The organism is Paenibacillus shenyangensis (assembly GCF_000346635.1).
Taxonomy (GTDB): domain Bacteria; phylum Bacillota; class Bacilli; order Paenibacillales; family Paenibacillaceae; genus Saccharibacillus; species Saccharibacillus dauci.
In genome coordinates this window covers 1-53858 of sequence record NZ_AOIG01000035.1, presented here as the reverse complement: position 1 = coordinate 53858, position 53858 = coordinate 1, and the positions used below count along the sequence as shown (strand labels likewise).

General features: G+C 46.3%; 50 protein-coding genes, 6 tRNA genes, 1 riboswitch and 1 other annotated feature. Of the genes, 9 read left to right on the top strand and 47 right to left on the bottom strand.

Features of this window, described 5'->3' with window-relative positions; all coding sequences use genetic code 11:
- Positions 1-43: 43 nt before the first annotated feature.
- Entirely contained in the window at positions 44-835 is a 792-nt protein-coding gene (locus H065_RS0123780) for an SDR family oxidoreductase (RefSeq protein ID WP_036630707.1), read from the bottom strand.
- Positions 836-993: 158 nt separating this feature from the next.
- On the opposite strand from H065_RS0123780, the gene ybaK reads away from it, so the two are divergent.
- On the top strand, positions 994-1473 hold the full coding sequence (ybaK, locus tag H065_RS0123775) for a Cys-tRNA(Pro) deacylase (RefSeq protein WP_017815606.1): 480 nt from the start codon (positions 994-996) through the stop codon (positions 1471-1473).
- 82 nt (positions 1474-1555) lie between these two features.
- Here ybaK and H065_RS0123770 read toward each other — a convergent pair whose 3' ends face one another.
- The 17 genes from H065_RS0123770 to H065_RS0123690 all read right to left on the bottom strand — a co-directional run bounded on the left by H065_RS0123770 (position 1556) and on the right by H065_RS0123690 (position 22813).
- Complete coding sequence (locus tag H065_RS0123770; RefSeq protein ID WP_017815605.1) at positions 1556-2665, bottom strand: SH3 domain-containing protein; 1110 nt, start codon at positions 2663-2665, stop codon at positions 1556-1558.
- 376 nt (positions 2666-3041) lie between these two features.
- Positions 3042-3881: a MetQ/NlpA family ABC transporter substrate-binding protein gene (locus H065_RS0123765; protein ID WP_017815604.1), complete on the bottom strand. Its 840-nt coding sequence runs from the start codon at positions 3879-3881 to the stop codon at positions 3042-3044.
- A 93-nt stretch (positions 3882-3974) separates the two neighbouring features.
- Positions 3975-4649 (bottom strand): methionine ABC transporter permease, encoded by a 675-nt coding sequence (locus tag H065_RS0123760; protein ID WP_017815603.1) that lies wholly within the window; start codon positions 4647-4649, stop codon positions 3975-3977.
- Positions 4649-5665 (bottom strand): methionine ABC transporter ATP-binding protein, encoded by a 1017-nt coding sequence (locus H065_RS0123755; protein ID WP_017815602.1) that lies wholly within the window; start codon positions 5663-5665, stop codon positions 4649-4651. The genes H065_RS0123760 and H065_RS0123755 overlap by 1 nt, the downstream gene beginning before the upstream one ends.
- Positions 5666-5803: 138 nt before the next feature.
- A riboswitch (SAM riboswitch) is annotated at positions 5804-5959 on the bottom strand.
- A gap of 787 nt (positions 5960-6746) precedes the next feature.
- A complete protein-coding gene (locus H065_RS0123750; RefSeq protein ID WP_017815601.1) occupies positions 6747-7760 on the bottom strand; it encodes a COX15/CtaA family protein in 1014 nt (337 codons plus the stop codon).
- 352 nt (positions 7761-8112) lie between these two features.
- Positions 8113-8469: a thioredoxin family protein gene (locus tag H065_RS0123745; RefSeq protein WP_017815600.1), complete on the bottom strand. Its 357-nt coding sequence runs from the start codon at positions 8467-8469 to the stop codon at positions 8113-8115.
- Positions 8470-8502: 33 nt separating this feature from the next.
- Positions 8503-10137 (bottom strand): putative polysaccharide biosynthesis protein, encoded by a 1635-nt coding sequence (locus tag H065_RS0123740; protein WP_017815599.1) that lies wholly within the window; start codon positions 10135-10137, stop codon positions 8503-8505.
- A gap of 252 nt (positions 10138-10389) precedes the next feature.
- Entirely contained in the window at positions 10390-10875 is a 486-nt protein-coding gene (locus H065_RS0123735; protein WP_026136416.1) for a DUF456 domain-containing protein, read from the bottom strand.
- A 225-nt stretch (positions 10876-11100) separates the two neighbouring features.
- Positions 11101-11850, bottom strand: a complete 750-nt coding sequence (locus tag H065_RS0123730; RefSeq protein ID WP_017815597.1) for a Cof-type HAD-IIB family hydrolase — start codon at positions 11848-11850, stop codon at positions 11101-11103.
- Between the two features lie 582 nt (positions 11851-12432).
- Positions 12433-13323, bottom strand: a complete 891-nt coding sequence (locus tag H065_RS0123725; protein WP_017815596.1) for a metal ABC transporter permease — start codon at positions 13321-13323, stop codon at positions 12433-12435.
- Positions 13313-14230: a metal ABC transporter permease gene (locus H065_RS0123720; protein ID WP_017815595.1), complete on the bottom strand. Its 918-nt coding sequence runs from the start codon at positions 14228-14230 to the stop codon at positions 13313-13315. The genes H065_RS0123725 and H065_RS0123720 overlap by 11 nt, the downstream gene beginning before the upstream one ends.
- 14 nt (positions 14231-14244) lie before the next feature.
- A complete protein-coding gene (locus H065_RS0123715) occupies positions 14245-15036 on the bottom strand; it encodes a metal ABC transporter ATP-binding protein (RefSeq protein ID WP_017815594.1) in 792 nt (263 codons plus the stop codon).
- Positions 15037-15086: 50 nt separating this feature from the next.
- Positions 15087-16154, bottom strand: coding sequence for a metal ABC transporter solute-binding protein, Zn/Mn family (locus tag H065_RS0123710; protein WP_017815593.1), 1068 nt, complete (start codon positions 16152-16154; stop codon positions 15087-15089).
- Positions 16155-16445: 291 nt separating this feature from the next.
- Positions 16446-18449 carry a peptidoglycan D,D-transpeptidase FtsI family protein gene (locus H065_RS0123705; protein WP_017815592.1) on the bottom strand — a complete coding sequence of 668 codons (2004 nt, stop codon included), beginning with the start codon at positions 18447-18449 and terminating at the stop codon, positions 16446-16448.
- A gap of 435 nt (positions 18450-18884) precedes the next feature.
- Positions 18885-20900, bottom strand: coding sequence for a peptidoglycan D,D-transpeptidase FtsI family protein (locus H065_RS0123700; protein ID WP_017815591.1), 2016 nt, complete (start codon positions 20898-20900; stop codon positions 18885-18887).
- A 269-nt stretch (positions 20901-21169) separates the two neighbouring features.
- Complete coding sequence (locus tag H065_RS0123695) at positions 21170-22324, bottom strand: transglutaminase domain-containing protein (protein ID WP_017815590.1); 1155 nt, start codon at positions 22322-22324, stop codon at positions 21170-21172.
- A gap of 33 nt (positions 22325-22357) precedes the next feature.
- A complete protein-coding gene (locus H065_RS0123690) occupies positions 22358-22813 on the bottom strand; it encodes a VHS/ENTH/ANTH domain-containing protein (protein ID WP_017815589.1) in 456 nt (151 codons plus the stop codon).
- Between the two features lie 216 nt (positions 22814-23029).
- On the opposite strand from H065_RS0123690, the gene H065_RS0123685 reads away from it, so the two are divergent.
- The gene (locus H065_RS0123685) at positions 23030-23374 is read left to right on the top strand and encodes a toprim domain-containing protein (RefSeq protein ID WP_017815588.1); all 345 of its coding nucleotides are present in this window, start codon (positions 23030-23032) and stop codon (positions 23372-23374) included.
- 125 nt (positions 23375-23499) lie between these two features.
- Here the strand turns inward: H065_RS0123685 and cyoE are convergent, their stop codons facing one another.
- Positions 23500-24423: a heme o synthase gene (cyoE, locus tag H065_RS0123680; protein WP_443146864.1), complete on the bottom strand. Its 924-nt coding sequence runs from the start codon at positions 24421-24423 to the stop codon at positions 23500-23502.
- A gap of 438 nt (positions 24424-24861) precedes the next feature.
- Here cyoE and H065_RS0123675 point away from each other — a divergent pair, with 438 nt between their 5' ends.
- Positions 24862-25857 (top strand): metal-dependent hydrolase, encoded by a 996-nt coding sequence (locus H065_RS0123675; RefSeq protein ID WP_017815586.1) that lies wholly within the window; start codon positions 24862-24864, stop codon positions 25855-25857.
- 235 nt (positions 25858-26092) lie between these two features.
- On the opposite strand, the gene H065_RS0123670 is transcribed toward H065_RS0123675, so the two are convergent.
- From H065_RS0123670 to H065_RS0123660, 3 genes are all read right to left on the bottom strand, one after another.
- Positions 26093-27022: an ABC transporter substrate-binding protein gene (locus H065_RS0123670; RefSeq protein ID WP_017815585.1), complete on the bottom strand. Its 930-nt coding sequence runs from the start codon at positions 27020-27022 to the stop codon at positions 26093-26095.
- A 105-nt stretch (positions 27023-27127) separates the two neighbouring features.
- Positions 27128-28132, bottom strand: coding sequence for a FecCD family ABC transporter permease (locus tag H065_RS0123665; protein ID WP_026136414.1), 1005 nt, complete (start codon positions 28130-28132; stop codon positions 27128-27130).
- 21 nt (positions 28133-28153) lie between these two features.
- Positions 28154-29158, bottom strand: coding sequence for a FecCD family ABC transporter permease (locus tag H065_RS0123660; protein WP_026136413.1), 1005 nt, complete (start codon positions 29156-29158; stop codon positions 28154-28156).
- 383 nt (positions 29159-29541) lie between these two features.
- Between H065_RS0123660 and H065_RS0123655 the strand changes: the two genes are divergently transcribed.
- On the top strand, positions 29542-29727 hold the full coding sequence (locus tag H065_RS0123655; protein ID WP_017815582.1) for a hypothetical protein: 186 nt from the start codon (positions 29542-29544) through the stop codon (positions 29725-29727).
- Between the two features lies 1 nt (position 29728).
- Here the strand turns inward: H065_RS0123655 and trpS are convergent, their stop codons facing one another.
- Positions 29729-30718: a tryptophan--tRNA ligase gene (gene trpS / locus H065_RS0123650; RefSeq protein ID WP_017815581.1), complete on the bottom strand. Its 990-nt coding sequence runs from the start codon at positions 30716-30718 to the stop codon at positions 29729-29731.
- 162 nt (positions 30719-30880) lie between these two features.
- Positions 30881-31155: a binding site (T-box leader), on the bottom strand.
- Positions 31156-31283: 128 nt separating this feature from the next.
- Here trpS and H065_RS0123635 point away from each other — a divergent pair.
- Positions 31284-32261: an aldose 1-epimerase gene (locus H065_RS0123635; protein WP_017815578.1), complete on the top strand. Its 978-nt coding sequence runs from the start codon at positions 31284-31286 to the stop codon at positions 32259-32261.
- Between the two features lie 229 nt (positions 32262-32490).
- On the opposite strand, the gene H065_RS0123630 is transcribed toward H065_RS0123635, so the two are convergent.
- Complete coding sequence (locus H065_RS0123630; RefSeq protein WP_017815577.1) at positions 32491-32898, bottom strand: hypothetical protein; 408 nt, start codon at positions 32896-32898, stop codon at positions 32491-32493.
- A gap of 302 nt (positions 32899-33200) precedes the next feature.
- Positions 33201-35006, bottom strand: a complete 1806-nt coding sequence (locus H065_RS0123625) for a M3 family oligoendopeptidase (RefSeq protein ID WP_017815576.1) — start codon at positions 35004-35006, stop codon at positions 33201-33203.
- Positions 35007-35222: 216 nt separating this feature from the next.
- Between H065_RS0123625 and H065_RS27545 the strand changes: the two genes are divergently transcribed.
- Both H065_RS27545 and H065_RS0123615 read left to right on the top strand, forming a co-directional pair.
- On the top strand, positions 35223-35375 hold the full coding sequence (locus H065_RS27545; protein WP_017815575.1) for a YycC family protein: 153 nt from the start codon (positions 35223-35225) through the stop codon (positions 35373-35375).
- The gene (locus tag H065_RS0123615; RefSeq protein WP_017815574.1) at positions 35375-35605 is read left to right on the top strand and encodes a hypothetical protein; all 231 of its coding nucleotides are present in this window, start codon (positions 35375-35377) and stop codon (positions 35603-35605) included. Before H065_RS27545 ends, H065_RS0123615 begins: the two co-directional genes overlap by 1 nt.
- Here the strand turns inward: H065_RS0123615 and H065_RS28030 are convergent.
- The 3 genes from H065_RS28030 to H065_RS0123600 are packed head-to-tail and all read right to left on the bottom strand — an operon-like array spanning position 35602 to position 36936.
- The gene (locus H065_RS28030; RefSeq protein WP_193746801.1) at positions 35602-35748 is read right to left on the bottom strand and encodes a hypothetical protein; all 147 of its coding nucleotides are present in this window, start codon (positions 35746-35748) and stop codon (positions 35602-35604) included. The two genes, H065_RS0123615 and H065_RS28030, sit on opposite strands and share 4 nt — an antisense overlap.
- Before the next feature lie 57 nt (positions 35749-35805).
- Positions 35806-36516: a DUF2225 domain-containing protein gene (locus H065_RS0123605; RefSeq protein ID WP_026136412.1), complete on the bottom strand. Its 711-nt coding sequence runs from the start codon at positions 36514-36516 to the stop codon at positions 35806-35808.
- Positions 36517-36537: 21 nt separating this feature from the next.
- The gene (locus tag H065_RS0123600; RefSeq protein ID WP_051058754.1) at positions 36538-36936 is read right to left on the bottom strand and encodes a globin domain-containing protein; all 399 of its coding nucleotides are present in this window, start codon (positions 36934-36936) and stop codon (positions 36538-36540) included.
- A 595-nt stretch (positions 36937-37531) separates the two neighbouring features.
- Here H065_RS0123600 and H065_RS0123595 point away from each other — a divergent pair.
- Positions 37532-38341, top strand: a complete 810-nt coding sequence (locus H065_RS0123595) for an NAD kinase (RefSeq protein ID WP_017815570.1) — start codon at positions 37532-37534, stop codon at positions 38339-38341.
- A 279-nt stretch (positions 38342-38620) separates the two neighbouring features.
- Here H065_RS0123595 and H065_RS27540 read toward each other — a convergent pair whose 3' ends face one another.
- Positions 38621-39415, bottom strand: coding sequence for a YutD family protein (locus H065_RS27540; protein WP_081604204.1), 795 nt, complete (start codon positions 39413-39415; stop codon positions 38621-38623).
- 21 nt (positions 39416-39436) lie between these two features.
- On the bottom strand, positions 39437-40330 hold the full coding sequence (gene lipA / locus H065_RS0123585; RefSeq protein WP_017815568.1) for a lipoyl synthase: 894 nt from the start codon (positions 40328-40330) through the stop codon (positions 39437-39439).
- Positions 40331-40510: 180 nt separating this feature from the next.
- On the opposite strand from lipA, the gene H065_RS0123580 reads away from it, so the two are divergent.
- On the top strand, positions 40511-41740 hold the full coding sequence (locus H065_RS0123580; RefSeq protein ID WP_017815567.1) for a multidrug effflux MFS transporter: 1230 nt from the start codon (positions 40511-40513) through the stop codon (positions 41738-41740).
- Between the two features lie 282 nt (positions 41741-42022).
- On the opposite strand, the gene H065_RS0123575 is transcribed toward H065_RS0123580, so the two are convergent.
- From H065_RS0123575 to H065_RS0123495, 17 genes are all read right to left on the bottom strand, one after another.
- Positions 42023-42814 (bottom strand): TrmH family RNA methyltransferase, encoded by a 792-nt coding sequence (locus H065_RS0123575; RefSeq protein ID WP_017815566.1) that lies wholly within the window; start codon positions 42812-42814, stop codon positions 42023-42025.
- Entirely contained in the window at positions 42814-43476 is a 663-nt protein-coding gene (locus tag H065_RS0123570; RefSeq protein WP_017815565.1) for a potassium channel family protein, read from the bottom strand. Before H065_RS0123570 ends, H065_RS0123575 begins: the two co-directional genes overlap by 1 nt.
- A gap of 178 nt (positions 43477-43654) precedes the next feature.
- Entirely contained in the window at positions 43655-45238 is a 1584-nt protein-coding gene (locus H065_RS0123565) for a peptide chain release factor 3 (RefSeq protein WP_017815564.1), read from the bottom strand.
- A 273-nt stretch (positions 45239-45511) separates the two neighbouring features.
- Positions 45512-47065 (bottom strand): glucose-6-phosphate dehydrogenase, encoded by a 1554-nt coding sequence (gene zwf / locus H065_RS0123560; RefSeq protein ID WP_017815563.1) that lies wholly within the window; start codon positions 47063-47065, stop codon positions 45512-45514.
- A gap of 248 nt (positions 47066-47313) precedes the next feature.
- Positions 47314-47961 carry a response regulator gene (locus tag H065_RS0123555; protein ID WP_017815562.1) on the bottom strand — a complete coding sequence of 216 codons (648 nt, stop codon included), beginning with the start codon at positions 47959-47961 and terminating at the stop codon, positions 47314-47316.
- Positions 47962-47965: 4 nt separating this feature from the next.
- Entirely contained in the window at positions 47966-49027 is a 1062-nt protein-coding gene (locus tag H065_RS0123550; RefSeq protein ID WP_017815561.1) for a sensor histidine kinase, read from the bottom strand.
- 239 nt (positions 49028-49266) lie between these two features.
- Complete coding sequence (liaF, locus tag H065_RS0123545) at positions 49267-49935, bottom strand: cell wall-active antibiotics response protein LiaF (RefSeq protein ID WP_017815560.1); 669 nt, start codon at positions 49933-49935, stop codon at positions 49267-49269.
- Between the two features lie 226 nt (positions 49936-50161).
- Positions 50162-50896, bottom strand: coding sequence for a PspA/IM30 family protein (locus H065_RS0123540; protein WP_017815559.1), 735 nt, complete (start codon positions 50894-50896; stop codon positions 50162-50164).
- Position 50897: 1 nt separating this feature from the next.
- On the bottom strand, positions 50898-51395 hold the full coding sequence (locus H065_RS0123535; RefSeq protein ID WP_017815558.1) for a PspC domain-containing protein: 498 nt from the start codon (positions 51393-51395) through the stop codon (positions 50898-50900).
- Between the two features lie 3 nt (positions 51396-51398).
- Positions 51399-52061, bottom strand: coding sequence for a PspA/IM30 family protein (locus tag H065_RS0123530; protein ID WP_017815557.1), 663 nt, complete (start codon positions 52059-52061; stop codon positions 51399-51401).
- Between the two features lie 228 nt (positions 52062-52289).
- A complete protein-coding gene (locus H065_RS0123525) occupies positions 52290-52601 on the bottom strand; it encodes a LiaF transmembrane domain-containing protein (protein ID WP_017815556.1) in 312 nt (103 codons plus the stop codon).
- A 696-nt stretch (positions 52602-53297) separates the two neighbouring features.
- Positions 53298-53371, bottom strand: a tRNA-Arg gene (locus H065_RS0123520).
- Positions 53372-53388: 17 nt separating this feature from the next.
- Positions 53389-53462 (bottom strand) — tRNA-Cys (locus H065_RS0123515).
- 13 nt (positions 53463-53475) lie between these two features.
- Positions 53476-53550: transfer RNA gene (locus H065_RS0123510), tRNA-Gly, on the bottom strand.
- Positions 53551-53563: 13 nt separating this feature from the next.
- A tRNA-Gln gene (locus H065_RS0123505) sits at positions 53564-53638 on the bottom strand.
- An 18-nt stretch (positions 53639-53656) separates the two neighbouring features.
- Positions 53657-53729 (bottom strand) — tRNA-His (locus H065_RS0123500).
- 30 nt (positions 53730-53759) lie between these two features.
- Positions 53760-53833: transfer RNA gene (locus H065_RS0123495), tRNA-Trp, on the bottom strand.
- Positions 53834-53858: the final 25 nt, after the last annotated feature.

Below are 53858 nucleotides of genomic sequence, written 5' to 3'. Positions count from 1 at the left end.
CCATCTTGTAGGGTACAGTTTATGGAGGGTCTCTTTTTTGTGTTTATTTTACATACGGCCGAATCGGATCCAGTCCTCCGGTGATTTCCATAATATTACCTGTAATAAAGTCCGAATCGGTCTCACACAGATAGGCGATCACACGAGCAATATCCTCACCGCTTCCCGGCCTGCCGCGCGGTGTCTCGCCATCACTCATGCCGAGTACCTCATCGATTCGCTTCTCCTTGTTGTCTCCGCGAATATCACCGGGACAGATCATATTCACCGTAATACCGCTTGCGGCTTCTTCTACAGCCAATGTCTTGGTAAAGGAAACCAGACCGACTTTGGCTGCAGCATAGACGGCACGATGCGGCCAGGCTCTGGATTCTGCTGCATGACCAAAGCCAAAATGAATAATTCTTCCCCATTTGCGCTTGCGCATCAGTGGCAGTACCCGATGATCCAGCAGCATAGCCCCAATCAGATTCCCTTGCAGCATGTCCATAATCTCGGAACGTTCATATTCCATAAATAAACGGCGTTCCCGGATAAAAGGACCCGCGTTGTTCACCAATATATCCACACTGCCCAGCTGTTGCTCAACTTCATCTACAAGCCGGTCAATATCCTTTTCTACTGATACATCTGCCTGCACAGAAATACAGCGTACACCCAGCTGCTGAATCTCCTGCTGCAGCTGCAGAGCTTCTGCTTCACTGTGTACATAATTTAGAGCAATATCATAGCCCTGACCGGCCAGCGTAAGCGCCGTCATTTTGCCAAGTCCCTTGGCGCTTCCTGTTATTAGAGCGATTCTGCGTTCCAATATGATGCCTCCCTGGTCATTCATCCTCAATTCGAGTTCACTAATAGTGTACAAACTAGTGATAGCAGATGTCAAAAGGTAACTACTAATCATACCTCACTACAGGGTACAGGTTGAATTCAGGCTGTATTTTGGATAGATTAGAATGAGAGTATGATTATCGGTAGAAAGGAATCTTGATCATGAGTGCCAATAAAAATAAAACGAATGCCATGCGCATTCTGGATAAAGAACAGATCCACTACCAGATCCACGAGTACGATCCGGAAGACGGTCAGATTCACGGCAATGCTGTAGCTGCCAAAATTAACAAACCTGCCGAGATGGTCCATAAGACGCTGGTAACCCAGGGCAAGCAGGGACTTCATATCTTTGTCATTCCGGTTGGTGCAGAGCTGGATCTCAAACAGGCTGCCCGCGCTGCTGGTAAGAAAAAGCTGGAAATGCTGCCGGTTAAAGAACTGCAAAAATGGACGGGGTATATCCGCGGTGGCTGTTCGCCAGTAGGGATGAAAAAGCTGTATCCCACCTTTATTGATCACCGGGCAACCCAGCTGGATCAAATCATCGTCAGCGCAGGCCGGATCGGCACCCAGATCGAACTGCACCCGCAGGAACTGGCTCAGGTTGTGCAGGCAAAGTTTGAGCAATTATGTATATAAAATAAGGCCTGGTTCCTCTCTTGATGAAAGGAACCAGGCCTTGTGAACATTTAACAAATGTATGGTGCAGCCATAGACTTTACTAATAAGCACTCCCTGTATCTTTTACATTATATGGGAGAAATACTTTTCCGTCAGGTAAACTCCAGTTGCCTGCTCTCATATAGGGATCTTCCTTGACACTAATGTTTAACGTTATCCCAGTATGATCAAACAGTAGCTGAACTCCTCCAAAGTGTCCTACTCCATCATCACTATAATTAAAAGAAGCTCTGCCCTGATCATCCACCATTATCGTCGATTCTACCTCTACACTCTTATCTACCGTTCCTCCCATAACCCGATCTTCACTCAATTCGACAGTTGCTGTATTATTATTCACTCTGGATATCACAAGACGAGTGACGGTTCCATCAATTTGTCCGCTATTCATCTGCAAATCGTTGAGTGTCCATTCTCCTTCATATACAGCCAGATTAAAAGAAGAACTCTTCTGCAATACTTTGCCACTGATCCAGCCGACTGTTCCTGCATTTGTACTCACTTTATACCATGTTCGTCCGTCGCTATGATCATACACCGTTTCGTGTAGATCATTCAGAATAGTATCTGCTTTGACAATGGCTATAGAACTACTGTTAATGGATGGCTGCTGACGAATATTTGATTGCTGCGAAGTTCTGAGATTATCATTCGTCTGTTGGCTGTTTTGCGCTGTCAATTTAGGCATCTCTTTAAAATTTTGTCCATCTGACTGTGCTACTACCTTGCTGCTAACCCAACCGATTTGACCATTGGATACTTTAATTTTATACCATATGCGCTGATCCGAAGGGTCACGATACTTGGTATGTAAATATTGCAAGTCCTGATCCTTGCTGCCAATAGCGATCGACTTGGAATCAATATCTGGAAGCTGACGAATATTAATCGTACTTTCCATCGTCCGCCAATAGGAAACTTGCTTTTCCAGATCGGTTTCGCTCACTTTGTAACTTTCTTTAGCATTGGATTTCTTTTCTTTTTTATCAGTTGGCTTTTGTACTTTTTCGTCTTGAGGGGAGGTGGACTGTGTCAATCCTGCTGGAGGATTGCTGTCTGATGTAATATTAGTAGTCTCTGTATCCCTGCTGCATCCTCCAACACACAAAATTCCAGAAAGTAGAACTGCAGAAATCATCATTTTTTTCATTACTGGCTAACCCCTTTAATTTTATATCACCCGGTATGTATAAAGGTGTATTGCATTTGTTCATTAATTATAGAAAGACATCGTACTTTCCTGTTTGTATGATTCCAAAGATGTTTGGAAGGCCGAAGTATTTCCACATGTATATATCGGTTAATTCATCACATATACTTAATTTATTTACATTGGGACAGGCTATCCAAGAATACGTTTCATTTTATAACTACGAATGCTTTCAGAAAAAACTAAACGACCGTTCCCCGGTGGAATACCGAGAAACGGTCGCAGCATAATAGTGTCTCTTTTTTCTTGTCTACTTGACAGGGTTATGACCAAACTACGAGTTGTCTTTCTTGTTAACAATAAATAGTATCTTTTCTTATTTCGTTTCGAAGGCCGGGATTACAGCACCTTTGTACTGCTCTTCGATGAATTTCTTGGTATCGTCGGAAGTCAGTGCTTTTGCCAGCTTCTGGATCGCTTCGGAATCTTTGTTGTCTTCACGGGATACCAGATAGTTCGCGTATGGTGCGCTGCTGTCTTCAACTACCAGTGCAGATTTAGGATCAATTTTGGCTTCCAGTACATAGTTCATGTTGATCATCGCCATATCAACCTGGTTCAGCTGACGAGTCAACATTGCTGCATCCATGGGTATAAATTTCAGGTTTTTCGGGTTAGCAGTAATATCTTTTACATCGGAAGTGATATTGGTTTTGTCTTTCAGTTCGAGCAGACCATTATTTGCCAGCAGGATCAGTGCGCGGGCACCATTGGATACTTCATTCGGGATTGCAATCGTTGCGCCGTCAGGAAGCTGATCCAGGGAAGTGTACTTTTTGGAATATCCACCGAATGGCTCGATGTGTACGCCTTGTACCGTTACCAGATTCATGCCGCGGGATTTGTTTTGCTCATCCAGGTAAGGCTTGGTCTGGAAATAGTTCGCATCCAGCTTGCTGTCATTCAGCTGTACGTTGGGCTGAATGTAATCCGTGAATTCAACGACTTCCAGGTTGACCCCTTCTTTAGCCAGAATTGGCTTGAGGTGGTTCAGAATCTCTGCGTGTGGAACAGCTGTTGCACCGACGCGCAGTGTAACTTCCTTGCTGCCTTCAGCTGCGCCAGATGAGGCGGAATCTCCAGTATTTTTATTGCCGCAAGCTGCGACGACAGCGATCAGCATGATGCTGATCAGAGCGAGTGCCCATTTTTTCATTGTGTGTTATCCCCTTTAAGATAGTTTGGTATATAGGATGAAGATATGAAGTTCAGAACGAATGATACAGGCTGTACCGACGTTTCTTCCTTATTATCTTCTTGAAAAATAAATCACCAGACGGTCGCCAATCATCTGCAGTACCTGCACAATGATGACCATCAGCACGACAGCTACCAGCATAACGGCTGTCTCATAGCGGTAATATCCATAGTTGATCGCCAGGGTTCCAAGTCCCCCTGCGCCTACCATACCAGCCATCGCCGTATTGGAGACGAGAGCGACGACAGTGACTGTCAGACCAGCGATCAGTCCAGGCATCGCTTCCCGGATCAGTACCCGGGTGATGACCTGCCATACGGAAGCGCCCATCGCATGAGCAGCTTCGATTACGCCGCGATCGACTTCACGCAATGCTGTCTCTACCAGTCTGGCAAAAAACGGCGCTGCTGCAATGACGAGCGGCGGAATCGTTCCTTTGACACCAATCGTCGTACCGACCAACTTATCCGTCAGCGGCAGCAAAGCCACGATCAGGATAATGAACGGAACCGAGCGAAGAATATTCACAATTACCGATAGTACGCTGTATACCACACGTATAATAGGCGATGTCGAGCGAGCCGACATAAACAGGATAATTCCCAGCGGCAATCCCAGAATCAGGGTGAACAATGCCGAAGCACCGAGCATGGCGAGTGTATCCTTTGTAGCTGTACCAAACTCTGTCCAGTCTACCTGCGTAAAATCAAGTGCACCTACATCCATTACTCAATCACCTCCACATCCAGGCCTTCGCCGGTCAATATCTCAATCGTACGGCGGATCAGCGCCTCTTCTCCCTCAAAACGGACAATCAGCTGTCCGTAAGGCACATTTTTCAGTGTGGAGATGGTTCCCTGAATAATGGCAAAATCTACCCCCGTCTGACGCACGGTCTGTGACAGAATAGACTGGTATGTCTTATCTCCCAGGAACGAAATCTTTACAGCCAGTGCAGAAGCACCATGTGGTGCAGATAGCGCCGTATCCAGCAGTTCAGCCTGGCTGTACTCACGGCTGATAAAGTCGCGGGTAACTGGATGCTGCGGCTTCAGGAACACTTCAGCCACAGGACCCTTTTCCACAATACCGCCCTGATGGATAACAGCGACACGATCGCAGATGCTCTGGATCACATGCATCTCATGGGTGATCAGCACAATGGTCAGGTTAAAACGGCGGTTGATATCCAGCAGCAATTTGAGAATCGAATCTGTCGTCTGCGGGTCGAGTGCGGATGTCGCTTCATCACAGAGCAGCACATCCGGATCACTTGCCAGTGCACGGGCGATACCGACACGTTGCTTCTGTCCACCGGACAGCTGGGCCGGATACTTGCTTGCATGAGCTTCCAGACCGACCAGCGCGAGCAATTCCTCTACTTTGGCACGTACATTCTTTTCCGGGGTCTTGACGAGCCGCAGCGGAAAAGCAATGTTGTCATAGACGGTAGCCGAAGACAACAGGTTAAAGTGCTGAAAGATCATGCCGATCTTGCGGCGACGGGCTTGCAAGGCTGACTTGCTCAACCGGGTCAGATCCACTCCATCGATCCATACCCGTCCGGATGTTGGTCGCTCCAATAAATTAATACATCGTATCAGTGTACTTTTACCAGCACCCGAATGGCCGATAACACCGAAAATCTCGCCACGTTCGATCGAGAGATTCAGTTCGGACAAGGCAGGGGTTACATTTTTGCCTTTGCCATAGGTTTTGGTCAAATTCTCCAGTTGAATCAAGCTGCTGGTCCTCCTCCTCGCATCTTGCTCTATTTCAAGCTTTCATGCTGTTATGTCCTTATTTGTTCTTCAAGCGACCGCTTTATACACAAAAAGAGCCCTTTGCAGAAAAGGGCTCTCTATCATCTAGATATTGCCTTCTCATCTGCCAAAATCGCAGGATGCTATAAATTATGCATCTGCCATTTTGAAGGATTTAGCACCATGTCATTTGGAAAATAAGACCTTAACGGTCATTTCCAAATCGGCTGCCGGGTTTCATCGGGCCAGTCCCTCCACCACTCTCGATAAGAAAATATGAAAACGTCGAATGAAAATCTTTACTCAGTATATTGAAGATCACATCGTTTGTAAAGCAAAAATATATGGATTTTCGATAGATTCAGCAAAATTTCATCAAATAGTCTTTAAAGTTCATCAGAATACTTGGGATTAGTAAAAAGTTACATATTTAAAGGATGAAATTGGTCAGCGTGCTAATAAACTTGCCTCTGGATGGGCTTTGGAGCCGTTTGGTAGCAAGTTAGTGGGCTTTAGTACTTTTTCGTCCAGGTGGGCCGAATATGTTAGAGCTTTTTTGTTTTTGATGTTGGAGGAATAGTTATGCAAAGAAAATTGATTTTCATGGACTTTAATTTTGGTGAGGCGGGTGTTGTTGATTTGGGGTTTGGTTCGTGAGAGGATGTTTCATTTGCTTCGTGAGGGTATGCTTCATTCGCTGCGAGAAGAGATTCTACCATTCTCTCCGGTTAAGAATGGAGATCCTGAACAACCGCTTGCAGCGGTCGATCTCCATTCTTAAATGTCGGTCATTGGTAGAATTCTCTTCTCGCAGCTAGAGGAAGGTGGGAATTTTTGTTTTAGACAAAGATAGGGGCACTACGGTAAATGTTTGCTGTGTTTGCTTATATGTGGCTCTGTCTAGCGATACCAATAAAAAAGCCGTCCAAATAACTAATGGACGGCTGGAGGATCAATTAGACGAATGATCTGTAGAATACATAATATGCAGATGCGATATAAACTCCATTTTTATGTGCGAACCTGATTGCAGACTTAATTCATAAGACACTATACGCAATCAGTGTACGGTACCTGTCTTCTGATCGGCTGTCCTTGTACCTTCTCCCCATGCGTTGGGTGCTAGGCGACCGTAGGAACCGCGGCTGAGCTGCCATACGCGCAGACTCATGTAGCAGAGAACACCGAACAGGAACTGAATAATCAGGGTATGTGACATCGTAGCGAAGAAGTAGACTTCCGGTACATACATGGTGAAAATATTGATTGCTCCGCTAACGAATTGCAGCAGGATCAGCAGGATAGCCAGCAGACCCATTTTGCGGATGCCCGGATTATGCGGATGACGACGATAGGCATAATGGGCGAGAATAGCGATCACGATCACGAGTGCGACAGCAGCCACACGGTGCAAAAAGGCTACTGCGACACCGCCGGACAATTCAGGGATAATCGCTCCATTACAGAGCGGGAAGCCCGAACAGCCACCACGGGAATCGGTATGCGTAACAAATGCTCCTGTGTACACGACGATATACGTAAAGATTGTAGCGAACCAGGTCAGGTTGCGGAACCCTTTGCTAACTGGAGGCTCATCGGCGATATCATGAATCTTTTGACGAAGATGCAGTCGGCGTGCACTGAAGGCGAGCAGCGCGGAGCTGGCAAATGCGATCATCGAGAAACCGAAATGCAGTGCCATGACTGGAGACGATTGGGAGAATACTACTGCAAATGCGCCCATAATCGCCTGCAAAATAACAAAGAACAGAGTGAATGCAGCATACACGCGCAGCTCTTTGTTTTTATTAAAGAACATAAATCCGATAAAAGAAAACAGTGCCGTAAGTCCGGCAAATCCGCTGACTGCACGGTGTGAATATTCAATCAATGAAGCGATCGTGTAAGCCGGGATAAATTGGCCGTGACACAGCGGCCACTGGGCTCCACATCCCATACCGGAACCTGTTTTGGTTACGACGAGGCCGCCCATCGTTGCGAGAAACATGGCGAGACAGGTTATATAGCTCAGCCATTTCAGTTGCTTAATTGTTATTAGTGGCTTTTTGGCCATGATGAGAATCACCCGCTATTTATATGATAGTGACGTTCATTTGAAGTCAATCTTATTATATCAATTCTGGCTCGTTCCTAGCGGCAGGTTTGTGACAAAAAATGATCAATCTCTGTAGTATGACAGAATCGAACAGGTGTCGATATGATGTTTGATACCCGGATACAGGATTTATAAAAAAGCAGCCTCTCCTGCATTCCGTGAGCTTGCGGTATCCTGGTAAATTCGTGTTACCCTGATTCCGGCAAGCTCCATGCTTGGAGAAAGCTGCTTTTTAATATGGCAGGATGATCTTCCATGCCTTTCTAAGTGATCAAATGATCATCCTTTATATTTTTCCAAGTGTACATTCTTACTCGGCTGTCTGTGTATTCAGCGCCGCATATACAGCTACTGCACGATCGAGGAACTGCTCAATCTCCTGGCGTGACTTGCGGGCTTTATTTACAAAGCGAACCAGTTCTTTGCCGTTGGCATAGGCTACAAAACTTGGGATACCCATAATATTCTGCTCCTGGCTCACATCTCCTACACTCTCCACATCCACTTCGACCAATTGCAGACGATCTGCATACTGGGCTTCCACTTCCGGCATGAATGGATCGATAAATTTACAATCTACACACCAGTCAGCTTTGTAGACAGCTACAGTCAGTTTGGCAGAGTTAATAGTTGTATAAAAGCTTTCGCTTGAATTAATCATTTGCATGGGGTTATACCCTCCTTGATGAATAATAAATAATCAGGCTTTGCGAGATTGCAGGCGCATCAGTGGTGTCAGTAGCTTACGCAGCGGCTTCGGATACGAAGACAATTCCTCTGCACGTACTACGCGCAAGATCACCAGCATCACCGGATACACTATCAGTGTCGCTATTCCTACCATACAACAACCGATGAAAAATGCAACCCTGTCGTTCATCCATGCCGTCAATCCGATTCCTGCCTGATTCAGGCCAAGTCCGACCAGTGCAAGCACAACAACCGTAACCAGGAATCCCGGCCAGCGGCTGCCCAATACAGAGAAGTTAACGACCTGATGCAGGGAGCGCAGATTGAGAATCGTAATCAGAACAAAACATAATCCGGTCGCAGCAATAATACCGTAGATGCCAAGAAACTGCGACAGCACCAGGCTCAATACCAGTTTGAGTGCAATTCCGGCCAGTACATGGACCATCGAGCGATTTACTTTATTGATTCCGATCAGCATGGAGTTGCTGGTCATCATCGTAATCTGGAAAATCGTACAGATAGTCAGCAGCGCAATAATACTTGGTGCATCTGCCCCTACGCTGTCACGTGAGCTGAACAATAATCCATTAATACAATAAGCAGCGGTCGCCAGCATCAGTACAATTGGAACACCGGTGAGTACCGAGATTCGCAGGGCAAGGGTCATCTGTTTTTGCAGATTCTCCTGTTCTTTGCGGGCATAGGCGGCCGAGATAATCGGAATCAACGAGGTACTCAGCGCTATCGCCAGAATCGGGGGAATACCCGCTATACTCTGCGCACGCTGTCCCAGAATCCCGAGTGAAGCCGTTGCCGCCAGATTGCCAACCTGATCAATCAGCAGCGGTTTGATGATGGTACTGTCGATAATATTGACTGCCGGAATCGTCAGGGAAGCAATAACGATTGGAATCGATAATTTGAAAATATCTTTGTAAATCCGGCTTAACGGAATAACGGCTTCCCCGTCTGCTCTCACTTCCAGACGGTTCGCGGCATCCTGTTTGCGCAGCTTGAGTGTAAAGTAAATCATTACCACAAAAGCACCAATACTGCCGAGTACACTACCAAATGAAGCTGCTGCAGCAACTTCCACATCCCCATAACCAATACGAACCAGCAGATACGCCAGCAAAATGGCCGTAAACACACGAGCAAACTGCTCTACAATCTGGGAGACACCGCCTGCGATCATCATATTGCGTCCCTGGAAATAACCACGCATCATGGCAATCGCCGGGAACAACAGCAGTGATGGTGCAATCGCCTGCAGGGATAATGCCGCCGCCGGCTCCTTGGACAACATTGCATAATAAGGCGCTCCGAAGTACAGAAGCAGTGTCATGACCACCCCTGCCGCTCCGGCAAACAGCAGTGCTGCATAATAAATGCGCTGTGCTTCATGCGGACGTCCCAGCGCATATCGCTCGGATACCATTTTACTGAGTGTACTTGGAATACCCGCTGTAGCGACGGCCAGCAGCATCAGATACACGTTATTGGCAATCGAGAAAGCCGCATCCCCGGTAAAACCTAACAAATGCTCCAGCGGTACACGCTGAGCCAGTCCCAGCACACGGGCGACCAGTGCCGCCACGGCCAAGATGATCGTTCCTTTGATAAATGATTCTGCCTTAGCCAAAATAATTCCCCTTCTCTCCAGTCACATCATGGATGCATACTAATTAAATCGTTTCATTATATGTTTTGCTTTGTCACCTGCTGACTATTGTAGGTACAGCAGGAATCAGCAATAAAATCCTGAAGCTTACAGACTGTCTATGTAACCGAACCGGCACAAAAAACCGGAAGGCTGATTGGCCTTCCGGTCGTCGTCTTACGTCAGCATTACTATTATAGACAAGCTGTTGCGTAATTCGCAATGCACACTCGCTTAATGTACCACAATCCAGATAATCCAGACGATGATCATAGCCAGCTGCAGAATAATTTTTACAATGGCACTGGACAGCAGTCCTAGCATCGTTCCCCAGGCTACTTTGAGGGCAGTCTGGAAGTTCTTGCCGCTGATCAGCTCTCCGGCAAGTGCACCGATCAGTGGACCCAGTATCAGACCGAAGGCCGGAATAACGAATGGACCGATAATCAGACCGATAGTCGACAAAATAACCGACAGCCTCGTCCCACCGAACTTTTTGGTGCCATAGGCGCTGACCAGATAATCTGTTACAAACAGCACAACTACGATAACGGTCTGGATAATCCAGAACCATGGTCCAAACTCAGCGAACGAGAAAAACCATCCGTATACGAAAAATGCAAAATATATCGCCAATGCTCCCGGCAGTACAGGATATATCGTACCCAGCATCCCTACCACAAACAGAGCAATGACCAGTATCCAACCTATTACTTCCATCATTCGTCTCTCTCCTTTGACCGTTTCGTGCGATCCGAATCGGCACATCATCATTCCTGTCATTCAGACATTAACTTTGGGGTGTCTTCATACTGCATCTACTCTGTATCCAGCGCAGATCAGCATAATCGTTCCCGTAGATATACTCTACTATTTGTATACCTGTATACTGTCCAAATGACACATTGGTTTCAAAATGCAGGAGATCAACAGAACACAAAAAGATTAGATCAGGATATGATCGCGAATGACTTCGACAATTCCGTCATCATTATTGCTGGCTACCACCAGATCAGCTTCTTGTTTGACCGTCTCCTGAGCGTTACCCATGGCTACACCCAGTCCTACTGCCTGAATAACAGCCAGATCGTTCAGACTGTCACCTACCGCGACGACTTCGGACATGTCAATATTCAGCAACTGGCAGACTTCGGCAATACCGGCTGCTTTGTTAATGCCGAGTGGATTAATCTCCAGATTGTGCGGAGAAGAGTTCGAAATCTCCAGACCGCCCATATCCTGCAGTGCCATCAGGATCTCATGACGCAGCTGATCGTTTTCGGTATTATAACCAAATTTGAGCCATTCTATTTGCTCCAGCGGTGTATTTTCCAGCCAGCGGTCACGGTTGTACAGACGCTCGACAGCGTACGCCCAGAACCATACATCCTTCTCTACAGCCAAATCATGCATCTTGCGTACCAGATCCGGGTCCAGCAATGTACGGCGATATAGTTCGCGCGGTGTTTTCCACACCTCACTGCCATTGACGGTAACCATCGGTGTCTCCAGTCCGAGCTCCTGTCCATAAGGTAATGCACTGCTGGCTGCGCGGCCGGTAGAGAGACAGACATGAATGCCTTCATCCATAGCTTTATTGATCCATTTGCTCGTCTCCAGGGTGATTTCGTGATTATCGTTGAGCAGCGTGCCATCCATATCGAGAGCGAGCAGCTTGTATTTGCGTGTTGTCATTATGAGGTGTTCCTCCATCCATTTTCTTTATTTATTTGTAAACTGTGAAGTTAACAGCTACGAATTATGGCGTATCAGAGGTATTTTAGCATATTATGCTCAACGCTCACAAAAGCTTTTGTAAAGTGGACGTTAGAATGGTACATGGCAACAGCAGCTACGTTTGTGATATAGATGTGGTGTGGAGATGTATTTAAGTGGTTGACATTGTATCCACTCCGGTAAGGAATAAGGGCACGTCCTCCGGTGGAGTAGAGGAATCTATGAATTAGGAGTACATGTAGATTCCTCTATTCCAATGTCGTCCTTTGCCCTTATTTCCTTGCCTTCGTTCCGTGCTGTTTGCATACTTCATACTTGTTATTTCTTGTTTTTTTACTTTTTACCTCTTAAATATTCACTTCATAATTAATCACGTTGTTACTGACTCTTTTATTTTAAGGGATTGCTGGTAATGGGTTGTACCTTGTTCAATATATTGAATTTGATTCTGCAACAAAAAATGACCAGCAGTATACCGGTCATTTCGTCAAAACCTGTCTATTTCCATTAGGATTGATTTATTCAAATCCCAATATTATTTTAGTTAGACGTCATGGATGAGGCCATACGTTTTTGCTGTAATTTGCGGAACAAGATACCATGGCGTGGAGACAACAGGAACGTAATAATGAAAAAAATACCTGCTATAGTTACGATACTGCCGCCGATCGAGGCATTCAGTATATAGGCAGTATAATAGCCCACAATAGAGCTAACAACGCCAACGATAACGCTGTAAATCAGCATTCGGCCAAGGCGGTCGGTCAGCAGGTAAGCGGTAGCAGCAGGGATAACTAGCATACCTACAACGAGAATGGCACCTACGCTCTCAAAAGAAGCTACTGATGTCATCGATACCATACCCATCAAGAGATAATGGAACAGCATGACCGGAATACCGCAGGCTGCTGCCATCGCCGGATCAAAGGCGGTAATTTTGAACTGTTTGTAAAACAGTCCCAGCAGCGTCAGAATAACCAATAATGCAAAGCCCAGCATCCAGACCGAGCGTGGTCCCATATCCATACCATTCATCATCCAGGTATCCCATTGTACATAGGCGATCTCGCCAAACAGGACACAATCCAGATCCAGATCGATATTGCGAGCATTCAGACTGACCAGAATCACACCGACAGCGAACAAAGCGGTAAAAATAATACCGATCGATGCATCCGACTGGATACCGGAGCTTTGCAGCCATTGAATAAGAAATACGGCAATCAGCCCCAGCGCAGTGGCTCCGATCATCATCGCCATCGAATCTCGCCCTCCACTCAGCAGAAAGGCAATCGCAATCCCCGGCAGTACCGCATGACTGATCGCATCGCCGATCAGTGCCATTTTACGCAAAATCAGAAAGCAGCCCAGCAGACCACAGCTGGCTGACATTAGTGCTGCCGTCAGCATAATCCAGAAATCACTGCTCATGCGATACACCTCCCTTGTTGTTCCATTCCAGCCGATTCCGTCGATGCTGCCACAGGCGGGCAAGCCATCCCCGTCGCGGTGCAAATAGCGCAGATATTGCAAAAATCAGCGTCGCTGCAAGCACGGTAACAGGTCCTGTCGGCAGTTGGGAGACCATACTGCTCGATACGGTTCCTGCAGCACCACTGACAGCACCGAATATCCCTGCCAGTATGATCATAATATGCAGACGATCTGTCCAGTAACGTGCTGCTACCGCCGGAGTGATCAGCAGCGCCGACATCAGCACTACACCGACTGCCTGAATACCTGCTACGACGACAAATACAGTCAGCAGTAGAATGATCTGCTCCAGCCAGACAACCGGCCAGCCAAGTCCCTTTGCAAAGCCCCTATCAAAGCTCACGAGCTTGAACTGCTTGAACAGCAGGGTACAGACAGTAATCAGTACGATGCTGATACCGGTGAGCAGATACAGATCTTCCCGCATCATGGAAGCTGCCTGTCCAAACAGGAATTTGTCCAGCCCACTCTGTCCACCATTGCCGCTATGCTGAATGCGGGTCAGCAGCAGGACACCAATCCCGAAGAAAAAGGATAAAACAATCCCCATTGCTGCGTCCTGCTTGATCCGGGAATATTCGGTAATCCAGCGGATTCCCACGGTTGCCAGCATACCGGCAATTAGCGCACCGATCAGAAATCCGGCCGTCGACTTCACTCCCAGCAGCATAAAGGCAATACATATTCCCGGCAGGGCCGCATGAGCAAGTGCATCGCCGATCAGGCTTTTCTGCTGCAGCACCATAAATGAGCCAATAACTCCACTGCTAAGACCAAGCAGCATGCAGCCGAGAATAATCCAGCGAATATTGGGATCGTTAACGATATAAACAAGCATATCCATCGCTATTATTCCTCCTATTTCCCCGTCATAATCATGCTGCCGCTATCTTGTAAAAAGGTCAGCCGACCACCATACGTACGCTGCAGCATCTCGGTATTGAATACCATCTCTACCGGACCTGCTGCGATAAGTTCACGATTCAATAGCAGTACATCGTCAAAATAGGCCTCTACCGTCGATAGATCATGATGTACGACCAGTACGGTCTTACCCTGCTGCTTGAGCTGTTCCAGCAGAGTAATGATCGCTTTTTCAGTAGCGGCATCTACACCGGCAAATGGTTCATCCATTAGATACAGATCAGCCTGCTGAGCAAGCGCACGGGCAAGAAAAACACGTTGCTGCTGGCCTCCGGACAGCTGACTGATCTGACGGTTCGCATAATCCGCCATGCCGACTTTGGACAAGGATTCTATCGCTATCTCTCGTTCCTGCCTTCCTGGACGCCGAAACCAGCCAAGTCGTCCGTAAGTGCCCATTAATACCACATCCAGCGCATTGGTTGGGAAATCCCAGTCTACCGATTCACGCTGCGGCACATAACCGATCCGTTTACGCTGACTGGCATAAGGCTGTCCATACACACTAACTTCACCACGGATTGCAGGTACCAGTCCGAGCATCGCTTTGAGCAAAGTAGATTTGCCGGCTCCATTGGGGCCAATTAACGCGACCAGCCGGCCTTCGTCCAGCTTAAACGATACATTTTGTACAACAGGCTGTTTATGATAGGCTACGGTGATTCCTTGAGCATGTAACGGACTGACTGCTGTATGATCAGGCATATTTACAGGTTTTTTATTCATATTGATTCCTCCCTTGTTGAATTGGATTTGAATATAAGGGTCATTGGTGATTACCGAAGTGCTTTTACAATCGTCTCTGTATTATGGCGAACCATCCCTATATAGTCTCCGGCAGCACTGCCTTGTTCACCCAGCGCATCCGAGTATAATTCACCACCGATACGGACAGTATGTCCCTGCTGCGCAGCTCCGGCGATAATAGCTTCCATAGAGCGGGCAGATACACTGCTTTCTACAAAAACAGCCTGGATACGGCGCTCTACCAGCATATCGCGCAGCTCACTTACATCACGTGAACCATATTCGGAAGCTGTGCTGATCCCTTGCAATCCGCGGACTTCGATATCATATGCATCTCCGTAATAACCAAAAGCATCATGACCTGTTATAAGTACGCGGCTTTGCTTTGGAATGCGGGCAATTTGCTGCCGGACTTCTTTATCCAGCTGCTTCAGTTCAGCTAAATAGGCTGCTGCATTGATCCGGTAATCTTCTGCATGACCAGGATCGGATGCGATCATCGAATCCCGAATCTGCTCGACTGCCTGCATCCACAGACTCACATCGAACCAGATATGCGGATCATATTCGCTGGAATTCTCCTCGCTCTGCCGCAGCTCACTGGTCGGAATTGAAGCTGTTACAGCGGTTACGTCACGTGTCCGACTCATTTTCTCCATAATATTTGTCATACTGCCTTCCAGATGCAGTCCGTTATATAAGACCAGATCGGCTTCATCCAGCTTGCGGATATCACCTTGGGAAGCTTTGTACATATGAGGATCCACGCCGGGGCCCATCAGACCGGTTACATATACATGCTCTCCGCCTACTTGACGGGCAGCATCCGCGATCATCCCTGTAGTAGCTGTAATCCGAAATTTGCCTGTAGATTCGGCTTCGGCATTATTTTCCGATCCAAAAGGGTTGCTGCAGCCGGCAATACATATAAGCAGTAGCAACCCCAAAAATACAGTAATATATTTTGTAAGCCGCTTATTGTTAGAACTGCTCGCTTGGCTGGTTACCGTTTTACGGTTATTGATCGTTTGAACGTGCTTCAGGATAGAGGCTTTTATTTTGTTCTGTAATTTTTGTGTTTTTACATTTCGCTTCATCATTTCTCTCCTTTTCTTTTATTAGCAGATGTTATAAGTGCAGTTTCAATCGGATTATTATTGCTACCCAACAAAAATATTGCCCATATGACTTTATTTTTATATAAAGAAATAATGTTTCCTTAGTGCAAATTTTAAGGGGTGAAATGTCAAAATGCAAGTGCTAAAACCCAGACTGTGCATACACAAAAAAGACACTTCCCTCCGCAGAGGAAAGTGCCTTTTATGCTGATTGACTTGCTGTTCAATAGGATAGCTCCTACTATTGTTGGAAAAATCATCGAAAGTCCATTATTGCGATGCTGCTTCTTCACCTTCACTGGTCGATGTATTTTTCTTTGGAATGCCATCCAGACCGTATTCCTGATCATACGCGTCGAAAATTTTGACTGCAACAGGTGCCGCACTTTTGGAACCGAATCCGCCTTCTGGAATAACTACGGCTACCGCAAGCTTTGGATTATCACGTGGAGCGAAGGCGATGAATACACCGTTATCGACAATTTTGCCGTATACCGACTGCTGGGAGGTACCAGTTTTACGAGCTACATCGTAGCGGTAATTCTTCAGTACTTCCACTTTACTCCGCATTCCGTTAATAACGGTATTCCAGTATTCCGGCGGGAAGTCGACGGTATTGAGCACTTCCGGCTTGGTTACTTTTACAACGTTACCTTTGGCATCAGTAATTTTGCTGACGAATTGCGGCTTGAGGCGTTTGCCTTTGTTGGCAATGGTAGTAACATACTGGGCAAGCTGGAGCGTTGTATAACGTCCCTGCTGTCCAAAGGAAGCATACGCCATCGCAGCCTGCACACTACCTGCTGCCTTGAGATTCGTATACTCGCCCCGGCCTTCGTTTTCATAAGGCAGGCCACTCTGGGTCGATACACCAAGACCGAATTCCTTCATGTATTTATCCCATACATCAATCGATTTGCTGCCATATTTAACAACAAGCTGCTTACCAACCATATCAACCATAAAAGCATTCGAAGACTTTTCAATAGCTTTTGTCGGATTTAATGAATTCAGTACTTCTCCCAATGCATTTCGTACTCTGGTCTCATGTCCCGCTTTACCAAACTCGGCATAACCACGATCGTAATACCATGTATCGGCAGTGAATAGTCCTTCCTTCATACCAATCATTACACTGAGTGGCTTGATAACGGAGCCAAGCAACACCATGGAAGATGCGCGTCGTCCATTATAAATCTCTCGGATGGTACCGTTCGGGTAAATGGATGCCAGATCTGCAATTTGTTGTCCTGACGGTGATTTGGACCAGATGTTGGAATCATAATCTGGCATGCTTGCCATCGCGATTACATTACCAGTTTCTACTTCCATAGCTACTGCATAGCCGGTTAGTGCATTACCCGTACCACGCTGGTAGCGTAGCTGGGCGACCTGATTGGTAATCGCCTGCTGTGTAGCAAGCTGTACATTTTTATTAATGGTCATCCATAAGTTGTGACCCTTTTCTGGAGGAGTCAGCTCACTACGTCCATCAGCACGGTTTAAGGCATTTACTGGAGTACTGCGTACTCCATTTTTACCACGCAATTCATCCTGATACATGTACTCGAGCCCATCCATACCTACAAACTCTGTATCCAGATAACGTTTATCTGCTCCGCTAAGATTGCTTCTGTTTTTGTATTTCTTTACAGTTGCTTTAACGCCAGAGAACCCCTGTAGATAACCGACCGCCTGAACTGCTACGCGATCTGGGCTGTATTGACGAATACTTTCCTCACGGACTTCAATACCTTGATACTCATTTTTATGCTCTAGGAAATAAGCGATTTCCTTGTTGCTGAGATCCTTTTTAATCCGGCGCGGCGTATAACCGAAGTTTTTGCGATACGTAATATCCATTGCATCAATAATCTCGTCAGCCGTCATTTTTTTGTCCGGATCACCGTATGTATTAAATACACGCTTCAGGTCCCCGACAATTTTGTAAAATTCCGGTTTGTTCTTTTCCAGCTGATAATCTTTATTCAATGTAAAATACAGCGATTGTGTTGGAATCGAATACGCGATCTTGGAGCCTGAAGCATCATAGATAATTCCGCGGCTCGGCAGAATCGGTGTCTCATTATTGGTAATACTTGATTCTTCCTCCGTCAATGTAGGCCCTTCCACAAACTGCAAAATAGCCAACCGTACCACAAGCACAGTGAATATAAGAAAAGTAGCAAAAAAGAAAATATTCAGCCGGATCGAAAACTGGCGTCGGTGACTCTCTTCAAACTCTTCCGACTCGGATGAACCTATTTTTTTCATGAACGTTATAAACCTCCTCTAATTCTAGGTGTGTACTGTATTTTAGAGTGCCTGATTAATCTGGCATTCCATAATATGTAGTTGTTTCTTCATTTTAGCATAACCAGACGTAGTAACACATCCTAGATGCAATATCTATTTAACCCCATTAGCCAGTAAGACCAGCAGACTGCTGACAAACCTCATAATTGTCGTCTTGTAATGGTTACGTATCATCTTCTGCTTGATATCATTATATAAGGTAGTCCATACCTGCTATATGGAAATAGACAGTAATCGACCTAACAATACTATATCATTATTGTTTATTATCCATAAAAAGAAACAGGGAGCAAACGTTATATCGTCTGCTCCCTGCTGCCTAACTATGATTATCCGTCTAGGTTTAGCCCTTATACTCAATGACTGTCTAAACCGAAAATTCATCTTACTTTATTATTGATTGCTGTCCTGTGCTTCTGTATCTGCCGCAGTTGTCTTTTTCGGTATGCCATCCAGACCGTATTCCTGATCATAGGCTTCGAAAATTTTGCGTGCTACCGGGGCAGCACTCTGTGCCCCGAATCCACCTTCCGGAATAACTACAGCTACGGCCAGTTTGGGATTCTGACGTGGAGCGAACGCAATAAATACCCCGTTATCGACAGTATGTCCATAAATAGATTGCTCGGATGTACCTGTTTTACGAGCAACATCATATTTGTAATCTTTGAATACTGGTACATCACTGCGCATACCGTTGATCGCTGTGTTCCAATATTCATCCGGCAGATTGATCGTATTCACAACTTCCGGCTTGAATTCTTTGACCGTATTCCCCTCAGAGTCAGTAATCTTGCTGACAAACTGTGGTTTTAGACGCTTGCCTTTATTCGCGAGGGTAGTTACGTACTGAGCCAGCTGCAATGTTGTATATTTCCCCTGCTGTCCAAAGGAAGCAAACGCCATCGCAGCCTGGGCACTACCTGCAGCTTCCAAGTTCATATATTCACCTGAACCTTTACTTTCGCCAGGCAGCCCACTTTTCGTAGATATGCCTAATCCAAATTGCTTCATATATTTATCCCATACATTAATCGAGTCTGCCTGATATTTACGATATAAAGGCAAGCCCACTTCATCGATCATAAATGCATTAGAAGAATGCTGAATTGCTGTAGATGGTGTCAAATAACCATATACGTGACCGCTGGAGTTACGTACTCTGGTCTCATGACCTTCTTTACCGAACTCGGCATAACCTCTATCTTGATATCCTGATCCAGGTGAAATCAGTCCTTCTTTGAGTCCAATCAGTACGGTAAGCGGCTTGATAACCGATCCCATCAATACCATGGAGGAAGCATGACCTTCACGATATACTTCTTTGATCGTACCGTTGGCAACATGAGGCTGGATTTCTTTGTACGTTTCGTCTGTCATGTTTTCCCAGACGTTGGTATCGTAGTCTGGCATACTGGCCATGGCTACAACTTTACCCGTACTTACTTCCATTGCTACGGCATAGCCTGTCTGGGCGTTAGGTGCATAAGAGCTGCCGCTTCGATAGGAATGCAGATAGGACAGCTGATCGGTAATCGCTTTTTGGGTAGCCAGCTGTACATTTTTATCGATCGTCATCCAGACGTTATTTCCCTTTTGCGGAGCAGTCAATTCAGTTCGACCTGTAGCAATATTGAGTGAGTTGACAGGCGTTGTTTTCAGACCATTTTTACCGCGCAGCTCATCCTGGTACGCATACTCGATACCATCTACACCCACATACTCGGTAGACAGATATTTCTCATCTGCATCTGTTACTCTGGCTTTGTTAATGTAATGATCCATCGTCGCGCTGACGCCACTGAACTGGCGCAGGTAACCAACTGTCTGTGTTGCCACTTGATCGGTATCATAGTGACGTACACTTTCCTCGACAATCTCGATTCCCTTGAACTCATCCTTGTGTTCCAGGAAATGGGCGATTTCTTCATTGGTCAGATTCTTTTTGATTCGTCTTGGCGTGTATCCAAATTGTACCTTGGATTCAATATCCATCGCTTTGATGATCTGCTCGGCAGTCATTTTTTCCTTGGGATCGCCATATTCATTAAATACTTTTTTGAGCTTGCCGACAATTTCATATAATTCCGGCTTATTCTTTTCCAATTTGTAATTTTTGGTCAATGTAAAATAGAGCGATTGCGAGGACGTGGAATACGCGATTCGAGCTTTACCCGACGCATCCATAATATTTCCGCGAATCGGTGGAATTGGCGTACTCTTGGTCGAGATGCTTGCTTCCTTTTCCCTCAGTGTGGGTCCTTCGACGAATTGGAGAATCGCCAGCCTTACAATCAGGACAGTAAACACAATAAATGTCGCAAAAAAGAAAACGTTCAGACGGATAGAGAACTGACGTTGATTTCGAAGTTCGCGCTTGGACGACTCATCAATACCCGATTTCTTCATTTCTTGATCTTTCTCCTTCTTTTCACGACATCACAAGAAAGCACCTGTTTATAAGGCACGGTCTTGTAATGCCTGATCGTTCAAATGTATCTGATTACCTTGGTATAGATGCCGCTATTCACAGATACCTTCTTACGAATGGTACTGTATTGTGCGGTTTGGGACTCTACGACTCAACATGTACTCTATATATTAGCATAGCCGACAGGCGATTGAGAAATTTCGCGTTTAGCTGTCGAATCACTGGATTCGGAGCCTGCCAGTGCACCTTATAATACGCTTTGTTCAATATGGGTCTCTGCAAATTTGGGCGGGTTAAACCAGTTGCCTGCAGACGCCCACGTCGGATCAAGCGGTACCCACTGTTGCTGATCCGGCAGATATACCTGGTTCCAGGCATGCGGTCCGTAACCTCCCTGACCGTTATAACCGAGCCCGGTAACGACCCGCACTTCAATTCCTTGCGACCGAGCCATTACCGCATACAGACGGGCATAATCGATACAGACGCCCATTCGGGTAGCAAAAGTATCTTCCGGTGTCTGTTCATGCCATACGCCGCGCTGCTCATAATCTGTAACTTTGCCATAGTCATAACTAACCCGTGAACCAACCCATTCGTATAAGCGCTGCGCCTTGTCTTCTGTTCCGCTTGCACCCGATACGACGGATGCCGCCGCTTCCTCGATATCCGCAGGAATACTGCGATCGACTACATCGTATTTACGCTGGAAAATACCGGTCAGCTCCTGCTCCACGGCACTCGTGAATACAGGTAAGGTATTCTTGACAAAGGAACCTGTAAGCGGCTGTACGACAGCTGTAACCGTATGACTATAGAGCGAGGAAGCTTCTACATAAGAGGACATTTTCGTATTGGGATAGAGGCTGATCGCGATAAAGAGGGCCAGAATAACAATCCCGCAGCGCAGTAGTCCATTCACGAGTCCAATGCCACCGCCCAGTACACGGCTGAACCACGAAGAACGACGTTCTTCCATAGGCAGACCTCCCTGCCGCCACCTTTCCGGCAGCAGCATTACAGCAAGCAATGAAAAGGAAATACTCGCTACCACATAGCTCAGCATAAATAGCACTACAAAGCGCAGAAGTGAGAACTCCGAGATCAGATAGACCGCCGAGTAGTACATTTCCCACCACCATTGTAATTCTCCCTGCGGTACGGACGAAGATACCTGCTTTGCCCAAGTCTGTACATGTGGAGACACCCACAGGGCAAACGGAGCAGCCAGAATAATCGCAATGATTGTCAGCAGCGTACGACTTGCCCATGAGAACAGCATGCCGGCTGAACGGACCACACCATGACGGATTCCCTGCAGTACGGATATCAGCACGATGCCATAGAACAGACAGGAGACCAGACTGCTATCGAATAATGCTTGGATACTGCTCAGATCCATACATGCGTTCCTCCCATTTGATCAGACTGTTCATCAGGAGGAAGCTCCTGCAGCTGTATTTTTCTTGGCCTGGTCAATCATTGAACGAATGGTACTGTTAATCTCCCATTCTCCCAGAGGAACACCACGGAAAGTTACTCCGACTTTGCCTGCTCCCGGCGTGCCTTTCAATTCAATCGTGTCGGTCTTGATGGTATAGGTGCCATCACCGTTCTGGATAAAGCGGGCACTCTTCGCTTCGTCTTTCATCACATCCATCGCCTGCTCCTGTAGAGCGGCTACGGTCTGACCGGTTACGCCGGAGACGGTATCACGGATCTGATCGATAGAAATTCCACTATATATGCACACGGCGACGACAATGATAATAACGATCAGCCATTTGATCACCGTTTTGACCAGATTAATAACCATAAACAATATAATCAGGGCTACCAGAATGATCAGCCAGTTCTGCCTGAAAAATTCGCTCCATACCTGCCAATCCATCTTGTTTCCCCTCCTGCATTTTGCATCTGCTGAGTCAAATTCAGCACAATTGGTGTATTCATTACAATTCAGAGATTTATCATTAGGCTGCCAATTGGGTCGGCAAGCTAGAATCATTATAACCGAAGTATATACAGGGTGTCAGCAGTTTCCCGCACTCCTGTTTTTGCATCGGAACCTCGCTATCCGATACCATTATTTATAGAGGTGATGACCTTGATTCATATTATTGTAGAAGGCAAAAATGACCGTAGCAAGCTGCGAAGACTGCTTCAACCCGAAGTAGAGATTTTATGCACCTTTGGCACACTGAATTCGCAAAAGCTGGAGAAGCTGCGCAAGCAGGTTGGCCAGGACGAAGTGTATCTGTTTATGGACAACGATCCATCCGGTCGCAAAATACGTGCTGTTTTGAGCGATACTTTTCCGGATGCCACCCATATGTATACCCGGCGCGGCTATGCAGGTGTAGAAGGCACACCGGACGAATACGTGGTTGCCCAGCTGGAAAAAGCAGGACTGGACGAGTACATTATCGATCCCGGGCCTTCGTGGTCATAAATCGATTTTTGCCTATTAAAAATGCCGCAGAGATGAAGAACACTCTGCGGCTACAATAATAAAGTATCCGGTATTACCCGGGAAATGGGAGCTGTAAAACTTCAATTTGTACTCTATTATGGCTTTTATTTATGAACAGTATCAATAATCATCAGAATAAAGCTTAATGTGAGATAGTTAATGGAGAAAATAAAAGCTGTTTTCGCCCATTTATCTGTATCCGGTTTGCGGAAGCCTGCTACTGCCATGAACAGCCATACGACTGATAATACCAGCGATACAATCATGTAAATGACTCCGGTATAGTTGTACACATACATCAGAATCGGAATAGGAATCAGCAGCGCAATGTACGGCAGCATCTGATACTTGGTCCGCGTAATTCCTTTGACAACAGGAAGCAGTGGGAAGCCTGCAGCACGATATTCTTCCACACGACGAATACCGAGTGCCCAGAAATGCGGCGGTTGCCATAGGAACAACATCGCGAACAACAGCCAGGCGGCCAGATCAATATGATTGGTTACTGCTACATAGCCGATTACAGGCGGCATCGCACCGGAGATTCCACCGATGGAAGTACTCCATGTAGACGAGCGCTTCAGCCAGAGCGTATAGATAACCACATATACGAACATGCCGAGTACCCCGAGCGCTGCCGCCAGCAAGCCGGAGAATATGGCGAGTACACCCAGACCGAGTATACCGAGTCCTATAGCATACCAGAGAACTACATTCGGTGACAGGCGGCGTGTAGCCAGTACACGATCCTGTGTCCGTGCCATCTTGGTATCCAGATCACGGTCAAAATAATTGTTAAATACACACGAAGAAGCCATAACGAGCATGGTGCCGAGCAATGTCCAGATCAGATGTATAAAATGAACATTCCAGCCGGAAGCAAGCCAAAAGCCGCCAAACGTAGCCACCAGATTCGATCTCAGAATCCCGGGCTTGGTTAAAGCGACAAAATCTCTCCAGGTCACGGCCTGGTCTTGCGGAGACGGGCTTACGAACGTTGTGGAATCCGGGGGAGTTTGATAACCCAAATGTTTATCCACGTTTATAAGTTCCTCCTTAATATTCAGCTAATAACAGCCGATGAGTAAACAAGAAGCATAATCACAAAAATATTCACTCTCTGTATATCATCTGCAAATGCGTTATGCATTTTTACAGATTTTCACAAAAAGTGAATAAAATAAATCACCCAAATAATTGCTCTATAAACTTTATCATACCTGTATACAAAAGTCTTTGGAATTCAGTGGTAGGATCGGTCATTATTATGACAATTTATTGACAAGGTGCTGAATTCATCGTGCTTTAATATTTTCGTCTTCCGTTTATGGTAAACTACACACTAACTGGAACAGATATATAGTATAGAGACAGAATACTGCAGTACTCCTGCTTTTACTGTCGCGTCAGACCTCCTATTCCTCATGAATACGGACATCCTGAAAGTCATAAGGAGAGAATACCGAATGGATACTGCTACCCATTTTGCCATGGGTTTTGGACTTGCCGGACTTGCCTATGTTGATCCTGTTGTTGCTTCCGATCCGCGGCTTGCTATTGCCGTTATGGTCGCTACAATTGTAGGTTCACAGGCGCCGGACTCCGACACCATTTTACGACTAAAAGATAATGCGACCTATGTGCGCAATCATAGAGGTATCACCCACTCCCTGCCGTTTATGGCACTGTGGATTGCACTGATCAGCGGATTTACGTCGCTGTTGCTGCACCAGGAAGGCTTCTGGCATATTTTGCTATGGACAGCTGTAGCCGTCGTACTACATGTGTTTACCGACTTGTTTAATACGTATGGTACCCAGGCGGTGCGTCCGTTTAGCGAGACATGGATTTCATGGAATATTATTAATATTTTTGATCCATTTATTTTCGGTACTCATATCGCAGCCTTAATTTTGTGGATTACGGGATTGGTAGCGCCTGCTCCATTATTTGTAACCCTGTATGTGGTTATCGCGCTGTACTATGTATGGCGTACGCTGACTCACTGGTATCTGACCCGCAAAGTCGAGCAGATGGATATCGAGGACGGACGCTCTCCGGAGCCAGATGGTCACTATATACTCATCCCTACGATTTCCCTGCGCCGCTGGCATGTGGTTCATGCCAAAAAAGACGGCAGCTACCGGATTGGCTGGTATAGCCCGGACAAGCTGATCTGGATCGACTCGATTCAGTCCATGAGTCATCCGGCGATCGAAGCTTCACGCAGTCATCGCGATATACGCGCACTCCTGTACTTTTCTTCCTACACGGTCTCCGAGGTAGAAGAAACATCGAACGGTTATATTGTACGCTGGGCGGATGTACGTTATCGCCATCGTCGTCAGTATCCGTTTGTGGCAGTTGTTGTGATGGACGAAAATTACCAGGCGATTGATTCCTATGTAGGCTGGCTGAGTCCCGACAAAATGAACGACCGACTCAGTCTGCATATGAGCTAACAATTACATTTGATAAGATGAAATGAATAAAGCCCCTGCTTTTCCATGTACCGATTAGGATGGAGATCCTTTTGGTGGTGGGAAAATTGCAGGGGCTTTTTGGTGATTAGATTCATCCACTTCAATCTTCAATCTTCAATCTTCAATCTTCAATCTTCAATCTTCAATCTTCAATCTTCAATCTTCAATCTTCAATCTTTCCAATTATCAAAATAAGTTTGGGAGAAACAAGCTTTTATTTGGAAAATAACTGTTCGGCATCATCCAGTGCCATACTGTGACCGAGGGAAGAGTAATCCAGCCACTTTTGTCCATCCAGCATATAGACATGCTTTTCTTTTACCGCTTTGAGATTCTGCCAGACCGGATTGGATTCCAATGCGTCGAATGTCGCTTGCGCTTCACTGCCTTTACTGATAATAACGAAGATCGCATCAGCATGGTAATCCGGCAGTACTTCTTTGGAGATTAAAGCGAATGGTTCCGTAGCTGCAATATCGGCTACTCCATCCGTAGGCTTGAGCTTTAGATCGTTATACATAATCGGACCAAGCGGTCTGCCAGTGCTCATTACGCGCAGCTCCTTGGCTGTTGCACGAATCGCCATGACTTTGGCATCGGCGCCCAGTTTGGCATGGATCATTTCGCTTACTTTGGCAGCTTTGGCATCATAGGTTTTGATAAATTCATCTGCCTGCTGGGTACGTCCTGTATGGGTGGCGATCTGTTTGAGTTGGTCCTGCCAGGTTCCCTGATCCATATCGATTACGATTGTTGGAGCAATAGCTTCGAACTTGGCCAGATCTTTGCCAGAGTATTCTTTATCGATATAAATCACGTCCGGCTGCAGAGAAAGCAGTGCTTCCATATCCGGATCAGCGACCGATCCCAGCTTGGTTGTACCCTGCAGCTGATCGGCTACATGCGGCAGAAAGTCTTTGACATCACCGCCGACTACAGAGCCAACAGGCTTGATACCCAGAGCAAGCAGATTATTGGTAATATGAATCGACATGGAAGCGACCCGTGCGTTGGCATCATGTGTGATAGTACCATTTGTTGTTTGGACGGCTGTACCAGATGGTGCAGCTGCTGGTTGTCCGCAGCCTGCCAGCAATGCCATCATAATACCAATAACTATAATAAGATGCGGTTTTTTGAACATATTATAAAACCTCCACATAGATGAGTTACTTTTATTCATTGCTCCGGTCCGGAATCCGAACCCCTTTACTACTTATTCAATATCGTTTCTGTGTCTCCATCATTATTAGAATTTACTTTTAAATAATAAATACAAAAAATAAGGACCACCGATCGCAGCTACCACTACACCAGCCGGTACAGCATTGGGGTGAAAAATCGAGCGTCCTATCGTATCGGCTGTCAGCAGAATCACCACACCGAGCAGTGCAGCTGCTGGCATAAAGTAACGGTGCTGCGTGCCGGCGAGCTGCCTGGCTATATGTGGAGCAATCAATCCAATAAATCCTATCGAACCCACCATAGCTACACTCGCGGAAGACAGGGCAACTGCCAGCAGCATTAGACCAATTCGGTTCCGATTGACCTGACTGCCTATACCGGAAGCCAGCTCATCTCCCAGCGTGAACAAATCCAGATAACGCGAGTGCCAGTACACCAATGGCAAGAGCAATATAATCCAGGGCAGCAGCGTCCATACATGAACCCAATCTCTGGCCCAGACGCTGCCTGCCAGCCATGTCGCTGTAAACGTATATGTATCCTCATCCAGCTTCAATGACAGCAATAGTGTGATCGCGCTGATCCCGGCGGCTACTGCAATACCAACCAGAATCATACGGATCGGCAATAGTCCTCGCTGACGGTCATAAGACAGCAGGAAAATAACCACTGCCGTCAATACCCCGCCTGCAAAAGTGAACAGTGGGATCATCAGGGATACCGGACCGTCCATGGTACGGAAAAAGGATACAAAAACAATCAACCCGAACCCTGCCCCGGCATGAATACCGAGTACACCAGGATCAGCCAGAGAATTGCGGGAAGTACCTTGCAGAATCACACCAGCTACCGCAATACCCGCTCCAGCCAGAATCGTGATCAGGATGCGGGGTAACCGGTAATCGAACATAATCATATGTTCCTGTCGGGTGCCAAGTCCCAGCAGCGTGTACAATACCCGTAGCGGAGACAGACGAATTGTCCCTGTATTGATACTAATCAGGATGACTACAATCGAGATGACCAGCAGTATAATGCTCACCCACCAGGCACGACGTGCACGCTGCATTTGCATATGATGTAGATTCATTTACAGTTCTCTCCCTTCTCGCCTTGCCAGATAAAGGAAAAAGGGAACTCCGACCATCGCTACCATCGCTCCGATAGCAAACTCCCTGGGCGGCTGAACTATACGCGAAGCAAGGTCTGCCCACACCAGCAAAATTGCTCCCAGCAGCGCAGACAACGGAATGACTGCGCGATAATCCACGCCAATCAGACGTCTTGCCATATGCGGTACAACCAGACCCACAAAACTGATTGATCCAGCCGCCGATACCGATACACCTGCCAGAATAACAACTAAAGTCAGCGCTATCACCTTTATGTAGCGGACCCGTATTCCCAGATTGATTGCCGACTCATCCCCCAGCGACAAAAAAGTAATCGGTCGCCCCAACAAAATGGCCCCTATCATCGCCAGTACAATCACCGGTGTAATCAACTGTAGATGAGCCCATGTAATCCCGCTCACCCCTCCGGCATACCAGAAAGCCAGATCCTGGCTGAGATCAAAGTAAATCGCTACGCCGGTGCTAAAAGAGTGCAGCATTGTGGCAATCACTGCCCCGGCTATCGTCAACTTCATCGAAGTCAGCCCTCCCGGTGTGGCAGAGCCAAGCAGCAAAATAAGCAGTGTAGCCAGTGCCGCACCAGCAAATGACAATAGCATCAGCTGTAAATAAGAAACTCCCGGAATAAATGCAAAACTTAGTGCCACCACTGCTGCCGAACCTGCATTGATCCCCAGAATACCGGTATCCGCCATCGGGTTGCGTGTTACTCCTTGCATCATGGCACCTGCCGTACCAAAAGCCAAGCCGATTACAGCTGCACCCAGAACGCGCGGCAATCGCAAATCATGTACAATCTGATGGGAAGTCAAGCCTGGATCATAATGCCATACAGCAGACCAGACTGCAGACAGTGTCAGTTCTTTTGCCCCATAGGACACAGCGAAAAAGACCGACAGCAGTAGTCCCGCTGCGGCAGCCAGAAGCCAGATCCCGATTTGCAGTTGTCTACCAAATACCATATTTGTCCATAGCCATCCTTTCCAAATAATATTGATAATCATTATCAGTATAGCATAGCTTTATTTTTCGCCCCACCGATAATTAAAGGCAGGAATGGAGATGTCTGACAATACACTTCTTTTATCAATTACAAAAAAGCCCCTTTTCAGATCCAAAAGCAAAAGAATACCCAGAGGCATTCCAGCTTTTTTAACCGAAAAAGGGCCTACGCGTACTACAATGGTAACGATGATAGGCAGCCGGCATATGGAAACTTCCGACAGATTCGCTTGACCCATGACCAGCGGTCAGGCACAATGGATATAAGCATTGTTATACGCTTACATCACCTACAACTATTTATTTTATCTATATTCTATTTTTTCAGGAGGCTGTTATCCCTATGAGTAAAGGTCTTTCCCTCTGGTTTGCTGTTTCTTCGATTATGCTGCTGCTGTTTTGTGCTATTGCGATCTCCCATTCTGCGTGGCTCGCAGTACTGCTAGGCGTACTCGGCGTCGCCAATATCGGCTGGGGCTTTGTAATCAAAGCCAAGCGGGAACGCCGCAGCAGCAATCATCCGGCCTGAATCAGAATCCTTTAGGCAGGAATCCCATCTTGTCTTTTACTCCGGTCAGAATTTTCTCCGCTGCGGCCTGTGCATTTTCGGCACCCTGGCGGAGAATATCACGGACCTCACCCGTTTGACGAATCTCCTGATACCGCTGCTGCAGCGGCTCCAATCCGGCTACTACCACTTCAGCCAGATCTTTTTTGAATGTTCCATACATCTGTCCTTCAAATTTATCCGCCACCTCGGCCAGGGATAATCCCGAGAACTGGGAATAAATCGTCATCAGATTGCTGACTTCCGGCTTGTTTGCTGGATCATATTGCACTTCACGGCCGGAATCTGTTGTTGCACGGCTGATTTTTTTGCGAATTACACTTGGCGGATCGAGCAGGGCGATATAGCTGCCTGTATTCGGGTTGCTCTTGCTCATTTTTTTCGTACCGTCATCCAGTGACATGATGCGTGCGCCCACTTCCGGAATATAAGGCTCCGGCAAAGTAAAGAATTCACCGAATCGATGGTTGAAACGTGCTGCCAGATCGCGAGTCAGCTCCAAATGCTGCTTCTGATCATCACCAACCGGTACCACGTCGGCATTGTACATCAGAATATCTGCTGCCATCAGTGCCGGATAGACGAACAGTCCTGCACCTACATTTTCTTTGCCTGCCGACTTGTCCTTGAACTGGGTCATACGCTCCAGCTCGCCCATAGAAGCCAGTGTCGTCATAATCCATCCGAGTTCTGCATGTTGTGGAACATGGGACTGCAGGAAAATATTCGCTTTGGATGGGTCCAGTCCTGCCGCCAGATACAGAGCCGCGACCGATTCGGATGCTTCCCGCAGTGCTGCAGGGTCCTGTGCCACAGTGATGGCATGCAAATCCACTACCATAAAGTAGCAGTTATATTCATTTTGCAGCTCCACAAAGTTTTTGATTGCCCCGATATAGTTACCGATCGTCAATAGACCGCTTGGCTGAATGCCGGATAATACAGTTTTCATTGGTGTTCCTCCTCAAGTTGATGATGCATGGGAATAAGTACAGAGACAGGATCGGACATGATGCATCTGATGGATTTGCCAGATGAGCTGATTGCAGCTTATACTCTGCTCCACTCAGGATACTCTGCCTGTAAAATGGAACGCAAAAAAGCCACACATCCAGCAAGGGACGTGTGACCGTGGTGCCACCCTCATTTACCGGTATCACTTGGCTGCAGTACTATATCCTAGTTCCGCAGCACAGACAGAGTCCGGCCTCATACAGGTTCCGTTAACGGTGAACCAACCGGCCAGCCTAATCCGGACGCCTCCTCAGAGGTCCATTTCAGCCAGGCACTCCAGAGTCCATTCAGCAGACCATCTTCACCGGTTCGCATCTACCACCGGCTTTCTGGAGAAGCATTCTTCTGCCTACTATTCTCTATCATCGTATTCCCAGTATCTTGCACTCATCATAATTCCCAAATCCGTAAATGTCAAATCGCTTTTTATCCGTAAAATCTGGTATGATAACTGTATTATTCTCACTCCCATTTGTTCTGAAAGATCAGGAAGGAGCAGCACAATGAAAGTGACCAAAGGAACCTGGAACAATTATGATACGTACATTTTAAAAAGCAAGCAGCTTGAAGTCACTCTGCTGCCCAAGCTAGGCAACAATGTTATCGGTATTCGTGACCTACAGGAGAATCGTGACATTCTTCGCCGTCCAGAAGAAAGCGATCTGGATTTTTATTTACAAAAGCCCTATCACTTTGGTATGCCCATGCTGATGCCGCCCGGCCGGATTCGCCGCGGGCACTTTGAGTATGATGGTGTAGAGTATCAGTTTGATCAGAATACTGCCAATGATAATCATATCCACGGCCTGCATCGTACTCAGCCATGGCGTGTATCCGATATTGACGAGAACGATGCCGGCTGCCAGATCGTTACCGAACTGCTGACTACGGATGATCCCAACTGGATCAGACAATATCCGACGCCGCTCAAGCTTGAAATGACCTTGCAGCTGCAAGGCACTTCACTGATGCAGCGCCTCAAAATTACCAATCTGGGCGAGCATTCGGCTCCATTTGGTTTTGGACTGCATACCTGGTTCCTGCTGGATGGCGAACCCGAGCGCTGGACGCTCAAGATTCCGGTCAGCGATCAGTTGCTTCAGGACGAAGAGCAGATTCCAACAGGTGAAGTCGTACCGCTGGACGAATGGGAAGAGCTAAATACCGGCATGAATATGGCAAACCGCAACTGGGACAATCTGCTGCGAATCGGTGACAAACGTCCGGTTAGTGCAGAGCTGAAACGTGATGATGGCTACGGTCTGCGTTATTCGGCTGATCCGGATTATTTCAAATACTGGGTATTGTATACCAAGGGTGAAAGCGATCAATTTCTCTGCATCGAGCCGTATACCAGTCTGCCGGATGCTCCAAATTCATCACATCCACAGCAGTTTACCGGATTGATCGAACTCCATCCGGGCGAACCGGTAGAACTGAGTCTGCAGCTGGATGTTATCGAGAAATTTACACTTCTATAATGAATATCAAATAAAAAGGGCCTCCCATCGGGAAGCCCTTTTTGCCATTGTTCGATCCAGTACATCGGGTATGCGGCTCAAACGAGCCAATAAAATATAATATAAACGTATAATGGCAGTAAACATGATGCCTGTTCCGATCCAATGGCTCTACTTTTGTTTCTTGCTTCTTGTTACATCGTGCAACTCAAACTATACCTTGCTGTTTGACGATCATTTCTCCCAAAACCTACGATAATTCTGCGTTGGTATCGCTGTATGTAGCTCTAGGATAGCGAATCATGTGGTTAGCCATGTTGTAGTTGGATTCAATTACCGTATCGACCGCAATCAGCCCTTTGCGTACTGCAAATTCATAGCCGATTTCCCCATGCGTCCAATGATTTTTGAATTTTAGCGATTCAATTGCCATTTGTCGAAACGATTTGATCTGAATTGCACTCAGACCATGTTCTGGACCACTCCACTCTCCATCTCTACCGGCGATCGGATTATGCTTGATACCGAACTTTCCAATCATGTTATTACGGATTTGGATAAATACCGTTCCCGAATCCAGACAGGATAGTTCTTTTTCAAGCTCTTTAAAGACAATATCAAGTTGTCTCGCTAGAGAAACCAGATCATTCTTAGGCATTTCTTCCCCTTCTTCCCTCTTTTTGCCCTGCAAAATCAGGACTTAAGACTCATTATATGTCGGTCATTCGGATCTATCAAGCCATATTTTCATATTTAGGTATTAAGAACCATTATTCGACATAAAATTCCTTTAACTACTAAGTGACCTTATTCTAATAGATTCTTTTGAACATTGGAAGTCAGCGAAGATTTTATTACGGTGTGTCCAGCTGTATTTAACATAAAAAGCTCCTTTTATTTCGTTTGCAGAAATAAAAGGAGCTGCCATATATCATTAATTCTTAAAACTTATATACTCTATCAGGAACGAGCATAAGAAGCGGTCATTTCCAGGAACAGCTTCACATCCGCAATACCGACATCGACTGCTCCCTGCCAGAATTCAGGCTGTGTCAGATCGACACCCAGATGCTTCTGCGCCAGTTCTTCTACTGTCATGCGGCCGGTATCCTGCAGCAGTGCATCATACTTAGCGGCAAATCCGGCACCTTCCCGCTGAGCCATCGCGTAGATTCCTGTACTGAACAGATAGCCGAATGTATAAGGGAAATTATAGAACGGCACGCCTGTTTTGTAGAAATGCAACTTGGATGCCCAGAAATGCGGATGATACGACGCCAGCGTATCACAGAAGGCTTCACGCTGCGCTTCTTCCATCAGGCGGCTTAATTCTTCACTGCCCACCATACCCGAGCGGCGCTGCTCATAGAAGCGTGTCTCGAACAGGAAGCGGGCATGTATATTCATGAAAAATGCAATACTGCGCTGGATTTTGTCTTCCAGCAAAGACAGTTTTTCTTCTTCGGTTTTGGCTTCTTTAACGAGTGAATCCGCTACGATCATCTCGGCAAAAGTCGATGCCGTCTCGGCAACGTTCATCGCATACTGCTGACTGAAAGCAGGCAGATCATTCATCACATGCTGATGATATCCATGACCCAATTCATGAGCAAGTGTCGATACATTGGAGGCTGTCCCGCTGTAAGTCATGAAAATGCGTGTCTCTTTGCTCAATGGCAAAGAGGTACAGAAACCGCCCGGACGCTTGCCGGCGCGATCTTCCGCTTCAATCCAGCGTTTTTCAAACGCCTGGGTAGCGAAATCTGCCATCTCCGGATTGAACTTACGGAACTGTTCTACAATCAGATCAGCCGCATCATCATAGCTTACTTTGCTGTCGACATTTCCGATCGGTGCATCTACATCATTCCAGCTGAGCCGCTCTACACCCAGTACCTCTGCCTTGCGCTCCAGATAGGAGACAAATACAGGTTTGTTTTTGACGATAACGTCCCACATTGTATTGAGGGTCTGCTCGGACATCCGGTTAATGGCAAGCGGTTCTTTGAGTACGTTGTCCCAGCCGCGGCGATCATACAGCTTCAGACGGAAACCGCCAATATGATTCAGTGTATCCGCACAAAAGTCTTCTACACCAGTCCATGCGTCTTCCCATTTCTGGAACATTTCTTCGCGCAAGTTGCGATCCGGGTCGCTCATTTTGTTCGCTGCCTGACCTGCCGAGAGCATAACGGTCTCGCCATTTTGTTCAAAAGGAATACGCACATGGCTGACAATCGTATCGTAGAAGTCACTCCAGCCATGATAACCATCTACAGCCAGTCCCAAAGCCAGACTCTCCAGCTCAGGCGACATTTTCTCTCCGGCGACTGAACGGATTTCATTCAAGTAAAAGGCAATCGGTGCTACCTCTGGACGCTTCATCCAGTCGGCAAATACTTCATCCGGGGTATCCAGCAGAACACTCTGGAACTGTACGAACAGCGCCTGCAGATTCGCCGACAGATCGGACAATGCAGCCGATAGACGGGTAGCCTGCTTGTCACCCTGATCCTGAGCGGTCAGACAGCTGGCAAATGATCCTGCTTCGCGCAGGCGTATTCTTGTATCCTGCAGCTGCTCCAGCAGCGTATCAAATGGCTGTGTCTCTTCTACCTGCTGCGGAGCCGACAGCTGCTTTAGCTCGGACGTCAACCGGTCGATATCCTGCGTCAGTTTGCCCAGAAATACTTGTAATTGTTCGGAAGTAGAGCCTCCTGCAAAAATGGGTTCCAGATTCCAAGTTGGATTCAGCGGATGGTTCATGTTGACATCACCTTTCTGTGTAGGTCTGCATGCAGACAGAAGTAAGAATATGACCAGTGGTTAATTATGGATTGCAACAATGCCAGTGAGCGTAATTCCTCTACTTTATGCTACTCACGGCCTTCCCTTGGGCGGATCATGCTTCATCATCGCCAAGAGGGTATAACTATAGTATACTCTAATTCAACACTATTTTGTAATGAGGAGGGAGCTTAGATGCGACCACTACAGATTTCTGCGGATACGGCTGTCAAACTGGCCGAGAAGCTTAATGTTCCTCTGGAGCAGCTCATGCATATGCCACAGCACATCCTGATGCAAAAGCTGGCCGAACTGGCCAAAGATGAGCAAAAGGGCGGCAATGAATAATGATTCCATTTAATCAGGCTTGGCCTTACGATATTGTAATGAATGATGTATATATTCAGGAATGTCCTTTTTGCCATACCAATAATGTATTGCTGCCGATCCGTCCCAAGGAGCTGGCGACGATTCATAATGGCAAAAAGAAGCTGTTGGTCTTTCCCTGCTGCAGCAACCGGGTTACCCTGCTGGACAGCGATTCCGACTATCTGTTGACCGATACCGTACTGCGCTAAGCCAGACGCAGTACACGCAGTACACGCAGTACACGCAGTACACGCAGTACACGCAGTACAGATGATTGTAGACTGCTGATAATAGTTGTATAGCCTCCCCATGTATTATTTTGGGGAACGATTCCATGTGTTTTATCCATCAAAAAGGAGCCTCTCTGCATGAGGGCTCCTTTTGTCTATCCTGGGTCATACTATAAATCTTATTGCTGCATTTCTTCCGGCAAATCGATATTTTTGGACAGCATCTGTTCACGCAGTACCACCCACTGCTCACGTGAAGCACGGATCATCGCCGAATCGGTAATACGCTGATCATTAATAACGCGCGAGAACCATTTTACCGCATCATTAAACTCACCCAGACGGCGGTGCAGCTCCCCGATCAGATACATCAGCTTCGCATCACTGCCGCTGACACTCTCCAGCTCGAATACACGAATATACGATTCCAGACAATACCGGATAAAGCGCAGTTCCTGCTCTGATTCCCCTTTATAACGATACAACCAGGCAATATGATGCAGGAAACTGGCTACGATGCGCTCACGATCCCCTATCGTTTGTGCACACATCAGAGCGAGCTTGTAGGCTTCGAGTGCCTGTTCTGCTGTGCGATGTCCTCCCATATCACGCTTGGCAACGCGGCTGCCAATCTGACTCATATATTTTTGTTTCTGATCACCGTTTAGTTTGGCAAGTGAATTCTCCGTGGATGCAAATCCACAATGCGGACAGATCCGTACCACATAGAAATCAGGATTCTCATGCTGGTAATAAGCACAAAAATCAGAATCCCGCCGTGTAGCCCGTTTCATGCTTGGACGTACACGACTTGTTTTAAAGTCCTCTTCACATTGCGGACAATTTACCGTTATTTGATATAGCGGTTCTAACTCTACAGACTCCCCCATCTAATCCATCTTCCCCCAAAATTAATTTGTATTTACAAAATGGTGCGCTGGTCCGGACAGGCGGTCAATGATAAAGACACGCAGCTCGTCTTCTATACCAATATCAGTCAATGCTTCGTTCATGCAGGCCAGCCAGGCATCGGCTTTCTCATGTGTAATCGGAAATGGCATATGTCTGGCTCTCATCATCGGATGGCCATGCTTTTCCGAGAACAGGGGTGGACCTCCAAAAAACTGTGACAGGAACATATATTGCTTTTCCATTACCGGATCAATATTTTCCGGAAATAAAGGACCAATCAATGGATCACGCTGAACCTTTGGATAAAATGCTTCAACCAGACGACGAAGACCTTCATCTCCGCCAAGCAGCTCATAAATAGATCGATCAAATTTCACAGTGAATCGCCAACTTTCCATGCGTCATTGCCAAAATTATAACATAGTTGAATGTGTACTTGAATGAAGCAGCATAATTTAACCGAATGCCGATCCATTTTAGGATCATTTTGCAATAAAAAAGAACGCTAAAGGTTAATTTAGCGCTCCTGCCCTTTTACGCCTTGGCGGCGAAAGTGGATATATGAGTAGAAATTAAGTTAGATTAAAGTGTCGAAATAATTAGTACATGCTTCCGTCTTCTTCACCAGGCTGTACAAAAGAGGATCGGATGACATACACGAACGCACACACGACAAGACCAGATATAATACTCACACTCATCTTGATCACTCCGTTTCTCAAAGTTATATTGACTTCCGACGGTGGATAATGTGTTATTCTTGTCTTTATTTTACCATACCTCTACTCAAATAGGATCCATTTTGTAAGCGTTTACTTTAACAATTAGATTACAGACTCTTTACAAAACGATATATTGTTGCGTTTATATTTCGTCTGCGTAACTATATCGTTTTCCTGTTAATTATTCAGTAAAACATTGTGTTCGCTGTAAGAATTGATTATCATCAAAAGTGAGTAGGTTAACCATACTGGACAAAGGAGCTTCCATAACTTGAGATACTATGTACTTGATCGCGGAGACCAATTATCCATTGAACTTAGTGAACGATTCCATAAGCTGGCTGCCAAGTACGGTTTTGAACTCGATGCGGAATCACCTGAAATTGTCGTCTCTATCGGTGGAGACGGTACGATGCTGCACGCTTTTCATACGTTTATCGATCATATTCCCGACCTGGCCTTTGTTGGTATTCACACCGGTCATTTGGGATTCTATGCAGATTGGAAGGCCGATGAGCTGGAAGAACTGGTGAAATTCATGGCTGGTGAATCCAGTGACAGCATGGAACATCATCCCAAGATCGTCAAATATCCACTGGTCGATCTGGAGATCACGACCAAGAGCGGTACTTCCCATTACACGGCTCTCAACGAATTTACATTGAAAGGTGTAGACGGTACAACCGTGGTTGCCCAGGTCGATATCAATGACGAGATTTTTGAAATGTTCCGTGGCGATGGAATCTGCATCTCCACGCCATCCGGTAGTACTGCCTATAACAAAGCACTTGGTGGAGCCATGGTACATCCGACTATCGAAGCGCTGCAGATTGCCGAGATTGCTTCGATCAACAACCGCGTCTACCGTACACTCGGCTCATCCATGATGCTGCCCAAGCACCATCACTGCGATATTCATTCCCGTAAGCCGCAGCGTTTGCAGCTGACCATCGATCATCTAAATCTGTCGATTGACGATCTGATTTCGATTCGCTGTCAGGTTTCCAAAGTACGTGTTAGCTTTGCCAGATATCGTCCGTATCCATTCTGGAACCGGGTGAGACAATCTTTCCTGGGCTGATTTATTGTAAACTGCCAGATAGCAGTAAAAAGATACTTTGTGTTTCTGTACTTTATTGTGCATTGTACCACTACTATTAGACAGACACGCCAAAAAGCTGACTTCCTAAACGAAGTCAGCTTTTTGTATATTCTATCTGATATGCTATTCATTTGTAGAAAATATCAATCGTATTCAGGCTCAGCCTATCGTATCGTCGACAAACTGAAATCTGTACAGCCTCAAGACATCAGCAGTAATCAGATGATTCTCTGGATTCTGCCTTCTTCTAGCTATCCGTTATTCGGATCGCTGCGAAGATGAAGTTTCCTGATGATTCTCGGTGTCTGTAGTGCGATTGGGTTCTTCAGGCAGTGGGGATGGCATTTTGGTCTCTCCTGCCGGTGTTGTCGCTTGGGTTGCTGGCTGCGGCGATGAATCTGGTTTCTTTACCGCTGGCTGTTCTACGGTTGGTTTGACCTCGACTGTAGGCTGCACCGCAACTTTGGTCTCCACTACAGGTACAGGTTGTACTTCTGGTCTTGTCTCTGGTGCAGTCTGTTGCGATGAAGATTTGGGTTCTCCCGCTGGCTGCGCTGCCGGTTTTGTTTCGGCTGCCGGCTGCTGCGAAGAGACTTTGGTCTCTGCCGCAGGTTTGGAACCTCCATTACCTTTGGATCTGGAGCCTTTATCAGCTGATGCTGTTTTATCGGTTTTGTTGTTCTTGTCCTGTCGTTCTTTGCGTGAGCCATGTCCTCTGGACGGTCTCTCCGGTTTTTCGGCTTTGTCCTCTTCGGCAGTAGATTTCGGCGGATTGCCGGTATCTTTTACCTTTTGGAGTACAAAATAGGCACATCCAAAATTGCAGTATTCATTAATATATTCGGTTAGACTGGACAGTGATGTATCCTTGCCTGCCTTCGGATGACCATCACGGTAAAATCCTTTGAGACGCAGTTGGTTGTATCCCCAGTCGCCCAAAATATAATCATACCGATCAAGTACTTCACTATAGCGGTCACGGAATACTTCCACATTCCATCCGTCCCGGTGTTCTTTGATGAGCTCGTAAGTTTTGCCACCAATCTGAATCAAGTTTTCCCCGCCTTTCAGCAATTAAACGGTCGAAGCTTCCTTCGACTTGGATGCGGATTTCACCTGTTCATGCGCATGGTAAGAACTGCGGACCAGCGGACCGGATTCCACATGACTGAATCCGCGTTTGAGTCCTTCTTCTTTGAGAATTGCGAATTCGTCAGGAGTATAGTATTTGGCCACGTTCAGATGCTTTGGACTTGGCTGCAAATACTGACCCAATGTCAGAATATCGCAATCTACCGCACGAAGATCATCCATTGCTTGTAGAATCTCATCCCACTCTTCACCTACACCCAGCATAATGCTGGATTTGGTCGGGATGTCTGGTTGAAGTTGTTTGGAATTGCGCAGCAGTTCCATGGACCGTGGATATTTCGCTCTGGCTCTGACACGGTCAGACATGCGTTCCACAGTCTCGATATTATGATTAAGAATATCCGGCTTGGCATCCATTACGATTTTGAGGGAATCAATATCTCCCATAAAATCAGGAATCAGCACTTCCACACTACATAGTGGAAGACGCTTGCGCATCGCACGGATCGTTTCCGCGAAAATGGTTGCGCCTCCATCTTTTAGATCATCGCGGGCCACACTCGTAATAACACAATGATTCAGGCCCATCTTCTCAGCGGCTTCCGCTACCCGTTCTGGCTCTTGCAAATCAAGCTCCGTTGGCATTCCCGTATTGACAGCGCAAAAACGGCAAGCACGTGTACAAATATCTCCCAGTATCATAAACGTGGCAGTACGGTTGGCCCAGCACTCATAAATGTTCGGGCAGCGTGCTTCTTCACACACCGTATGCAATGTTTTGGAGCGCATCATGCTCTTTATTTCCTGATAGTTTTCGTTGTTGGTCATCTTGATTTTGATCCATTCGGGCTTCGGTTGCTTAGCTTTTGTAGACAAGATGTTTGACCTACCTTCCTCAAGTTGTATTGTCTTTCAGGATTTATTGATCATTGGGATACATTATAACACGAAATCCATGCAGCTGAAATCTTTGCTTTCTTCATTTCTTCGGATCGTATACACTAAAAGTTGTTGTATAGACAATGAATTGTTTTTAGAAAGGACGATTACTGTATTATGTCAAAATCTGCACCCTCCGAGCCGTTAACCTCGGCCAGCCTAACAAAATCGCGGCGGCTCTGGATTGCTCTTATTCTGGGCTGGTTATCGGCTTTTGCTCCATTATCGATCGATATGTATCTGCCAGCATTACCTACACTGGCTGATCATTTGCAGACCAACGCCTCACTCGCGCAGCTCAGTCTGACTGCTTGTCTGCTTGGTCTGGCGCTGGGACAGCTCATTGTGGGACCGCTCAGTGATGTCAAAGGCCGCCGTACACCGCTGATCATCTCGCTTGTGCTGTATGCCGTATCGTCCCTGCTCTGTGCGCTAACCGGCAACATCTGGATGCTGATCTTGCTCCGCTTTGTACAAGGGGTAACAGGCGCCGCGGGTATCGTGATTTCTCGGGCGGTTGTACGCGATCTGTACTCAGGTCACGAATTAACCCGTTTCTTCTCCTTATTGATGCTGATTAATGGGGTTGCCCCGATCGCTGCACCGATTATTGGAGGACTTTTACTCAAGTTTGTGCCATGGCAGGGTGTGTTTGTTGTACTCGCTGCAATTGGGGCAATTATGTTCGTTATGGTACTGTTTGGACTGCCGGAGACCCTTTCCCAGGAACGCAAAGCTACCGGAGGATTGGGTACGACACTGCGCACTTTCGGTCGACTGATCCGGGATCGTGCTTTTATCGGGTTTGCTCTGTCGCAGGCATTTATTACCGCAGCCATGTTCGCCTACATAGCAGGATCGCCTTTTGTTGTGCAGGATATTTTCGGCGTTTCTGCTCAGGGATTTAGCCTGTTTTTTGCGATTAATGGTGTAGGAATTGTTATTTTCGCTCAGCTGGCTGGGCGACTATCCGGTAAATATGGTGAATTGCGACTGCTGCGAATCAGTCTGGTTATTGCTTTTACCGCTGCACTGCTGCTGCTTGTTATCGCTATCGCAGGCGGCGGCTTGATTCCGATTGCTGTGATGCTGTTCCTGGTCGTATCGTGCGTGGGTTCGGTAGGCGCTACTTCTACTTCCCTTGCCATGCAGAGCCAGGGGAATTCGGCAGGCAGCGCATCGGCTCTACTTGGCCTGCTGCCATTGCTGCTCGGTGGCGCTGCTTCTCCGCTGGTCGGTTTGGGCAGCGGCTTGACAGCTGTACCGATGAGTCTGGTCATCTTCGGTGCAGAAGTGCTGGCAGTACTGAGCTTTATTGTACTGGTACGTCGTCAGCGTCAGCAGTAAGTGATAATAAATAGTAAATAATAAGCTGATCGCAGATATTGTTAACGAATGGCATGGACTTGATATAACCCATTCAGCAACCAACTGGAATACACAATACATGCAAAAATATTAAATATAAAAACACCGCAGAACCAGTAAAAATCATGGATCTGCGGTGTTTTTGTATAAAGGACATTTTATCATTGTTATTCAGTATTCATCACTTGCTTGCTATACTAGGAGATCCGTATATAATCCCGATTCTCGGCATTGTTATACAATTCTCACAGTAGTTATAATTTAGACTTCCCGCTGACGCATCGCTTCAAACAGCAAAATTGTCGATGCCATCGCCGCATTTAACGATTCTGCCTGCCCTTGCATCGGGATCAGAATATGTTCATCAACCATTGCTGCTGTGGACTCCGAGATGCCTTTACCCTCATTACCAATTACGATCCAGGCACCACCGCTAAAGTCATACGTGTAACACGATTTTTCTGCCTGTAATGAAGTGCTCAGCAGCACAGCACCCTGCTCTTTGGCCGCAGGCAGAATCTCCTGCAGATTACCTTCCAGCACCGGCAGATGAAACAGCGATCCCATCGTGGAACGGATCGTTTTGGGATTGTACAGATCGGCGCAGCCCTGTCCAAGTACGACACCTGCGGCACCCGAAGCATCAGCACTACGGATAATCGTTCCTACATTGCCCGGGTCCTGTACGCCATCCAGTACAATAACAATGCCTTTCGGTGCTGTTACAATGGATTGCAGCAGCGCGTTACGCTTATACACAATCGCAAAGACCGGCTGTGGTGTGCGAGTATCCGTACATTTGGCCAGAACAGCTTCTGAGACAGCGACATACTGCGCACCACCTGAGTACGAAGCAATATCGGTTTGCAGCTCGGCAGGGATTCCTTTTTCCGTATCATAGACAATATACTGGATATCCCAGTCACTGCGTAGTGCTTCGCTCACCAGATGAATGCCTTCAATAATAAACTTCTCCTGCTTATCCCGATGCTTTTTTTCCAGCAATTGGGCCCATTCTTTTACACGTGCATTTTGTGTCGATAAAATTTCCATTAGTTTTCCAGATCCATTTCCATTTTAATCAAATCGTGCTTTTGACCGACAATAACCAGTATGTCATCCGCTTTGAGCCGTTCTTCTGGTGCTGGAGCAATGTTCATATGATTGTTACGCTTGATCGCCATGACATTGCAACTGTAGCGTGCCCGGATGTTCAATTCAATCAGGTTATGCCCAACCATCGAATCCGTTGCTCTCATCTCGACGATACTGTAATCATTGGAGAGCTCAATATAGTCCAGTACATTCGGTGATGTCAGATGATGGGCGACACGCACCCCCATATCCCGCTCAGGGAAAATGACTTTGTCTGCACCAATCCGCTGCACTACTTTACCGTGCAGTTCATTCTGGGCTTTGACGAGAATCATCGGAATTTCCATTTCTTTCAGAATGAGCGTCGTCAGAATGCTCGCTTGGATATCTTCACCAATCGCCACAACAACCACGTCAAAGTTACGAAGTCCCAGTGCCCGCAGCGCTTCTTCATCGGTCGAATCAGCGACAACCGCCTGTGTTGCAATATGGGAGACTTCCTGCACACGATGTTCATCCGAATCGATCGCCAGTACGTCAAATCCCATTTCACTCAATGTTTTGGCAATACTGGAACCAAACCGACCGATTCCAATAACTGCATACTGCCTTCTAGCCATAATGTACCTCCAGCCTATTCATTAAAGTAAGCGTATCAATCTTCCTTATACCGCTTTATATACGGATTATGGTTCCAATCTGTACTTTGAATGTTATAAATAAATGCAGATTGCCATACAGGAACTTCTTCTGTATTCAGCAATCTGCATATTCAACTTATTTCAGTAAATGATTAACTTATGGAGCAGTCTGTAGGAATTGTGCATCCGGATTTTTCTCTATAGCGGTACGCATCGCGTACTCATTCTCGAACAGCACGACATGATTTCCTTTTTTGTCTTTGACCAGAGTAGAGTTGATGCGGAATTTGGACGGGTCCAGATTCTCAGCTACAATCCAGCGTGCAAACTGGAACGGCATGCGCTGAAGCTGTACCTCCACGCCGTACTCATTTCTCATCCGGTATTCGAATACTTCAAACTGCAGCTGTCCTACCACGCCCAGAATTGTATCGTCGAAGCTAACCGTATTAAATACCTGAATGGTACCTTCCTCCGTCAGCTGATCAATACCCTTCTGATACTGCTTGTATTTCAGCGCATTTTTGGCAGTTACTTTGGCGAAGATCTCTGGAGAGAACGTCGGCAGCTCGTCGAAGACAATGCTGCTACCTTCACTCAGTGAATCCCCGATACGGAAAATGCCCGGATCGAACAAACCGATAATATCGCCTGGATACGCGGTTTGTACAATATCCCGATCCTGTGCGAGGAACTGCTGCGGCTGAGCCAGCTTGATGTCTTTGCCGACGCGTACATGCTTGACGCTCATTCCGCGTTCGAATTTCCCGGAGACAATACGCAGGAAAGCAATCCGGTCACGGTGTGCAGGATTCATATTCGCCTGGATTTTAAATACATAACCACTGAACTTCTCGTTCGTCGGCTCGATCATACCTTCTGTACTGCGGCGTGGTTCCGGTTTTGGTGCGAGTTCGAGGAAGTTCTCTAGGAACGTCTGCAGTCCAAAGTTATTGATCGCACTGCCAAAGAAAATAGGAGTCAGCTCGCCTTTGAGTACTTTATCGTAATCAAATGGATCGCCTGCTACATCCAGCAGTTCAACATCCTGACCCAGTTGATCATACAGGAATTCGCCTGCCATCTCCTTGATGATAGGATCACGGTAATCTTCCACTTTACGTACTTCGATGGTGGAATGATCATCTCCTTGGAACAGCTCGACCTGATTTTTCATACGGTCATATACGCCGCACAGTTCGCGTCCCATGCCAATTGGCCAGTTCATCGGTACCGAGCGAATACCCAGCACCTGCTCCAACTCTTCCATCAGATCAAATGGACTGCGTCCTTCGCGGTCCAATTTATTAATAAATGTGAAAATAGGAATTCCGCGCTGTGCACATACTTTGAACAGCTTGATCGTCTGTGCCTCGACCCCTTTGGCTACGTCAATTAGCATGACTGCCGCATCCGCTGCAGTCAGCGTGCGATAGGTGTCTTCACTGAAATCCTGGTGACCCGGTGTATCCAGAATATTGATGCGGTGACCATTATAATCAAATTGCATCACGGAAGAAGTAACCGAGATACCACGCTGTTTCTCAATTTCCATCCAGTCACTGGTGGCGTGTTTGCTTGCTTTACGTGCTTTGACGGTTCCCGCCAAACGAATCGCACCACCGAATAGCAGCAGCTTTTCCGTCAGAGTTGTTTTACCCGCATCCGGGTGAGAAATAATCGCAAACGTTCTGCGTTTGTCGACTTCCTGTTGCAGTTCTTTATCTATCATTTTACTCATTATCATTTTCCCTTCATCACTTGAATAGACTGTACTTATTGTAGCATATCCACAGCAAAAACACTCTTATGTCATGCTAACATAAGAGTGTTTATTCGATAAAAAGCGCTTCTTTTATTGTAGGGTATTGCAAGTAAAGTGTCTATACATCTCTCAATAATCTTTACTTGTCATGTCTTGTTCTATATCGAACCGGGCAAGGACTCTGTCTTTCATTTTCCCTGTATCATCCGGAAAAACATTTTTTGCTGGTTCGTAGTGATCGTTAGCCTATTACCGGCTGTTAGCCTGCCAGATCACATCATCTTCATCCTGACCGTTAACCGGCCACCAGTGGAATCCATCCTGCTGCAGCAGCTCATGCGTCTCATCCGGTCCCCAAGAACCTGCTGGATAGGACTTCACATCAGATGGATGCTGTTTCCAGGCCTGGTCGATATGATCAATAAAGCTCCAAGCTGCAGCCACTTCATCCCAGCGGGTAAAGTAGGTCGAATCCCCTTGTGCCGCATCTTCCAGCAGACGCTCATATGCTTCAGGCGAGTTGATGCCTATCATACAGCTTTGGCAGAATTCCATCGCGAGCGGCTGGATTTCCGAATCGGAACCCGGTTTTTTGGCATTGATTTTGATATAAATGCCTTCCATCGGATTTACCCGGATGACCAGCAGATTCGGCTCCAGGTTATGACGCTGTCCCAGATATACATTGGTCGGCGTACGCTTGAATTCAACAATAATCTCTGTTGTTTTTACCGGCAGGCGCTTGCCTGTACGAATATAGAAAGGCACACCAGCCCAGCGGAAATTATCTACGAATACCCGTGCCGAGAAATACGTTTCCGTATTCGATTCCGGATCAACTTTTTCTTCCTCGCGGTAACCGGGCAGTTCCTTGCCTTTGGCCGAGCCTGCCGCATACTGCGCGCGAACGACGTTTTTATCGACTTCTTCTGCAGTCAGATAAGGTCGCAGGGAACGCAGTACTTTGACTTTCTCATCATGGATATCTTCAGGTAGCAGCCGGCTTGGCGGTTCCATCGCGATCATAGCCAGCATCTGAAGCATATGGTTCTGACCCATATCCCGTAGTGCACCCGAATGATCATAATAGCCTCCACGCTCTTCGACACCAACTGTTTCACTGAGGGTTATCTGCACATTGGCGATGTGCTGATTATTCCACAGCGGCTCGAAAAAGGCGTTACCGAATCGAATGACTTCGATATTCTGAACCATTTCCTTGCCCAGATAATGGTCAATCCGGAAAATCTCATCCTCTGCAAATACCTGTGCCAGTTCGGTATTCAGCTTGCGTGCCGATTCCAGATCATAACCAAATGGCTTTTCAATTACAAGACGGTTCCATCCCTGTCTATCCATCATACCGCCTTCACGCAGATTCAGCGATACACTGCCAAATAGCTCTGGTGCGAGTGCCAGGAAGAACAATCGATTTCCAGGAATGCTGAACTTTTGCTCCAGTCCTTCCGTCTGCTCACGCAGTTCACGGAACCCATCGACGTTATTAATATCCAGGGATTTATATTCAAAATGCTGCGCAAATTTATTCCAGTCTTCACCAGGCTGGATCTTGTAGCGGCAGAACTCATCGATCGATTCATGCACGTTATCACGGAATTCCTCATTCGTACGCGGACGCCGTGCTACGCCAATAACCGCAAAATCTTCGGCCAGCTTTCCTTCACGGTACAAGCTGTAGATTGCGGGAAATAGTTTGCGACTGGCCAGATCACCAGTAGCTCCGAAAATGAAAAATACTGCACTTGGGGCCTGCAATGTTTCAACGATTGAGTTATCTGTCATGGCTCCTCCACTTTCTATGTAAATTTTTGTTTTACCGTATACAGGTGCTGTACAAAAATCACTTGTGTAGAATGATGCTCATGATGCTTCATACGCCCTCAAAGGATACACCTTCAGGCAAACGTATTTTACCATAATTACCCGGATTACTGCCATCTAACCACACATAAAAAGTACTTATAGCCTCAACAACTAAATCTGATAAATGATGTTCTATATCTATTTATTATCCTATTCGCTTCAGGTCGTTATTCAGCCAGACCGTTTTTGTAGGCATAAATAGCAGCCTGGGTACGATCTTCCACACCTAACTTGGCCAGCAAATTGGTCACATGGAATTTGACTGTTTTGATACCGATAATAAGCTCATCTGCAATATCCTGATTGGATTTACCCTGAGCCAGCAGGCGCAGTACATCCATTTCCCGCTCTGTGAGCTGCTCATGCAGAGCACGCTCAGCCGGTGCACGGAAGCGGCTCATCATTTTGGAAGCGACCTGGGATTCCAGCACAGACTGCCCTCGGGCGGCTGCACGAATCGCATCCGCAATTTCACTGGCACGTGATGTTTTTAACAAATAGCTAAAAGCACCGGCTTCGATCACCGGGTACATTTTCTCATCATCCAGATAACTGGTCAGTACAATCACCTTACACTGGGGATTGATTTCCAGCACACGACGGGTAGCCTCTATGCCATCCATTCCGTCCATCACTAGATCCATCAGTACTACATCAGGGTTATATTCTTGTGCCAATCTGATGCCATCTGTTCCATTGCTTGCTTCCCCTACGACTTCAATACCGTCTTCTGTATCCAGTACAGCAGCCAGGCCAATCCGCACCATTTCATGATCATCTACCAGCAGCACTTTAATCAGTTCACTATTATCCATCTTATTAGGTCCACCCGCTTTCTTCTGTATTCAAAGTCACGATCGGCACCACAATCTCGATTCGTGTCCCTTTACCCGGAGCCGTAATATATTGAATCGTCCCACCAATCTCATTAATCCGTTCCCTCATGGTAGACAAGCCATACGAAGTTTGTTTGGTATCATCGAGTTCGAAGCCAATCCCGTCGTCCCGCAGCGTAACACGTACCGAATCCGCTTTTTGGACAATTTTGATCTCCATTCGGCTAGCTTTGGCATGACGCAGAGTGTTCGAGAGCGCTTCCTGTACAATACGGAACAAATGATTTTCGACGCCTTTGAGCAGACGCAGATCCTCATCCATCTCCAGTGCAATTTCCATCGGAATTTTGGCCTGTAGCTCTTGTACAAGTTCCTGTATTCCTTCATATAACCGTTTGCCTTCCAAATAAACCGGACGCAGATGCAGCAACAGCGCTCTCATCTCCGATTGGGCAACCGAAGACATTTCCTCGATCAGTTCAACCTGACGTTTGGCCCGCTGCAGGTCCTTATCAAATGTCCGTCCTACCGCCGTAGCCGTCATGGATATCGCAAACAGCTGCTGGGATACTGCGTCATGCAGTTCACGTGCCAGTCGCTGTCTCTCCTCGATGATAGCAGATACTCGGGCCTGCTCCGCCAGCTGTGCATTATTGGTGGATAGACGCTGAAGGCTGGAGATTTGATCGCCCCATTTTTTGCCGATTCGGTCCATTTGCTCGCCCAGACGTGCCCATTCATCGCTGCCCCATTCGGGAGCTGATTGGGACCAGCTTCCTTTTTCCCACATCAGCAGCGTATCACGCAGCTTGCCAAGCCGCATTTTCAGGCGCAGTGCCTGATACAGCCCGTATAAGACACCTACAGTGATGACCGGTATACAGAGAGCTACACCGGTACGTAGCATTGACTCCCAGGTGTGATCCATAACCAGATGGCCAGACGTATAGAGCACATAGACTACCACGATTAATAAAAGGACTGCCAGCAGCACTCCTTCACTCATACTGCGGACGATGATGTCTGCAGATTTTTTATCTTTCATGCGTCAAGCCTCCATTCCGTCATGACATTACTGAATCCTGTCCAGCAACCTATGTTTTGTACATGCTCGTCCATACTACCCACCAGTCGCTTCCTTACTTCGGAGCCAATTGGGACCAACTGTGATCTATATTTTATACAGTAACGCATAGTGTGTAGGGGGCCTATCCGTAGCAGAGTGACCTACATTTTGCCTAATAATCGATATACTGAATTATAAATTTCTATTATCGCGTTATCTCAAGCCGATAAACGAATATTTAAATCACCCGCTACATAGAAAATGACCAATTTTACCCGCTGCGTGCTATTCATATAGTTGGCCGATTTCCACTGTACCCGGTTGAGCACACCCTGACGACGTTCCATTCCCATAGGATGTTCGGGATTGAATCCGATTTGCCCAAATAACAAATGAGCTTCAATCTCCACACCATACTCCTCCGGAATCGTAAAATCAAGATCGCCAATCAGCCCATGGAAATAAAGCACCGTATCCGGCTCTTCCGCCATAGCCAGCGACAGGTCACAATCAATATCACCAATCGCATGCCAGGAGCTGATACTGCGCATCATCCAAGGATCACGATTATACTGCACTGTTTTGATAAAGTTCTGTTGGGAAAAATACTTTTGTCCACCATGTGCTTTATTGGCACGTACATAAAAGATACCAAGCGAAATCAATCCTATACCCAGCACCAGGGCCAGATGATCCAGCAGCAGTAATCCTGATCCGGTTCCCAGACAAATATATCCTTTGCGCATCTTTCCATGCCGAAGAGCGATTACGCCGATTAGCAGCAAAAGAAGGGCGACAATAGTAAAAAATCCGACATAAGGTCCCAGCAGAACGAGCATCCCAATACCAATTAGTATTACAGCAAAAGCTTCTCTTTTTCTACTCATGTCACACCTCCTTTACCGCCAATAATTAGTGGAAAAGCCATACGGCATGCATGACACACACGCTGTATGGCTTAGCTTTTCCTAGCATATCATATTATTCGCTTGCCGACTAACTGTATATCTTTGTTTGATCTTGTTACTTTTATTCCTGGCTTCCGATCTCTAACGCAGTACCGCTTGATTAATAGCTTTGCTTACTATCTTTGCTGCGCTACGCTATTACCGATTAATGACGTGAATTTTCATCCGCCGGCGTTGCACTGGATTCGATCGTTTTTGGAGCAGAAGACCCGGATAATTTATTTTTCAGCAGATTAAGCTGCTCATCTACTTTCATTTGCTTTTCTGCCTGCTCTGCACTAATGTACGGAGTGTTGTATCCGGAACTGTAAGGAACACGCATTACATCTGCTTCTGCTTCCAGCTGCATAATTTTTTCTTCCATACGGCTGAATCCGAGAGAAGCGCCGCCTTTATCAATAGAGTTAACAGAACTCATTTGAGACATTTGCTTTTTGGCTTTGGCCATTTGAGCACGGGATACCAATTCATTACGCTTGTTGCGCATTTTGTAGAACTCGTCTTTCATTTCATGCAGCTGCTGCATCAGATCGGATACCTGACCTTTGGCTTGCGCATGCATATCACCATACTCTGTATATTTTTGATCGAAATAGATTTTTTCTTCCAGCAGCTTGCGAGCTACTTCTTCCTGTCCATTTTTGAGGGCCGCTGTTGCCTGGCTTTCACGTTGTACAGCCATACGACCTGCTTCTTCAACACGTTGTTTCATACGTCGCTCGTTTGCCATTTGTTTGGCTACAGTTACCTCAGCCTGATGAATCTCAGCTTCCATATCGCGCAGATACTGGTTCAGCATAACAATTGGATCTTCCACCTTATCCAGTAATTCATTCACCGATGCCTTTGTCATATCTTTCAATCTTTTAAATACTCCCATGTTATTGTTCTCCCTTCTCGATTTGAGCAATTTTTTTACGTAATTCTTCAACTTCTTTACGAAGTGCTTTTTTCTCGATATCTTCCATCATGGAATCCAGATCAGCTTTTTTACGGCCAACAGGATCCGGTTGTTCATAAGGTGGACGATTCTTGCCAAAGTCCCTTGAATTGGTTTTATGGGGAGCATCATACATATTGGGCTCATAGGCATTCTGGGAAGTGCCCCAGTACCCGCCGTACGTATGACCTGGACCATAACGGTCTTCTGGCTGCTGATCGTAAGGACCATACTCAAATGGTCGATACATTGGTGGTTCTTTAGGTACGATGAATATAGCTACCAGATAGATCAGAATTGAAGCAGCCCCGGTAAACGGAATGCTGAGAATAAATAATACTCTGAGCAGCGTAGGGTTAATCTGAAAGTACTGTGCCAGTCCGCCAGTCAAACCAGTAAGAATCCGGTCATGTGCGGAACGATATAACTTTGGCCGCATTGATTAGCCCTCCTTCCGTTCATCATCCAATTTACGTCTCAGACGCTCCAGCTCTTCATCAAGATCAGTGCTGCTGGTACCCGAAGGGTAATGATCCATCTGCCGAACATCCCGCATGGCTTTTGCTTCCATTTCCCAATCCGAGATCCGATCTTCAAGACGTCCAAAAGAAGGCGGATTATTCTGGCCCGAGCCTCCAAAACGGCGATTCATCTGCTGCTGCAGACGCAATGTCTCCATACGTGCATAATAATACTCACGTTTGCTGTAGACTGCCTGGTACTCTGATTTCAGCGTATTCAGTTGATATTCAATTTCGCTGAGAGATTCTTTGTTTTTGTTCAGCAAATCGGTATATTGTGTTTCCTTTTCTTCGTACATGACTTTTTCCTGCAGAGCCATACGAGCCAAATCTTCTTCTTCCGCTTTGAGAGCCAGCATAGCTTGTTCCTCACGCTTTTTGCGCATTGAGGATGCTTTCTCTACCTGCTGATGAAGCTGGCGAGTGTGCTGGGCTATACTATTGTATAGTTTCTCGGCTTCTGTAATTTCCTGACGCGTATCCAATAGGAACTGATCTATCAGTCTTACCGGATCCTGACTTTGTTCCAGCTTTTCATTTAAAGTAGCCACGGTAATATCCCGTATACGTTTAAACATGTTCATCGTATTTATGCTCCCTCCTTTACATACTCAATCCAACCATCTACTGCAACTGCAGATCGACATCATTTCTAAGCACAACATTCAGAAACTTGAACCGCCTTCTGCAAAACCACCTATATTCACTCTATCAATAAAATGACAGCGTATTTATTATTTATCGTAAAGTGTTTTAGGCTTTATTAGCAACTTACCCATTCGCCTGAATACGGAAGCGAATTTAGTGCTGAATTAGTACGTTTGACGACGATTTTTCAAAAGTGTTATTCCCCAGATCACCAATGCTATTCCCAGGATAGGGCCAATAAGGAAGGACAACTTTGCAAAAAGGATACATGCACCAATAATGCTGAGTATAATTCCCAATACTTTTCTTCCGCTTTGAAGAGCATAGTAACCGAGGATCAGCAGCACTACCGGAATCAGCAACCCAACGAGTTCTCCCATCAGATTATGTACTACAGGGAAGAACTTGCCGAATACCATCAGAATACCTACTGCGATCAAACTTACCGCTGCGATACTTTTACGATTGATATTCATTCCATTCACCTCCTTCTTATTAAAAGATTGCCATGATCATTAATGTTTTATTCCTAATCCGTTGACTACCATACGATATTCGATTGAGCAGTAGCAGATAAAGTATGTTCCTGCCGTTCTGCCAGGCGAACATGTAGCTCATCGCCTTATAGTTACATTCTAACGGAGCAATCCATCAGCGGAAATGGTCTGGGGATGGTATTTTATACTAGACCTAAGTCGGGGCTTCTTCTGGACCGTGTAGCCAACTATGCAATAAATGCATCTCAAAGAGAGAAAACAAAATTTTAAAAGAATAGGCAGCACAAATAGCAATATAAGTTATCTAAAGAAATACAGCTAATAAGCAATCATATAGAATTAATAATTCAGAAACAATGAACTAACAAAAATGGGAATAATAAAATAATAGATAGGCAGTAATGCGAAGTGATAGAAGTGATAGAAGTGATAGAAGTGATAGAAGTGATAGAAGTGATAGAAGTGATAGAAGTGATAGAAGTGATAGAAGTGATATCAAATAGTATGAATCAATCGAGATAGCAGAAGTTATAAAAACAAAAAATAAAGAAAATAAATAGTATTCATTGTTCAGCATTAGCTATCCTACTAACTTATTTAAAAGAAAAGCGAAAAAAGCCTGGTATAACTACTTTAATAGTAGATATACCAGGCTTTTCACTTCCTGACTAGAAACGCGCCCTAAGAGATTCGAACTCCTGACCTTTTGATTCGTAGTCAAACGCTCTATCCAGCTGAGCTAAGGGCGCTCAAAATAAAAAAATACTGGAGGCGCCACCCAGATTCGAACTGGGGATAAAGCTTTTGCAGAGCTGTGCCTTACCACTTGGCTATGGCGCCATATGAAATTGATTGGAGCGGACGACGGGAATCGAACCCGCGACCCTCGCCTTGGCAAGGCGATGCTCTACCGCTGAGCCACGTCCGCTCATTGATAAAAATGGCTGGGGATATAGGATTCGAACCTATGCGTGACGGAGTCAAAGTCCGTTGCCTTACCGCTTGGCTAATCCCCAATATCAAAAAAATAAAAGGGCGATCGACGGGAATTGAACCCGCGAATGTCGGATTCACAGTCCGATGCGTTAACCCCTTCGCCACGACCGCCATGCTATAAATTATATTAAAGAGATAAATTGGCAGGGGCAGCAGGAATTGAACCCACACCAACGGTTTTGGAGACCGTTGTTCTACCTTTAAACTATGCCCCTATAACTGGTGGAGGCTGATGGATTC

Excerpts from the sequence above, each read along its gene's own strand:
- H065_RS0123670 (WP_017815585.1), bottom strand. The coding sequence starts at position 27,022 with ATGTTCAAAAAACCGCATCTTATTATAGTTATTGGTATTATGATGGCA.
- H065_RS0123720 (WP_017815595.1), bottom strand. The coding sequence starts at position 14,230 with ATGGATATGCTTGTTTATATCGTTAACGATCCCAATATTCGCTGGATT.
- H065_RS0123780 (WP_036630707.1), bottom strand. The coding sequence starts at position 835 with ATGAATGACCAGGGAGGCATCATATTGGAACGCAGAATCGCTCTAATA.
- H065_RS0123635 (WP_017815578.1), top strand. The coding sequence starts at position 31,284 with ATGAAAGTGACCAAAGGAACCTGGAACAATTATGATACGTACATTTTA.
- H065_RS0123770 (WP_017815605.1), bottom strand. The coding sequence starts at position 2,665 with ATGAAAAAAATGATGATTTCTGCAGTTCTACTTTCTGGAATTTTGTGT.
- H065_RS0123735 (WP_026136416.1), bottom strand. The coding sequence starts at position 10,875 with ATGGAAGTAATAGGTTGGATACTGGTCATTGCTCTGTTTGTGGTAGGG.
- H065_RS0123570 (WP_017815565.1), bottom strand. The coding sequence starts at position 43,476 with ATGGCTAGAAGGCAGTATGCAGTTATTGGAATCGGTCGGTTTGGTTCC.
- H065_RS0123705 (WP_017815592.1), bottom strand. The coding sequence starts at position 18,449 with ATGAAAAAAATAGGTTCATCCGAGTCGGAAGAGTTTGAAGAGAGTCAC.
- H065_RS0123555 (WP_017815562.1), bottom strand. The coding sequence starts at position 47,961 with ATGGATAATAGTGAACTGATTAAAGTGCTGCTGGTAGATGATCATGAA.
- H065_RS0123730 (WP_017815597.1), bottom strand. The coding sequence starts at position 11,850 with ATGACAACACGCAAATACAAGCTGCTCGCTCTCGATATGGATGGCACG.
- ybaK (WP_017815606.1), top strand. The coding sequence starts at position 994 with ATGAGTGCCAATAAAAATAAAACGAATGCCATGCGCATTCTGGATAAA.
- H065_RS0123630 (WP_017815577.1), bottom strand. The coding sequence starts at position 32,898 with ATGCCTAAGAATGATCTGGTTTCTCTAGCGAGACAACTTGATATTGTC.
- H065_RS0123530 (WP_017815557.1), bottom strand. The coding sequence starts at position 52,061 with ATGAACATGTTTAAACGTATACGGGATATTACCGTGGCTACTTTAAAT.
- H065_RS0123760 (WP_017815603.1), bottom strand. The coding sequence starts at position 4,649 with ATGGATGTAGGTGCACTTGATTTTACGCAGGTAGACTGGACAGAGTTT.
- H065_RS0123675 (WP_017815586.1), top strand. The coding sequence starts at position 24,862 with ATGGATACTGCTACCCATTTTGCCATGGGTTTTGGACTTGCCGGACTT.
- H065_RS0123550 (WP_017815561.1), bottom strand. The coding sequence starts at position 49,027 with ATGAAAGATAAAAAATCTGCAGACATCATCGTCCGCAGTATGAGTGAA.
- H065_RS0123695 (WP_017815590.1), bottom strand. The coding sequence starts at position 22,324 with ATGGATCTGAGCAGTATCCAAGCATTATTCGATAGCAGTCTGGTCTCC.
- H065_RS0123540 (WP_017815559.1), bottom strand. The coding sequence starts at position 50,896 with ATGGGAGTATTTAAAAGATTGAAAGATATGACAAAGGCATCGGTGAAT.
- H065_RS0123725 (WP_017815596.1), bottom strand. The coding sequence starts at position 13,323 with ATGAGCAGTGATTTCTGGATTATGCTGACGGCAGCACTAATGTCAGCC.
- H065_RS0123565 (WP_017815564.1), bottom strand. The coding sequence starts at position 45,238 with ATGAGTAAAATGATAGATAAAGAACTGCAACAGGAAGTCGACAAACGC.
- H065_RS0123525 (WP_017815556.1), bottom strand. The coding sequence starts at position 52,601 with ATGAATATCAATCGTAAAAGTATCGCAGCGGTAAGTTTGATCGCAGTA.
- H065_RS0123655 (WP_017815582.1), top strand. The coding sequence starts at position 29,542 with ATGAGTAAAGGTCTTTCCCTCTGGTTTGCTGTTTCTTCGATTATGCTG.
- H065_RS0123715 (WP_017815594.1), bottom strand. The coding sequence starts at position 15,036 with ATGAATAAAAAACCTGTAAATATGCCTGATCATACAGCAGTCAGTCCG.
- H065_RS0123690 (WP_017815589.1), bottom strand. The coding sequence starts at position 22,813 with ATGGATTGGCAGGTATGGAGCGAATTTTTCAGGCAGAACTGGCTGATC.
- H065_RS0123575 (WP_017815566.1), bottom strand. The coding sequence starts at position 42,814 with ATGGAAATTTTATCGACACAAAATGCACGTGTAAAAGAATGGGCCCAA.
- H065_RS0123710 (WP_017815593.1), bottom strand. The coding sequence starts at position 16,154 with ATGAAGCGAAATGTAAAAACACAAAAATTACAGAACAAAATAAAAGCC.
- H065_RS0123745 (WP_017815600.1), bottom strand. The coding sequence starts at position 8,469 with ATGCAAATGATTAATTCAAGCGAAAGCTTTTATACAACTATTAACTCT.
- H065_RS0123750 (WP_017815601.1), bottom strand. The coding sequence starts at position 7,760 with ATGGCCAAAAAGCCACTAATAACAATTAAGCAACTGAAATGGCTGAGC.
- H065_RS0123600 (WP_051058754.1), bottom strand. The coding sequence starts at position 36,936 with ATGGAAAGTTGGCGATTCACTGTGAAATTTGATCGATCTATTTATGAG.
- H065_RS0123535 (WP_017815558.1), bottom strand. The coding sequence starts at position 51,395 with ATGCGGCCAAAGTTATATCGTTCCGCACATGACCGGATTCTTACTGGT.
- H065_RS0123605 (WP_026136412.1), bottom strand. The coding sequence starts at position 36,516 with ATGGGGGAGTCTGTAGAGTTAGAACCGCTATATCAAATAACGGTAAAT.
- liaF (WP_017815560.1), bottom strand. The coding sequence starts at position 49,935 with ATGAGTAGAAAAAGAGAAGCTTTTGCTGTAATACTAATTGGTATTGGG.
- trpS (WP_017815581.1), bottom strand. The coding sequence starts at position 30,718 with ATGAAAACTGTATTATCCGGCATTCAGCCAAGCGGTCTATTGACGATC.
- H065_RS0123580 (WP_017815567.1), top strand. The coding sequence starts at position 40,511 with ATGTCAAAATCTGCACCCTCCGAGCCGTTAACCTCGGCCAGCCTAACA.
- H065_RS0123665 (WP_026136414.1), bottom strand. The coding sequence starts at position 28,132 with ATGCAGCGTGCACGTCGTGCCTGGTGGGTGAGCATTATACTGCTGGTC.
- H065_RS0123625 (WP_017815576.1), bottom strand. The coding sequence starts at position 35,006 with ATGAACCATCCGCTGAATCCAACTTGGAATCTGGAACCCATTTTTGCA.
- H065_RS0123615 (WP_017815574.1), top strand. The coding sequence starts at position 35,375 with ATGATTCCATTTAATCAGGCTTGGCCTTACGATATTGTAATGAATGAT.
- H065_RS27545 (WP_017815575.1), top strand. The coding sequence starts at position 35,223 with ATGCGACCACTACAGATTTCTGCGGATACGGCTGTCAAACTGGCCGAG.
- H065_RS0123700 (WP_017815591.1), bottom strand. The coding sequence starts at position 20,900 with ATGAAGAAATCGGGTATTGATGAGTCGTCCAAGCGCGAACTTCGAAAT.
- zwf (WP_017815563.1), bottom strand. The coding sequence starts at position 47,065 with ATGACAGATAACTCAATCGTTGAAACATTGCAGGCCCCAAGTGCAGTA.
- H065_RS0123660 (WP_026136413.1), bottom strand. The coding sequence starts at position 29,158 with ATGGTATTTGGTAGACAACTGCAAATCGGGATCTGGCTTCTGGCTGCC.
- H065_RS0123765 (WP_017815604.1), bottom strand. The coding sequence starts at position 3,881 with ATGAAAAAATGGGCACTCGCTCTGATCAGCATCATGCTGATCGCTGTC.